The sequence below is a fragment of the Streptomyces sp. NPDC001787 genome (assembly GCF_040297465.1).
In the GTDB taxonomy this organism is placed as follows: Bacteria; Actinomycetota; Actinomycetes; order Streptomycetales; family Streptomycetaceae; genus Streptomyces.
Genome location: NZ_JBEOZE010000048.1, coordinates 1 through 54,545, shown reverse-complemented (window position 1 = coordinate 54,545; position 54,545 = coordinate 1). Strand labels below are relative to the sequence as shown.

The window sequence follows — 54,545 nt, the reverse complement described above, 5'->3', positions numbered from 1 at the left end:
GCCCGCCGCCACGCCGCGCCCGCGTGGCCGACCGCCCCGCCGCCGCGGCCCCCTCAGGCGATGAGGGGGACCACGGCCTCCGGCGTCAGCATCCGGAAGGTGAAGGCCTGGTGGAAGTAGAGGCGGATGCTCGTGGCGTCGTGGTCCTGGTAGCCGATCGACAGATCCTGGCCGAGCCGCAGCTCGAAGTCGCCGCCACGGGTGGACAGCAGGACCCCGCCCGTGACGGCGGGCGCCCACAGGATCTGGTCGTCCAGCAGGCGCCCCAGATGGGTGGCCACCGGATAGCCGTGGTCGGAGGTCTCGGTGGCCTCGGTGAACGCGTCGGCGCCCAGCAGCAGCCGGTACGGTCCGTCGACCCCGGCCAGCCGCAGCTGCGTCAGGGCCTGGCTGACCGCCGCCGGGTAGTCCCGCGCATCGGCCGGCAGCGGGAGCGGGGTGTGCGAGGAACCGTCCCGCAGACCGGTGATCCCCGCCGCCGGGTAGCCGTCGATGACGGCCATGTCCTCCGCGAACGCACAGGTGCGGGCCGCGTCCTTGACGGGCTGCCAGTCGCTGTCGTCGGAACCCCGTTCGACATCGTCCACGGCCGCCCGGGTCACCGTGAACGGCACCTTCCACTCGATGAGCGGCATCGAGGTACGGGCCCTGGCCAGCACGTCCGGAGTGGGCGGGTCGATGTCGCGGAGGTGACCGTCGCCGATCGCGGCCAGCTCCGGCCCGTCCGGGTCCGTCACGTCCACGACCCGGCGGCCGGCGACATGGCGGCTGAATGTGCGCCGGGCCTCCTCCTCGATCTGGTCCCAGGCGGCTTCCGTGACGGGCGCGAGTTCGCGGTGGAGGTTGTTCATCACTGGGCGCTTTCTTGCAGGCTGCCGATGCGCAGCGAACCGTCGTCCGGGATCGCCGGGGCCGGTGCCCGCCGTACCGGCGCGGTCGCCGGTTCCGGGCGGGCCCCGGCCCCGGCGAGGGCGGGCGACGGCGGCGGGGCGTCGAGGAACTCGGCGCTGGGGGCGTAGAAGAGCGTGCCGGTGACCGCGGTCGAGAAGTCGAGGATGCGGTCGTGCGTACCGGGCGGATCGCCGAGGAACATGTTGCGGAGCATGCGCTCGGTCACTTCGGGGTCGGCCGCGTATCCGATGAAGTACGTGCCGAACTCGCCCTGTCCGAAACTGCCGAACGGCATGTTGGCGCGCAGGATGTCGCGCTCCGTACCGTCCGGGTCGGTGATCGTGTTGAGAGCGATGTGGGAGTCGGCGGGCTTCTCGGCGTCGGACATCTCGACGTCGTCGAACTTGGTCCGGCCGATCACCCTTTCCTGCTCATGGACGGTCAGCGCGTTCCAGGCCGCCAGATCATGCAGGTACTTCTGCACGATGACGTAACTGCCGCCCGTGAAACCGGGGTCGTCGTCGCCCACCAGGGCGGCGGACCGTGCGTCGTCACCCACCGGATTCTCCGTGCCGTCCACGAAGCCGAGCAGGTCACGGTGGTCGAAATAGCGGAAGCCCTGGGTCTCGTCGACGATCCGCACCGCGCCGCCGAGCCGCTCCAGCAACTGCCGGGCCCACTCGTAGCAGACGTCCATCCGCTCGGCCCGGACATGGAAGATCACATCGCCCGGCGTGGCCGGAGCGTGGTGGAGCGGGCCCCGCAGCTCCTGGAACGGATGCAGCCGCGCCGGGCGGGGACCGTCGAACAGCCGGTCCCAGGCGGCGGATCCGAACCCCGTCACACAGGCCAGCCCCGCGTCCGGGAAGCGGAAGCCGATCGAACGGCTGACCGCCGCGAGGTCGGGCAGCACCTCGCGCACGGCCGCCTCGCCCCCCGGTTCGATCGTGCCGACCAGAATGAGCGCGGCGTTGGTCAGCTGGGCGACCACGGGCTGGACCGCGACCGGGTCCGGGACGGCGTCGGGCATGCGCGCACTCCAGGGTTGGCGGGGGATCAGCGGGGCATCGGCGGGACCGAAGGCCGGCGGGGGCTCGCTGCCACTTACCCACACCCGCGGCCCGCCCGCACTCCGGGTGGCCCGGCCGGGTCACCCGGCGGGGACCTCCGACCTGTCGCCGCCCCAGAGCGTGTGGAAGGAGCCCTCCCTGTCGGTACGCCGGTAGGTGTGCGCGCCGAAGAAGTCCCGCTGTCCCTGGGTGAGCGCGGCCGGGAGCCGGCCGGCGCGCAGCCCGTCGTAGTACGACAGCGCGGCGGCGAACCCGGGGACGGGGACCCCCTGCCGTGCCGCCTCGGCGACCACCGCACGCCAGTCGTCCTGCGCGGCGCCGATCTCCCGTGCGAACTGTTCGTCGGACAGCAGGCTCAGCAGTTCCGGGCGGGCGTCGTAGGCCGACCTGATCCGGTCCAGGAACGCCGCCCGGATGATGCACCCGGCCCGCCAGATCGACGCGACGGCGCCGAGGTCGATGTCCCAGCCGTAGGCCTCGCCGCCCGCCCGGATCTGGTGGAAGCCCTGTGTGTACGAGACGATCTTGGAGGCGTAGAGCGCCTGCTCGACCCGGTCGGCGAAGGCCGCCGCCTCCGCCTCGCCCAGGGGCACGGCCGAGGGGCCCGCCAGACCGCGGGCCGCCTCCCGGAGGTCCGCGTGGCCGGACAGCGACCTGGCGAAGACCGCCTCGGCGATCCCGGAGACCGGTACGCCGAGATCGAGCGCGATCTGCACGGTCCAGCGGCCGGTGCCCTTCTGCTCGGCCCGGTCCTGCACGATGTCGACGAAGGGCCTGCCGGTGGCCGTGTCGGTGTGGGCCAGGACCTCCGCCGTGATCTCGATCAGATACGAGTCGAGCCGTCCGGTGTTCCAGCTGCGGAAGGTCTCGGCGATCCGCCCGGGGGAGTAGCCCGCGACGGCCCGCAGCAGGTCGTACGCCTCGGCGATCAGCTGCATGTCCGCGTACTCGATGCCGTTGTGCACCATCTTCACGAAGTGCCCGGCCCCGTCCGGCCCGATGTGGGTGGTGCACGGGGTGCCGTCCTGGGCCTTCGCGGCGATCCTCTCCAGCATCGGGCCCAGCGACTCGTACGACTCGGCGGAACCGCCGGGCATGATGCTCGGGCCGTGCAGGGCGCCCTCCTCGCCGCCGGAGATCCCCGTACCGACGAAGTGGATACCGCGTTCGCGCAGTTCCCCTTCGCGTCGGCGGGTGTCCTCGAAATGGGCGTTCCCGCCGTCGATGACGATGTCGCCCTCGTCCAGCAGCGGTACGAACTCCTGGATCACCGCGTCGGTCGGGTCCCCGGCCTTCACCATGATCACGAGGCGGCGGGGGCGCTCCAGGGCGGCGACGAACTCCTTCGGCGTGTGCGCGGCGACGAAGGTGCCCTCGTCGCCGAACTCCTCGACCAGGGAGTCCGTCCTCGCGGTGGTGCGATTGTGCACGGCGACGGTGAAGCCGTGGCGCGCGAAGTTCCGCGCGAGGTTGCGGCCCATCACCGCGAGCCCGGTGACGCCGATCTGCGCAGTGCCGCTCATCTGTGTACTCCTGTGATCTCGTGGGACGACGGGGACGTGAGGGAACGGCCGGGGTGGACGCGGGACGGGAGGACAGAGCGTTCAGGACGTGCCGGTGCCCGCCTCACGGTGCGGGGGAGGGGGCCGCGCCGTCACCGGTGGGCAGTGGCCCCTCGCCCGGCAGGCCGTCCTCCTCGTCCGGAATCACATACATGGCGGCCTCCTCCGCCGATGCCGCGGCGCCGTCGATCCCGACGTCCTGAGCGGTCAGGGTGTACGGAACGCTGCCGTCCGCCTGCTGGGTGAGCCGCCCGGCCCGGACGGTGCCGACCTCGGTGTCCCAGAGCTCGCCGTCCCCGCCGGGCAGGTCGCCGGGACCGTCGTCGGCGGAGACCGGGATCTCGGGCAGTTCCCTGGTCAGCCGGCTGTCGAGGGACTCGCCGGTGTGCTGCTCGGCCGCCGTGGTGCCCTGGTCGTCGACCGCCCACGGCCGGTCCGGCGGCGAGTACCCCTCGTCCAGGACATCCGTGATTCCCGAGGTGTCCAGGGTGTCCTCGACATCGAGCAGGTCGTCGGGGTCGGAGGCTTCCGGCTCCTGGGGCTGGTAGACGTCGTCCCCCCGGTCGGTGTCGGTCATGGTGTGTGTCCTTTCTGCCCGTCGTCACCGCATTCGGCAGTCCGCCTCCGGCAGTGCGCTCCGGCGGTCCGCCCGTGGCGGTCCACGTCGGCGGTCCACACCGGCGTTCCACTCCGGCGGGGCGGACAGCCCGGTGCCGAACGGCGCGGGCGCCCAACCGTCCCCTGTACGCAATTCCACTCCGGTCGGGCCGGGGCCGCAAAGGGAAGATCAGCACCCGGCCCGCCCGAAGCGGCGCCGCCGTGCCTTCCTCCGCAGCTCAGAGCCTGCGCCGGGTCCCGCCGGGCACGCTCCAGGGTTGCCCCCGCACGGTCGGGACAACCGTCGTCCGGGAGCGAGCACCCCGCGCGGGACCCGCGGCCCGCGCGGGCTCCGCCGCACCGGGCCGGACGTACACTCGGTCCATGGGTCGCACCGATGACGTGAGGAAGTGCCTGTCGAGGGCCGCCTCCGTGCTGCGCCCGGCCGCCGCCGCTCCGGCAGCTCCCGCAGCGGCGGCCATGCCCGCCGAGGGTGCCTCCGATACGCGTCGCACCGCTCTGCACGGCCACGGCTAGCGATCTTCCGCGGTTCCTGTCCGGGGCACTGCCCCCGACCCGCCCCCTTCACGACCCCGGCATGTGCGCCGGGCTGAACCCGTCGCGTCCGGCACCGGCCGGCCGCGAGACCCATCACCGGCTCCACAGCATCACCGCAGCTTCCGGCGCACCGCCGGTGCTGTTGCCCGGCGACGGCCGCAGGACCGGGCCCGAGCCGCCTTCGAAGGGATCACCGTGAAGCTGAGCGAACTACTGGCCGGGCAGGAACACCACGTGCTCCAGGGCGTACCGGAGCGGACCGACATCACCGCGGGGACCACCTTCGACGCGGACCGGGTCACTCCGGGCTCGCTCTTCGTCGCGGTGCCGGACCACCTCGCGGGTGGCCCGCATTCCGTGGCCCCGGCCGCAGCCCGAGGCGCGGTGGCGGTCCTGGTCGACGGGCAGGCACCGCCGCTCCCGGCCTCCGCGGAGGGTGTGTGCGCCGTCCGCGTACCGGACACCCGGAGGGCGGCGGCCGTCGTCGCCTCGCGGTACTTCGGTGAGCCGGGACGCGCGATGGACCTGGTGGCCGTCACCGGTACCAACGGGAAGACATCCGTCTCGTACATGGTCGAGTCGGTGCTGCGGATCTCGGAGGGCGCGAGGGTGGGGGTGATCGGCACCGCCGGGAGCCGGATCGGCGACGAGCTGATCCCGATGCCTCCCTCGGTACTGACCACGCCCGAATCGCCCGACCTCCAGTACCTGCTCGGACGCATGCGTGACCGGGGGACCGGCAGCGTCGTCCTGGAGGCCACCTCGATGGGTCTGCTGAACCACCGGGTGGACCGTACGTTCATCGACATCGGCGTCTTCACGAACCTGACGCAGGACCACCTCGACGACCACGGGACGATGGAGAACTACCGGGACGCCAAACTCCGCCTCTTCCAGGGACTCTGCCGGCGTGCGGTGGTCAACGCCGACGACGCGGTGGGCGCCGGGATCCTGGCGATGATGCCGGGCGAGGTGACCACGTACGCCCTGGACACCCCGGCGGACTACCGGGCCACCGACCTTCTCGTGGATGCCGCGGGCACCCGCTTCACCCTGCACCACGACGGCGTCAAGTATCCGGCGGCGATCCCCTCGCCCGGACGGTTCTCCGTCTCCAACGCACTGGCGACCGTGGCCGCCTGCCACCTCCTGGGTCACGATCTGACCGGGCTGGTCGGCGCGCTCGAACGGATGCCGCAGATCCCGGGACGCTTCGAGCGCCTCCACACCCCGCGGGGCACCTCGGTGATCGTGGACTACGCGCACTCGCCGGACTCCCTGAACAAGGTGCTGACCACGATCCGAGGCTTCGCCCGGGGCCGGATCATCACCGTGTTCGGCTGCGGCGGCGACCGCGACACCACCAAACGGGCCGCCATGGGGACCATCGCAGGTACCCATTCCGATCTGTGCGTCCTCACCTCGGACAACCCCCGGTACGAGGACCCGGACGTCATCCTGGACCAGATCGCTCCGGGCCTGGCGGCGACCGGCACCCCCTTCGAACGCTTCGCCGACCGCCGCCGGGCCATCACGTTCGCGCTGGAGCGGGCGGGCCGGGACGACATCGTTCTGATCGCCGGCAAGGGCAGCGAGCCTTACCAGATCGTCGGTGACGAACTGGTGCCCTTCAGCGACATGGCGACGGTGCGTGAACTGATGGGGACCTGAAGGGCTGTCCCGCCAGGAATTGCGGGACAGCCCTCAGGGCCCGTTGTCGGACGATCCCCCCGGCCGACGGACAGGCCGTGTGGGCGCGGGGCCTCCTCCGTGCGCTCCGTACGGAGGAACGGGCCCGGACGACGTGCGCAGACCCGGCGCGGCCCCGCGGGGTTGTTCCACCTCGCGGGGCCGCGCAGGTCATTCGGGCCAGGGGGAGTCGAGGATCGTACGAACGAAGTCACCGCGTGCGAAGCCGGGGACGAAGTGCTCCAGCACATCGGCCTTCACATTGCCGAACGTGGTCTCCGGCTTGCTCCGGATGCCGTCCGTGAACGCGGCGAGAATCTCCCGCTTGAAGTCCGGACGCGGATGGAGCGCGACGATCTCCGCCCGGTCGGCCTCGGAGATGTCCCCGAAACCGATGCCGAGCACGTCGTACTCCACACCGGCGGTCACCAGCGCCACTTCGGGTTCCATGTACGACGGAATGCCCGGGGTCGTATGCAGGGCGATGGCCGTCCACACCCGCCGGACGCTGTCCTCGGGCACCTGGTGCGCCTGGAGGAAGCGGCGGGCCTCGTCCGCGCTGTCCACCTCGAAGCGCCTGCCACTGGAACGGAACCGCTCGCCGAGCCCGAGGTCGTGGAACATCGCCCCGATGTAGAGCAGCTCGGGATCGAAGGAGAGGCCGCGGTGGTGCCCCTGGAGGGCGCCGAACCAGAAGACCCGGCGGGAGTGGTGGTAGATCAGCTCGCTCGTGGTGTCGCGTACCAGCTCGGTCGCTTCCCGCGCGAGCGTGGTGTCGGGTACGGGGACACCGGCCGCGAGAGGCGTGTCGGTCGTCATGGTGTTCACCGGCTTTCCGCTTCGTGGATCGTACGGTCATGGGGCGTGCGGTCGGCGGACCGCGCGGTCGGCGGCCGTGCCGTCATGGGCGGTGCCGCGGTCCGAGGGCTCGGCCCGGTGCTGCTTCGGAACGTACACCCCACCCATCCGGAGACCGGCCGTTCCCATGCTGTTCCGGGGCCGGCCGTTTTCCGGGCCGTGACCCGGTACTGCCGTGGCCTCGTACGGCAGCGGTTCCCCACACCGGCTCACACCGACTCACATCCGCAGTGCGTGAATCGTGGTGATCTTGGTGTTGGCGCGTTCGTCCGACCCGCTGACATGCTGAATCCGTGTCCGGAACGGAGAACCGGTGACGGAGGACGGGGGAGCAGCGGTGACTGAGTACACGACCAGGTCCGGACGGGTGCGTGGACGGACCGCCGCCCGGGACGACAGGATCGTCGCCGTGCTCGGCATCCCCTACGCAGCTCCGCCGTTCGGCGCGAACCGGTTCGGCGAGCCCCGCCCGGCGCGGCCCTGGGACGGGGTCCGGGACGGTGCGGCCTTCGGGCCGGTGGCTCCCCAGTCCGCCGAACTGCCGGGCGCGCCGGTCTGGTCACCCGGCGACGAGGACATCCTCACCCTCAACATCTGGACGCCGGGCACCGCGGGGGACGGGCTGCCGGTACTGGTCTGGATCCACGGTGGTGCCTATCTCTTCGGCTCCTCCGCGCAACCGGACTTCGACGGAACCGCGCAGGCCGGGTCGGGAGTCGTCGTCGTGACCCTCAACTACCGCCTGGGCTTCGAAGGTTTCGGCCATGTCCCGGCCCAGGAGGGCGAGACGCCCTGCCCCGACAACCGGGGGCTGCTCGACCAGATCGCGGCCCTGGAGTGGGTACGCGACAACATCGAGGCGTTCGGCGGCGCGCCGGGGAACGTCACCGTGGCGGGACAGTCCGCGGGAGCCACCTCGGTCGCCTGCCTCATGGCGATGGACCGGGCACGCGGACTCTTCCGCCGCGCCATCGTCCACAGTGCCGTCAACGCCTGCGCGTCCGTGGCGGAGGCCGCGCGCACCACCGCCGAAGTCGCCGCCGCGGCCGGTGTGCCCGCCACCCGCGCGGGACTGCTCTCCGCGCCGCCCCAGCTCCTCGTGGCCGCGGGCGACCGGGTCATGGACCGGTACCGCCGGGACCCCCGTTCCGGGCAGCGCCACTACGACCCGGCGGTCTACGGACCGGTCGCGGGCGGGGACACCCTGCCTCTCGACCCGCTCACCGCCTCGGCGGCCGGACTCACCCGGGCGGTGGACCTGCTGGTCTGCCACACCACGGAGGAGTACTGGCTCCTGGACGCCGTCGGGAGCAGCGCGAAGATCACCACGGAGGAGCAACTGGCCCTCTTCGCACGTGACTTCGGACTCCCTGCCGCGCTCGTCGACGGATACCGCGCACGGATGCCGGACGCTTCCGTACGAGGCCTCCATCTGGCCATCCATACGGATCTGCTCTTCGGCGAGTACAGCGGCCGGCTCGCCGACTTCCACGCGGAAGCGGGCGGCAAGGTGTTCATGTCGCGCTTCGCCCGGCAGCGCGGTGGTCAGGGGCGGCGGGTGCGCGCCTGGCACTGCGCGGACATCCCGTTCGCGTTCGGCAATCTCGACGAGGAGAGCGTCCACTTCCTGACCGGCGGCGCACCCGGTCGGGACGATCATGAGCTGTCGCGCCGCATGCTGGGGGCCTGGGCCGGTTTCGCCGCGCACGGCGATCCCGGCTGGCCCCGGTTCGCCGCCCCCTCCCGGGCGGTGCGGGTCTGGCGCACCGCCGGGGAGGAGGGCGCCGCGCCGGGCGGCGGCTTCCGCGAGCTGTGGGCGGAGTGCGGACTCCCGCTGCTGGCCCCGTGAGCGCTCAGTCCCCGCCCGGCCCGCCCTCGGTGAACGGGCCTGTCACAGAAGTCCCCTGAGGAACCCGAAGAACGCGCTCACCAGCAGGGCCAGCCCTACCAGGACCCCGATGATCACCACGGTGACCCAGGAGCAGCCGCCTCCGCTCTCCACCTCGTGCTCGTTCCGGCCGCCCAGCCCCCAGTCGAACAGATCCACGAACTTCCCCCTCTGCCGCCGACGGAGCCCCCCGGCTCCATCGGGATGCGCCTTCACCCCGTACGGCTGTGACAGCACGGCCGCGTACGACGGTGACAATACGGCCGCTGACGGTACGCCGGATGAGTACGCCTACTCAGCCCGCGTACCGCGTGGAGCCCCGTTCCGTCGCCGGTTCGCTCCTTGGTGTGGACCTGGCTTGATTGGCATGGACCTGCCTATCTTTCTGGGTTACAGTCCGTTGCGGTACATCTGAGAGCGCTCCCAGTCGACTGTTCCGGATGCGCTCCCGGATGCCTCCTGTTCCACCCCACGATGCTGGAACAACAGGAAGGTCCATTCCCTTGAGAAACACGACAGTTGTGCGGACCGGTCTGTCCGCGCTGCTCCTCCTCGGCGCCTGGGCGGCTGTGGGCCTGCCCTCCGCCTCCGCGGCGGATTCCCCCTCCTCCATCACCGGCACCCGGGCCTCCGTGCCCGCCGACGCCCCGGCCTCCGCGGGCCTGCTCTCGGCGATGCGGAAGGATCTCGGGCTGACGGAAAGTCAGGCACGGGCGCGGCTGGCCGCCGAGCGGACGGCGACAGCGGTGGAGCCGAAGGCGCGGCGCGCGGCAGGCTCCACGTACGGCGGCTCCTGGTTCGACGCGGGAACCGGCAGACTGACCGTCGCCATCACCGACGAGCGGACCGCGGCGGCGGTACGGGGTACCGGCGCCGATACGCGGCTGGTCCCGCACACCGCACGGCGGCTCGACGCCGCCAAGCGGCGCATCGACGCGCTGCCCGCACCGAGCGGTGTCAGCAGCTGGCACGTCGACCCCGAGGCGAGCAGCGTCGTCGTGAACGTGGTCGCCTCCGCGCGTGGTGACAACGATGTCCGGCGTTTCGTCGCGCAGGCCCGCGAGGCCGGTCCGGTCACGGTGAAGGAAACGGGCGGTGCCCCGCGGACCTTCGCCGCGGGCACGGTGGGCGGTGACCCGTACTACACCGGCAACGTCCGGTGCTCCATAGGCTTCTCGGTGCACGGCGGCTTCGTCACGGCCGGGCACTGCGGCCAGGCGGGCGGGGCGGTCCGCGGCTGGGACGGCTCGGACATCGGCAGCTTCCAGGGCTCGTCCTTCCCGGGCGACGACTACGCCTGGGTGAGTGTGGGCAACGGCTGGTGGACCGTCCCCGTGGTCCTCGGCTGGGGCACCGTCTCCGACCAGCTGGTCCGGGGCTCGGCAGAGGCGCCGGTCGGTGCCTCGGTCTGCCGCTCGGGCTCCACCACGCACTGGCACTGCGGCAGCGTGCTCGCCAAGAACGAGACCGTCAACTACAGCCAGGGCGCCGTCCATCAGATGACCAAGACGAGCGTCTGTGCCGAACCCGGTGACTCCGGCGGCTCCTTCATCAGCGGTGACCAGGCGCAGGGCGTCACCTCGGGCGGCTGGGGCAACTGCAGCGGCGGCGGTGAGACCTGGCACCAGCCGGTCAACGAGATCCTCAGCCGCTACGGACTGACCCTGCACACCGCCTGATCCACCCGGCCCGTGTCGCGCGGGGCGACACGGGTCCGGGGGCGGGCGCAGGACGCCCTCCGGGAGCACTCCGGCCGCGGGCGTCGGCGAGGTCCCACCCGGGTGGGCGAGGTACGCCCGGACCCCGCTGTCCAGCGGCACCACGGCCCCCCTCATCGCCGGATCGTCCCGGCCGGGAGGTGGACCGGCGGGGCGAAGCCTGTCCTGCGGGGCGACGGCCGACCCGGTTCACGTCGCTTCCCCGGCCCGATCCGTCCTGCCCTCATGGAGGTTCAGCGTCGGTCCGGGAGGTGCGATGTGGTGTGAGGGGGCCTGACCGGTCCCTCCCACAGGCCGGCCAGATGCGTGTGGAGGAGGTCGTGTGCCTCGTGCGGGGTGAGGTGGCCGATGAGGACGTGCGCGGTGAGGCCGTCCGCGAGGGCGAGGAGGGTGCGGGCCTCGCGTTGCGGATCGAGGGGCACGGCGGAGCCGGCGCTCTCGTCGGCTTCCGAGATGAGTCGGGCGAACACCTCTTGCAGGGCCGCGTAGTTCGCCTTCAGTGTTTTGGCGAGCACCGTGCTCACCGCGGCCTGCGCGACGAAGGCCAGCCAGACCCTGGCCTCGGCACGGTGCTCCTCCCGGAGCAGTGAGATCTCGTCGGCGGCGTGGCCCAGGGCGGTGCCTGCCGACTGGGCCGGGCTCCTGACGAGGCGGGCCCGTACGCGCTCGCCGATCCGTTCACCGATGTGCCCGAGAGCGAACACGAGCATTTCTTCCTTGGTACGGAAGCACCGCTGAACCGCGCCCATCGACACCTGCGCGCGGGCGGCGACGTCGCGAAGGGTCACACCCTCCAGCCCGCGCTCGTCGGCGAGATGGCAGACGGCCTCGGCGATGAGGCGGCGCCGGCCCACATGGTCCACGTGCCTGGGCATGCTCGGTCGCCTCCTTGTTCCACGGCACTCCGGTTCACCGCGCATTTTATGTGATGCGAACGCATCGGTTCCAGCGGTACCGTTCCGATGCAAGCGCATTGGTACGTGAACGAGGAGGGGAAAGCCATGCAGGACGCCCTGTGGACGATGTCGGCCACCGCACAGGCGGAGGCGGTGCGCAGCGCGGACGTCTCGGCCGTGGAGCTGGTCGAGAGCCACCTGGACCGCATCGCCGAGGTCAACCCGCAGGTGAACGCGGTCACTCAGCTCCTGGCGGAGCGCGCTCGGGAGGCCGCGGCACGGACGGACCGGCGACGGGCCGCCGGTGAAACGCTGGGGCCGCTCGCGGGCGTGCCGTTCACGGTGAAGGAGAGCACCGCGGTCGAGGGCGTGCCCACCACGTTCGGAGTGAAACGCTTCCGTGATCTGGTGGCACCGGCCGACGCGCCCCCGGTGGCGCGGCTGCGCGCGGCCGGGGCCATCCCCATCGGGCACAGCAACATCCCCACCCTGATCCTGGCCGGGGTGCACACGCGCAGCGAACTGTTCGGCGACACGGTCAACCCGTGGGACAGCGGCCGGACCCCGGGCGGATCCAGCGGAGGTGACGCGGTGGCCGTCGCCACGGGCATGGCGGCGCTCGGGCTCGGCAACGACTCGGGCGGATCGGTACGCGTCCCGGCGCAGTTCTGCGGCGTGGCCGGGCTGAAGCCGTCCACGGGCCGGTTTCCCGCCGACCACCGGATCCTCGGCCCGGACGACCCGGGTCCGGCGTCCCAGATGCTGGTCACCGACGGTCCGCTGGCCCGGAGCGTGGGTGATCTCCGGCTCGCGTACGAGGTGCTCGCCGGGACCGATCCCCGGGACCCGCGCGCCGTTCCGGTACCCGCCTACGGCGAACCGCTCGCCGGGCCGGTGAGGGTCGCGGTCGTGGCGGACCCCGGCGGACACGGTGTCCACCCCACGGTCCGCGCGGCCGTCGAGACGGCGGCCGACGCGCTCCGTGACGCGGGGTACGACGTGTGCGAGGTGCCGGACGTGCCACGCCTGGACGAGGCGCTCGAAGCGTACGGCCGGATCACCGTGACCGAGTTCGCCCCGAACTGGGCGGCGGTGCGTGAACTGCTCGGCAAGGGCGGGGACCGCTACATCGGGATGGCGATGGAGCAGACCCCGCCCGCGACCGCGGACGAGCTGATGAAACTGATGGGCACCTGGCTGAACATCCGTCGCTCCTGGGCCGAATTCCTCGACTCCTACCCGCTGTTGCTCGGCCCGGTCTTCACCGAGCCGCCGTTCGAGCCGGGGCTGGAATCGCGTGACAGGCCGGGGCGGGACCGTGTCGGGTCGGGAATGCGCCTGTGCACAGTGACCAGCTTCGTGGGCGTACCCGGTGTGGCCGTACCGACCGGGATGGCCGACGGGCTCCCCACGGGGGTGCAGATCGTCGGGCGCGCGTTCCGGGAGGACCTGTGCCTGGCTGCGGCCCAGGCGATCGAGGACCGGCTCGGAGTCCTCGCGCCGGTCGACCCGCGAGCGGGTGGCCGGGCCGATTGAGCCCGTGGGCCGTGGAGGGGTGCGCGGGACGGCCCGCGTACCCCTCCACGGCACGCAGCTACCTGCGCGGCCCCGGGCGCGACCGCGCGCCTCCCTCGTATGGCAACACCGCGTGCACTGTGCATCGTTCACGGACTATTGACACTCTCTCAGCGCCGGCGAAACACTTGCACGGCGCGGGAGAGCGCTCTCCCGCGCGGAATCTCCCGAAGAGTCCCGAGGAACCCCCCGACGAATCTCCCAGGAGTCACCGGCCCGTAGCGCGTGGGGCCGAGCGTCCTCCCGGCTGCACCGTCCAGCTCAACTCCCCCCACCGTGCACGCGATGTGCATGGCCGCAGAGCGGCATGGAGGTCCGCATGGCCGATAGATTCAGCAAATCCACCGCGGTGTCCGCGTTGATCGTGGTGACCGTCCTGGCCCTGGTCGTCACGGCGCTCACCGCGATCGGCGACGCCGGTGCCGAGACCGGTGTCACCGCCCGTCCCGCGTCCGGGCAGTCCGCCTCGATGTCACATGTCATGCGCGGGCACGCGATGGCGGCGTCCGCCCCCGTGGCCTTCGGGGACGACCCCGACGGGGACGGCTACATTCCGGCGAATCCGCCGGTCACCGGGGTGGAGCCGTCCACCGGGATACCCCCGCACCGCTACTTCCACGAGTTCCAGGCGAACTGTTCGGTCAGCCATACCGCGCCGGACGACCCGATCGTCTACCCGGGGCAGGCCGGAAAGTCGCACGACCACACGTTCATGGGCAACGACACCACCGACGCCGACAGCACGACCGCGTCCCTCGGTGCCGGCGGGACCGTGTGCAAGGCGCCGGGCGACCTGTCGGCGTACTGGATGCCGACCCTCTACAACGGGGACCGGGAGGTCCGGCCGGTCGGGCCGCAGACCATCTACTACAAGTCGGGTGTGACGGACTACCGGAGCGTGCGGCCGTTCCCCAAGGGGCTCCGGTTCGTCGTCGGCAGCCCCACGCAGACCGCCGAGGAGTTCCGCGATCACCCCGGCACGGTCGAGGGCTGGGAGTGCGGAGAGAGCTACCACAACACCGAATTCCCGGCGAACTGCCCGACCGGTCAGGATGTGCAGCTCAACCTGCGTATGCAGGCGCCCAGTTGCTGGGACGGGCGGAGTCTGGACACGCCCGACCACAAGGCGCACATGGCCTATCCGCTCGCCCAGGGCGCCAACCAGGACGTCTGTCCGGCCACCCACCCGGTGGCTCTGCCGATGATCGAGTTCAAGATGGCCTGGCCCGTCAACGGTGATATGTCACAGGTGAGGCTGGCCAGCGGTACCGGCCACTCCTTCCACTACGACTTCTTCAACGCGTGGGACGACGCCACCCTCGACGCCCTGGTCGACCACTGCGTCGTCGGCGGCCTGCAGTGCGATGCCCGCGGCTATGACCAGACCAACCCCGGTGCGGGGTCCGCGCTGAACGAGGACTACGAGCTGCCCTGACCCCGTCGCGCTCTCCTTCACGGGTGTGCCGCGCCCCTGGAGGAGAGCGCTCTCCCCCGCTCTCTTCCACCCGCCTGCCGCACTCCGCCGAGGAGCCACCGCCGATGAACCTGCCCCGTCTCCGACGGCCCGCCCGAGCCCGTACCCGTACCCGATTCCTCTCCCGTCCACGCGGGCGCACCACCGCACGTCTCGCCGTCGCCGCGCTCATCGCCGCCACGGCGGCCACCCTGCCCGCGCCCGCGGCCCAGGCGGCCGGCAGCGTCGTGAAGGTGACCGGCTCGCAGGGTGCCTGGCAGCTGACCGTGGACGGTTCGCCGTACACGGTGAAAGGGCTGACCTGGGGCCCGGCCGTCGCGGATGCCGGAAAGTACCTGCCCGACGTCAGATCGATGGGTGTCAACACGATCCGGACCTGGGGGACCGACGCCACGACGAAGCCGCTCCTGGACGGCGCGGCCGACAACGGCATCAAGGTGATCGCCGGATTCTGGCTCCAGCCCGGAGGCGGCCCCGGCAGCGGTGGCTGTGTCGACTACCTCACGGACACCGGCTACAAGAACAGCATGCTGGCCGAGTTCCCCAAGTGGGTGGAGACCTACAGGGACCACCCCGGCGTCCTCATGTGGAACGTCGGCAACGAGTCCGTGCTCGGCCTGCAGAACTGCTACAGCGGCGCTGCGCTGGAACAGCAGCGCGACGCGTACACCACGTTCGTCAACGAGATCACGAAGAGGATCCACGCGGTCGACGCCAACCACCCCGTCACCTCGACCGACGCCTGGACCGGAGCCTGGCCGTACTACCGGAAGAACGCGCCCGACCTCGATCTGTACGCGGTGAACTCCTACGGTGCGGTCTGCGACATCCGCAGGACCTGGGAGGACGGCGGCTTCGACAAGCCCTACATCGTCACCGAGGGGGGCCCGGCCGGGGAGTGGGAGGTGCCGGACGACGCCAACGGCGTGCCGGACGAGCCGACGGACGTGGCGAAGGCCGAGGGCTACGCCAAGGCGTGGCAGTGCGTCACCGGTCACTCCGGCGTGGCGCTCGGTGCCACGCTCTTCCACTACGGCACCGAGTACGACTTCGGCGGCGTCTGGTTCAACCTGCTGCCCGCGGGCCAGAAACGGCTCGCGTACTACGCGGTGAAGGAGGCGTACGGCGCCGGCGCGTCCGGTGACAACACGCCGCCCGTCATCAACGGCATGACGGTCGACAACGCCTCCGAGGTCCCGGCCGGCCGGCCGTTCACGGTGCGGGCGTCGGTGACCGATCCGGACGGCGACGCGCTCACCCATCAGGTGCTGTTCGGCGGCAAGTACGTCGATGGCGGCGGGCAGTTGACGGAGACCCGGTTCACGGACAAGGGCAACGGGACCTTCGAGGTCACCGCCCCCGACCGGCTGGGGGTATGGAAGGTCTACCTCAAGTCCTCGGACGGCAAGGGCAATGTCGGCATCGAGACCAAGTCCTTCAAGGTGGTGCCTCCGAAGGTGGACGGCACGAACGTCGCGGCGGGCCGCCCGGCCGAGGCGTCCAGCTTCCAGCCGGACAGCGTCGGCTGCCCGTGCCCGGCGGCCTACGCGGTCGACGGATCCTTCGCCACCCGTTGGGCGAGCGGCTGGTCCGACCGCGAGTGGATCCAGGTCGACCTCGGGACGAAGACCTCCTTCCGGCATGTGCAGTTGGCCTGGGAGGCCGCGTACGCGAAGGCGTACACCGTCCAGACCTCGGACAACGGCCAGGACTGGACCACCGTCCACACCGTCACCGAGGGCAATGGGGGCATCGATGACATCGTCGTCGCCGGAGAGGGCCGCTACGTCCGCGTGAGCGCCTCGGTGCGCGGCACCCCCTGGGGGTACTCGCTCTACGAGTTCGGCGTCTACACGGCGTGATCGCGGGAACCGGGCGGCGGCCGGGGAACTCCGAGACCGCCGCCCGGCTCCACGGGTCCGGGACCGTGTCCGGGCCGACGGGACGGGAGAACGCCTCCGGCGGAGTGCGGCGCGGACACGGGACGCCTGTTGGCGGTGAACGCGCGCCGACAGGTATCGGCGCCCTCGCGGAACGCTTCGGTCCGGCTGCGCACGTCCCGCACCACTGGGAGGCGAGGGGGCTGCTCACACCCGCCCGCGACACCGCCGGCCGCCGCTACGGGAGCGCCGACCTCGGACGGCGGCTGCGCGCGCCGGTCCGCCGGAGGCCATGGCACGGCCTTCAGGCCGACTCCCTCACCACCAGCTCCGGTTCGAAGATCACGGATGTGGGCGGCTCGTCCGGCCGGGCCAGCCGGTCCAGGAGCAGCCTGGTCATCTCCGCGGCCATCTCCTCCACCGGCTGCCGGACCGTGGTCAGCGGCGGGCGGCACGCGGAGGCGGCGCTGCTGTCGTCGAAGCCGACCACCGCCACGTCCTGCGGCACCCGGCGGCCGTGTTCGCGCAGCACATGGCAGGCCCCCATCGCCATCAGGTCGTTGGCGGCGAACACCCCGTCCAGATCGGGGTGTTCGGCGAGCAGCCGGGCCATCGCCGCCTCACCGCTCCGCTGGGTGAACTGCCCCTCGGCGACGGGGATGTACGGGTGCCCGTGCCGCGCCATGGTGTCCCGGAACCCCGCCAGCCGGTCCTGGCCCGCCGGGACGTCCAAGGGGCCGGTGATCGTGGCGACGCGCCGGCAGCCCCGGGCGAGCAGATGCCCGGCGGCCAGCCGGGCGCCGTCCCGGTGGGCGAGATCGACGAAGCTGATCCGTACGGGGCGGGCGGGGCGCGCGTACAGGACCGCCGCCAGACCGGCGTCGGTGATCAGTGCGGGCAGCGGGTCCTGCGCGTGCGTCGACACGATCAGGGCACCGTCCGCGCTGCCCTGGCGCAGGTACGACACCACCTCGTCGCGGTCCCGCGAGGTCTCCGCGCACATCAGAACGGGGTGCATCCCCCGAGGCCGCAGGTAGTTGACGACCCCGCTCACCACCCGGCCGAAGAACGGGTCGGTGAAGACCCGTGTGGTGAACGGGCCTTCGGCCGCGGCCCGTGCCGCCCCCGGTTCGACGCCCGCGCCCGACATCACCAGGGCGACGGCATCGGCGCGCCGGGTGACCAGGGAGCGGGCGGCGCGGTTGGGGGCGTAGCCGGTGGCGGACACCGCCTGCCGCACGGCCTCCTGGATGGCCGGGTCGACATTGCGGACCCCGTTGATGACCCGTGAGACGGTGGCGCGCGACACGCCCGCCGCCCTCGCCACGTCCTCCAGGGTCGGTGCACCTGCCGACCGCGGGTCATCCGTCATGTGCGCCTTTATAGCATCAGGGGAGAGCGCTCTCCATTCCCCGGCCGGGCCGCCCCGGCCGACGTACCCCGGTGCTCCTCGGAGGTGTCGGCCGGGCGCCCGCGGCGCGGGCCCGAAGGCGGAATCAGGCCATGGGAACGCCAGGGACGGCCGAGACGAAACGGTACCTTGTCACCATCCTTCGTATGGGCCTAAGTTGGCCGTTTGCGACGTGTCCTACTGCCTGTGGGGGAGCCAAGTCATGGCCGCGAACGGACGGCACCGCAAGTACCAGCCGAGCCGGATCAACCGTGCCTCGCTCACGGTGACGGTGGGCGGTGCGGGCATCGCGCTCCCGCTCATCGCCGCGGCCCCGGCCGGGGCCGCCTCCAGCGATGTCTGGGAGAAGGTCGCCGCGTGTGAGGCGACCGGCAACTGGCACATCAATTCCGGCAACGGCCACTACGGCGGACTTCAGTTCACCGGTTCCACCTGGGCGGCGTACGGCGGCACGGCCTTCGCGGCACGCGCCGACCTGGCGACCAGGGACCAGCAGATCGCCGTGGCCGAGCAGGTGCTGGACGGGCAGGGGCCCGGCGCCTGGCCCACCTGCTCCGTACAGGCGGGACTCACCCGTGGCGGCGACGCCCCGGAGGTCGCGCCGCAGGCCGCGGGCAGCAGGCCGGTCCAGGCCCCGAAGAAGGCCGCTTCGCCCCGTCAGCCCCGGACCGGGACGGCGTCCGCCTCGCCGACCGCCGTGCCCGGCGAGCGCGAGTCGTACACCGTGGCGAGCGGCGACTCGCTGTCCGGGATCGCGGCGACAGAGCGCCTCCGGGGCGGCTGGCAGGGGCTCTACGAGGCGAACCGCACGGTGGTCGGTGACAACCCCGACCTCATCTTTCCCGGGCAGCGGCTGAACCTCGACGTGGCCCGGGCACCGAAGGCCGGCGCGAAGAAGCAGGCGGCCGGCGCCACGTCCGGGTCGGATCGGGCCACGCCCGCCCCGAAGCCGAAGAAGCAGGACGGGAAGGTGGCGGAGACCGGGCGGGCCGAGAAGCCGCAGGCCGCGGAGTCCGCCGCGCCGAAGCCCGAGCGGGCTGCCCGGCCGGCGGCGCAGGCCCCCGTGAGGCAGGCCGCCGAATCCGGGCCGAAGAAGACCCCCGAACCCCGGCGGACCTCCGAGCCGAAGCGGAAGCCCGGGCCGAAGAAGGAGCACCGCGCCCCCGAACGGGCGGAGAAGCCCTCCGGACTGAGCGCCCCCGTGTCCGCCCGTACCGGAACGCCGTACCGGCAGGCCGGTTCCTGGTCCAGCGGCTATCACACGGGCGTCGACTTCCCGGTCCCCACCGGAACGTCGGTGAAGTCCGTGGCCTCGGGGAAGGTCGTCTCGGCCGGCTGGGCGGGAGCGTACGGCTACCAGGTCGTCGTCCGGCACAGCGACGGCAGGTACAGCCAGTACGCCCATCTGTCCGCGCTCCATGTGCGCGAGGGGCAGAAGGTCTCCAGCGGGCAGCGGATCGCCCGCTCGGGCTCCACGGGCAACAGCACCGGCCCGCACCTGCACTTCGAGATCCGCCTCGGCCCCGGCTACGGATCGGACATCGACCCGCTGGCCTACCTCAGGGCGGGCGGCGTCAACGTCTGAACGGCCCCCACGGCCCCCACGGCCCGCTCCGGCTCGGCGCCGACGGCGGGAGCCGGCTCCGCACGCCGTGCCCGGCCCGCGAAGGGCCGCGGGCCGGCGAACACCACGCGCCGCGCGCCGCGGCCCGGAGGCACGGTCACGGACAGCGGCAGGGCGTGCGGCGCGGGAAACGGACCCGGCGCCGGGGCCTCGGCGGGCGTGCCGGGGGCAGCCGTCCCGGCTGCCCTGACCCCGGCCGAACCGGGCCGGGCGGGCTCGGGCAGGCGCGGGACCGACCGGCTCCAGGGCGCCGCTCCGGCCGGAGCCACCGGCAGCGCGGGCGTCCCTGCGGAGCCCCGGTCCGATTCCGCGCACGGTGCGCCCCCGGAGTCGCCCAGGTCCTCGGTGGCCCTCACGTCCCCGTCGCCGGTCCCGGCCGCCCGCACGGCCTTCGCCGCCCCGGCGGTGGAGGACCGCGCCCGCTCCTGTGACCGCGCGGCATCGCTCATGCGCTCGGCGCCGAGCCGTTCCGTCGTCAGCAGCACCAGCCCGCCCGCGGCCAGGGCGCCGCAGGACAGCGCCAGTCCGGTGCCCGTCCAGCCGTAACGGAAGTGCTCGCCGAACAGGGTGATGCCGACGGCGGCGGCGACGACCGGGTTCACCACGGTCACCGTCGCCAGCGGAGCGGTCAGCCCGGCCCCGCGGTACGCCGCCTGGGACAGCAGCAGACCCGCCGCAGCGAGTCCCGCGATCACCAGGAGCGGCGGCAGCCCGGAACGCACCGATCCGGACGTCCACTCCATGGCCACGGTCTTGGTGAACACCGACGCCATGCCGAAGGCCACCCCGGCGCCGGTGGCCAGCACCACGCTGCGCGGCATCGGCCGGCGCAGCCCCCGGGCGAGGAGGAAGAGCGCCGCCACGGCGCCGAACGTGACGGTCGCCAGCATCAGCTGCTCCGGACCGTCCAGCGAGTGCGACGCGGAGTTCCCGGTCAGGGCCAGCAGTCCGGCCAGTCCGACCGTCGCCATGACCGCGCCGCGCCAGGCCGTGGCGCCCGCCCTGCGGCGGACGAACAGCGCCGCCATCGGCAGGGCGAACACGATCGTGAGGGCGCCCAGCGGCTGAACCAGGCTCAGCGGACCGTAGGCCAGAGCCACCACGTGCAGGACCGCGCCGACCCCGTTGAGCGCCACGGCGGCCCACCAGGCGGCGTTGCGCAGGGGGGCGTACGAGCGGTCGTCACCGGCCGCGGCCACGCGCTCCTGGACGATCGCCCCGGCCGCATAGGCGACCGCGGAGATCAGTGACAGCAGCACAGACAGCGCGAGGGAACTCATGTACACCACGATGTCCCGTTCAGGACGCCGCGTCGTCGTCCTTGAGTCGGCGATTCGGCGTACTGCTCTAGTAGTACGGGCGTAACGCCTACGTCCTCCTCCTGACGGTAGTCCTCCTTCCCCCGGGGCTCAGAAGTTGGGCCCCTGCGGATACGGTGAGCTGCTGATCCGGCACATCGAGTGGCCGGAACAAGGCGGACGGGCTGTGACCGGCCCGAGGAGGAGCCGAGCATGGACCTGACCCGAGCGGCCTCGGTGGGCGGATTCTTCGCCCTCAGGACCGCCCCCGTCCCCGAGGGGGACCACCGGCCGCTGGCACGGCTGTACGCAGGGGAAACGGCGCCGCTCACGGCCCGTATCGACACGGTCGCCGCCCGGCTCCGGGCTCCCGAGCGCCGGGTCGCCGCCTCCATCGCCCACCTCGGTCTCGCGGCCCGGCTCTGGTCCGTCGCACTGGGGCCGGCCGCGCTTTTCGGCCAGTTCCCGGACATCGCGCCCGACACCCTGCACTGGGACCCGGGGCACACCTCCCCGGACGACCTGTGGCCGGCGGACCCAAGAGCGGTGCCGGGCACCGCCGAGCGGCTGCGCGAGGCCGTCCAGTACGGACACCTCGTGCCGCTCGCCGAGGCGATGCGGCGCGAGGGGAACATCTCCGGCCGGCTGCTGTGGGGCAACGCGGGCTCGGCGCTCGCCGGCGCCGTACGCGAACTCGTCGCCTGGGCGCGGACGAACTCCCGCCCGGACGTGGCGCACCGGGCGCGTGCGCTGGGGGCCGAACTCTTCGACGATCCGGACCTGCGGACCACCGGTGCTCCGCACACACCGGCGTTCCGGCGGCGCAGCTGCTGTCTGTACTACCGGTGTCCGGCGGGCGGGCTGTGCGGCGACTGCGTCTTCGACGCACCACCCGTGGCGCGCTGACCGGTCCGGGCCGCCGTCCTCCGGCCGGCCGGTTCCCCGGCCCTTCGGCGACCGCTCAACTGCTCAGTTCGAACTCCGCCCGGATGCGCTTGCCCACCGGCACCCGCTCGGCGGTCAGCCGGTCGCACAGCGCGACGACGATCTCCATGCCGTGGCCGCCGGGCCGGGCCGGATCGGGCGCGTAGAGCACGGGCAGTGCCGTGCTGCTGTCGTACACCGTGACGCTGATGCGCTCGGCGGTGCCCTCCAGCTCCAGCAGATAGGGCCCGTGGCTGTAGCGGTCGGCGTTGGTGACCAGTTCGCTGACCGCCAGCATCAGGTCGTTGCGGGTGTGTTCCCCCAGCACCGCCAGCCATTCGGCCGCGAGCCGCGCCAGGAACCGGTCGGCCAGGGCACGGGCCTGCGCTATGCAGCCCGGCTCGCCGTCGAACACGGCGGCGCTGTGCAGCATCTCGGTGGGCCGTGACTCCTCGGAGCGGCCGGCCGGTCGCGAGGTGACCTGTTCGTTCATGAGCTCCAGCCAGGGCGCTGCGGGGATGGTCGGATTCGCTTTCTCGCCGGTCGTCTACCCGCGTCCGGACATCTCACTCCGGCCGGATTCCGGCGGCCCGTGGGGGGCGGGGAAATCCTACGTGTTCCGTCCCGGTCCGCTCCAGCACCCGGCGGTCCCGGGGTACCGCGGGGGAGGGCCGGTACGCGTTCCGGCCCCCTCACAGGCGCGAGGGGGCCGGAACGGGAGCGGAGGATCCGTCAGGCCACCACGGACATGCCCTTGCGCAGGCGTTGCACGATCCGCGACAGCAGCCGCGACACATGCATCTGGGAGACGCCCAGCTCCGCGCCGATCTGTGACTGCGTCATCTCGTCCCCGAACCGCATCTGGACGATTCTGCGCTCCCGCTCGTCCAGCTGCTCCAGGAGCGGTGCCAGGGTGTGCAGGTTCTCGACGGTCTCCATGGCGGGGTCCGTCCCGCCCAGCAGATCCGCGTAGGCCCGCTGGTCCTGACCGGAGTCGCTGTCGGCCGACGGTGTGTCGAGGGAGCCCGCCGAATAGCCGTTGGCGGCGACCAGGCCCTCGATGATCTCCTCCTCCGGGAGGTCCAGATGGGCGGCGAGCTCCTTGACCGTGGGTTCGCGGTCCAGCTCCGCCGACAGCTGTTCCTTGGCCTTCGCCAGGTCCACGCGCAGTTCCTGGAGCCGCCGCGGGACGTGGACGGACCAGGAGGTGTCACGGAAGAAGCGCTTGATCTCGCCGACGATGTACGGCACGGCGAAGGTGGCGAACTCGACCTCACGGGACAGGTCGAAGCGGTCGATCGCCTTGATCAGCCCGATGGTGCCGACCTGGATGATGTCCTCGGTGTCGTCACCGCCGCGGTTGCGGAACCGGGAGGCGGCGAAACGCACCAGCGACAGGTTCATCTCGATGAGGGTGTTGCGCGCGTACTGGTACTCGTGCGTGCCCTCCTCAAGGACCTGGAGCCGGTCGAAGAACACCTTCGACAGGGCGCGGGCGTCCTGTGGCGCGACCTTCCCGGTCTCCTCGATCCAGGGCAGTGTGCCCGGGTCGGCTCCGGTGGTTCGCACGGACATGGCCGCCATGGTGTCGCCCTCCCTGCCGTCGGATGTGTCGATGCGCGCCTGCCCAGCAATACGGAGGTCATGCGTCCGTCCGCGTTCTTCCGCCACTTGTCGGCTCCATGTCGATAAATCGCTGAACGGATGTCGACAATGGGCCGGACGGCCACGAACGGAGCAGCGTTCGGCGCATGGCAGACTTGACCGGGGTGTTTCGGCCTGCGGTGACCAGTGGCCCGCGGGGACAGATGGCAGAGGATCGGCAATGACGGTGACAGAGGACAGCCCGGAGTTCGCTCCCGGAATCGAAGAGTTCGGTGCCGGTATCGACCCGGAGCGACTGGCCGTCTGCCTGAGCGTTCTCGACGAGCTCGACTCCATCGAGATCGACCACCCGGACGCCGTCGCCGTGCGCCGGGCCACCGCGGGCGTCTACCGCACGGTGAAGCAGCGCCGCCGCCAGGAGCGCCGCGCCGCGAAGACCGCGCACGACAAGGCCGTCACCGAAGCCACCGCGACCGGCTCCGCCGAGCGCATCGACGACGAGACCCAGGGCGTCCTGCCCTCGTCCTCGGCCGAGGCGGAGATCGCCGGGATACTCCAGCGGCCCCGGTCCTGCTACATCTGCAAGACCCGCTACGTCGAGGTGGACGCCTTCTACCACCAGCTCTGTCAGGGGTGCGCCAAGGAGAACCGGGCCCGGCGCGATGCCCGGACGGACCTCACGGGTCGCCGTGCGCTGCTCACCGGCGGCCGGGCGAAGATCGGTATGTACATCGCGCTGCGGCTGCTGCGCGACGGTGCGCACACCACCATCACCACCCGCTTCCCCAACGACGCGATCCGCCGCTTCAAGGCGATGCCGGACAGCGACGAGTGGATCCACCGGCTGAAGATCGTCGGCATCGACCTCCGTGACCCGGCCCAGGTCGTGGCTCTCGCCGACTCGGTCGCCGCCGAGGGGCCCCTGGACATCCTGATCAACAACGCCGCCCAGACCGTGCGGCGGTCCCCGCAGGCGTACAGCGAGCTGGTCGGCGCGGAGTCGGCGCCGCTGCCCGCGGGCGAGCTGCCCGCGGCCGAGGTGATCGGCACCTTCGGCAGCGGCACCGTGGACCGGGTCGCCGCGCTGCCCGCCGCCCGCAAGGAGAGGCTGAGCGCGCAGGACGTCACCGACCTGGCCCTGGTCACGGGCTCGGCCTCGCCGGCGCGCATCGCCGCCGGTACCGCGATCGACGCGGGCGGGCTCGTCCCGGACCTGCACGACACCAACAGCTGGATCCAGACGGTCGAGGAGGTCGAGCCGATCGAGCTCCTCGAAGTCCAGCTCTGCAACTCGACCGCGCCGTTCATCCTGATCAGCCGGCTCCGCCCGGCGATGGCGGCCACGGCCGCGAAGCGCGCGTACGTGGTCAACGTCTCCGCGATGGAGGGGGTCTTCAGCCGCGGTTACAAGGGCGCCGGCCACCCGCACACCAACATGGCCAAGGCCGCACTGAACATGCTGACCCGCACCAGCGCCCAGGAGATGTTCGAGAAGGACGGCATCCTGATGACCGCCGTCGACACCGGATGGATCACGGACGAGCGTCCGCACCCCGACAAGATGCGCCTCGCCGAGGAGGGCTTCCACGCCCCTCTCGACCTGGTCGACGGTGCCGCCCGGGTCTACGACCCGATCGTGCGCGGGGAAGAGGGCGAAGAGCTGTACGGCTGCTTCCTCAAGGACTACGCGCCCGCGGGCTGGTGATCCGGGGCCGGTTCTCCCGGCCCGGACCCGTCGATGGCAGAAAGTGACCCAGGTCACACGTTCCGTCGAGCGCGATGACGCTCATTTGGTTACTCTGAAGTGAACGGACGGCACCGAGGGATCCACGAACCTTCCTCGACCGTCCTGGGACAGGCCTGCAACCAGGTCGTCGTCCCGCCCCATGCCGGCGCCACCGCGACCGAACTGTTCCTGCCCCTGCCCCCGAAGGGCGGTCGGTCCACGGCCGAGAGGTCGCGCCGTAACTGTCCGGGGTTACGCGACACAGAGGAGTGCGCGGTGACACCAGAACTGACGAAGGACGAGAAGCGGCCCGCCGAAGGGCACGGAGAGCGGGCCGGACGGCCCGAGAAGCTCCGGAACATCGAGGTCTGGGCCAGGTCCGCACCCATCCGGCTGGCCGGCTACGAGGACGACCTCGCCGAGCCGCACATCCTGCCCGGCATCGACTGAGTCTTCACCGCCCACCGCACCGCCGAGCCCCGGCCCCCGCACCCGCGGGGGACCGGGGCTCGGCGGTGCGGGAGGCTCGGCCGCGCGGCGCGCCGCCGGTCCCGTCACCAGACCGCGCGGGCCAGGGCGGCCCCGGCGAAGGACAGTCCCACGCCTGCGCCGACGCTGACGCACAGATAGGCGCCGGCCGCGGCGACGCGGCGTGCGGAGGCCAGGGTCAGCAGCTCGTAGGAGAATGTCGACCAGGTCGACAGGCTCCCGCAGAAGCCGGTGGCCAGCAGCAGGTGGACCCGGGGCCCCAGATCTCCCTCGGACGCCCCCTCGGCGACGAATCCGAGGATCAGCGCGGCGGCAGCGTTCGCCGCGAAGGTGCCCCAGGGGACGGCGGTGTGGACACGGGCCTTGACCGCGGCTCCGGTCAGATAGCGCAGCGGGGCGCCCACGAGCGCGCCGCCCAGGACGAGCAGCCAGTCGAGCGTCATGCGCGCACCCCGTCGCCGCTCCGGAGGCCCAGCGCGGCGCGCGTGGCGTACACGCCCGCGGTCACACCCGCGAGAGCCGCGACGACGGTCAGGACCAGGCAGCCGACCGCGTACCCGGGGGATCCCTCCTCGAACAGTTGGCGCACGTTGTCGGTGTAGTGGGAGAACGTGGTGAATCCGCCGAGGACGCCGGTGCCCAGCAGCGGATTCAGCAGGGCCGGCGCACCGGTGAACCGTTCCTTGAGGGCCACCATCAGGATGCCCATCAGCAGACAGCCCACGGCGTTGATCAGCAGGACGGTCCAGGGGAAGGACGACTCCCCGGTCGGCCACAGGCGCTCGGCGCCGTAGCGTGCCCCGGCGCCGATGGCGCCGCCGACGGCCACGGCGGCGATCACGGGGCCCTGCCTGCCGGGGGAGTGATCGGGATGGGCGGGCTCGCGCGAAGCGGATCTGAGGGACACCCGTGGACCGTACGGGGCGGTGACGGCGCCCTCGGCGTACCGGCGCGCGGGGCTGCCGGCCGTCACTCCTCCGGCGCAGCCCTCCGGATTCCCCAGCAGGGCGAAAGTGGGTAAATAGGATATATCTGTCATTGGCTGTCTCCGTCGCTCACCGGCGGTGACCTCGCCGTCATGTTTCCCTGCTGAGTTACGGAGCTCCTCGTGCCCTCCGCCGACGCGCGACAGCACCAGAGGTCGAAGGCACCGCAGCCGCTGGCCTACTTACTCGCCTCCGTGCGCGGAGTCGGCCAGGTGGACCTCCAGCCCGGCGCCTGGACGGGCGCCGTCATCCTTCTCGGACTGTGGGCGGCGGGCTGGGAGACGGGCCTCTTCGCCACCCTCGGCACACTGATCTCCACCGCCACCGCCTACGCCCTCGGGGTGGACCGCTCGGGCATCGCGCTGGGGCTCCAGGGCTACTGCGGCTGCCTCACCGGCATCGCCCTCGTCAGCTCGCTGGGCCACCACCCGGCCACCTATGTGCTCGCCGTCGTCGGCGCCATCATGTGCACGCTGCTCATGGCGGCGCTCACCACACTGCTCGCCCCCTACGGACTGACCGCGCTCACCGCGCCGTTCTGCCTGGTCTCCGGCGTGATGGTGCTCGGAGCGCCCTCCTTCGGCCGGATCTGGCACGGTGACCCGGCCCCGGTGTCCAGCACGACCAGCGGGGACACCGCGCTGTCCTGGGACGACCTCTGGCACGGCTTCTTCACCAACGTCTCGCAGGTCTTCCTGGTCGACGACTGGTACGTCGGACTGATCATGCTGGTGGGCCTGGCCCTCGCCGGGGTCCGCGTGGTCCTGTTCGCCGCCGCGGGCAGTGCCGTCGGGATCTTCGCCGCCTGGGCGCTCGGAGCGCCCGCCGAACTGATCGCCAACGGGATCTACGGCTACAACGCGGTCCTCGTGGCCATCGCCGTCGGCGCGGTCCTGCTGGCCGGCACCGTCTGGAACGCGGCGTACGCGCTGTTCGGAGCCGCCGCCACCACCGGCCTGACGGCGTCACTGACCTCACTGTTCAAACCCTTCGGCGGCCACACCTTCACCTGGCCGTTCATCCTCACGACCTGGGTCCTCATGGCCGCCGTGCCGCTCCTGCCGCGCTTCCGCCCGAGCGACTGACCCCGCCCGTCCGCCCACGTGTTGCCGCACATCCCCGACGAGGAAGGTACCGACGATGAACCTCGCGCCCCGCGAGATCGACAAACTGCTCGTGTACGTCGTGGCCGACCTGGCCCGCAAACGCCAGGGCCGCGGTCTCAAGCTCAACTACAGCGAGTCGGTGGCGCTGATCACCGAAGCCATCCTCGAAGCGGCCCGGGACGGAAGGAGCGTGGCCGACTGCATGGAACTCGGCCGCCATGTCGTGGGCGAGGACGACACGATGCCCGGCGTACGGGAGATGCTCGGCCTGCTCCAGGTCGAGGCGTCCTTCGTCGACGGCACGAAGCTCGTCTCCTGCCACGACCCCATCGGCGGCTGACCCCGGTGGCCGGGCGATGCCGGGTGATCGCCGTCTGCGGACACGAGGCCGGCCACGGGCGGGCCTTGGCGGACCTGAAGGGGCGGGACGTGACGGTGGTGCCCGGCGGGCGCGAGCTGTTCCGGTGTCTTGCCGAGCTGGGCCGCCGGGGGGAGGAGAGCTGTGTCGTACCGATGACGCTCGGGCGCGACCCCGAACTCGTCGCCGACACCGCCCGTACGCTCCGGGCGCTGCCCGCGAAGGACCGGGCGGGGACGGTCCTGGCCGGACCGTTCGGCACCGCGCAGCACCTCGTCGGCTGGCTGCGGGCCGCCGCGGGGCGGGTACCCGCCTCCGACGCGCTGCTCGTCACGGCGCCCTCCGGGGATCCGTTCGAGGACGCCGAGCTGTACCGGGTCGCGAGTCTCGTGCGGCGCCACGGGAACCATCCGCTGGTCGAGGTGGCGTTCACCGGCGGTGACCCCGACCCCGCGCAGGGGGTGCGGCGCTGTCTGCTGCTGGGCGCCGCCCGGGTGGTGGTGCTGCCGGCGGCGTTCGCCGTGCCCGGGGTCCCGGAGGTACCGGGCGCCCAGGTCACCGTCGCCGGTCCGCCGGTGCCGCGCTCCGCCCTGCTGCGGGTGCTCGCCGAACGGGTCTCCGACGCCCTGCGCCGGCGCGAGCACGGCGACGACGGGATCGCCGCCGGACTGGGCGCGGCCGACCACCACGGCCACCACCACACCCACCCACCGGGCGAGGGCCACGAGCACGGCCCGGCACTCGGCCACAGCCACAGCCACGGTCACGTCCATGTCCCCGCCCACGGCGGGGGCCGGCACGACGACAGCCACGAGCACCCGCATCAGCACCCGCACGCCCCCGGCGCGGGACACGTTCTCAGGAGCTCCGCATGACGTTCCGTCAGAAATACATCTACGGCAAGGACCCCATCGAGATCAACGCGGGCCGCCGCACGGTGACACTCACCGTCAGCAACACCGGCGACCGCGCGGTCCAGGTCGGCTCGCACTACCACTTCTTCGAGGTGAACTCCGCGCTGTCCTTCGACCGCCGGCGGGCGCTGGGCATGCACCTCAACATCGCGGCAGGCACCTCCGTACGCATCGAACCCGGCGGGACGCGCGAGGTCGAACTCTGCGCGTACGCCGGAACGGGCCGGCTCGTCGGCTTCAGCGGACTGCTCAACGGCAGCCTCGCCTCCCACCCCGCGAGGGTCGAGGCCGTGCGCAAGGCCATCGAGCAGGGCTTCCAGGGCGCCGAGCAGCCCCCGAAGGCCACGGTGGCGCCCCGTGCGAAGAGCCCGCGCAAGAACGCGAGCCCGAAGACCACGACCGGCGCCAAGAGCGCGAAGGCCAAGCCCGGCACCCGGAGCGTGAAGGCCGCCCCGAGCGCCAAGGCAGCGGCGGGCGCCAAGGGCGGGAAGGCCGCCGCGGGCGCCGAGAACGCGAAATCCACGACCGGCGCCAAGAGCGCGAAGACCAAGAAGAAGGGTTCGCGCTGATGCCCATCCTGCCCCGCAAGCAGTACACCGACATGTTCGGCCCGACGGTCGGCGACCGGTTCCACCTCGCCGACACCAACCTCGTCGTCGAGGTCGAGAAGGACTTCAGCGAGGGCCAGTACGGCGACGAGGTCCTCTACGGCGGCGGAAAGACCATGCGTGACGGCATGGCGGCCTCCCCGCAGGCGACCAGCGGCCAGGGCGCGCTGGACACCGTCATCACCAATGTCGTGGTCATCGACCCCATGGTGGGCGTCGTCAAGTGCGACATCGGGATCAAGAACGGGATGATCGCCGGGATCGGCAAGTCCGGCAATCCGCAGACGCAGAACAACGTCGACCCCGACCTGGTCATCGGCCCGGGAACCGAGGCCATCGCGGGCGAGCACCTCATCGCCACCGCCGGGGCCATCGACACCCACGTCCACCTGATCGCCCCGCAGCAGGCCGAACAGGCGCTGACCAACGGCATCACCACCCTCATCGGCGGCGGTACGGGCCCCTCGGACGGCACCAACGGCACCACCTGTACCCCCGGCCCCTACAACATCGCCCGCTTCCTCCAGGCGGCCGAGGCCTGGCCGGTGAACCTGGGCATCATGGGCAAGGGGAACGGCAGTCTGCCGGAGGCCCTGAACGAGCAGATCGAGGCCGGTGCCTGCGCTCTGAAGGTCCACGAGGACTGGGGCGCCACCCCGGCCGTCATCGACAACGCGCTCAATGTCGCGGACCGCTACGACGTCCAGGTGTCCATTCACACCGACAGCCTGAACGAGAGCGGCTTCTTCGAGGACACCCGCTCCGCGATCGACGGCCGCGCGATCCACACCTTCCACAGCGAGGGCGCGGGCGGCGGTCACGCCCCCGACATCATGCGGGTGGCCGGCGAGCCCAACATCCTGCCGTCCTCCACCAACCCGACGCTGCCCTACACCAAGAACTCCGTCGATGAACTGCTCGACATGGTCATGGTCTGTCACCACCTCAGCCATGACATCCCCGAGGACGTCTCCTTCGCCGACAGCCGGGTCCGCGCCGAGACCATCGCCGCCGAGTCGGTGCTCCACGACCTCGGCGTGATCAGCATGTTCTCCTCCGACTCCCAGGCCATGGGACGGGTCGGCGAGTCGGTGACCCGCGCCTTCCAGACGGCGCACCACTGCAAGGACAAGCTGGGAGTCCTGGAGGGCGACTCCGCCCGCAACGACAACCAGCGGGTCCTGCGCTATCTGGCGAAGGTCACCATCAACCCGGCCATCGCCACCGGTATCGCCGACCATGTGGGCTCCCTGGAGAAGGGGAAGATCGCCGACATCGTGCTCTGGCCCATCCACTCCTTCGGTGCCAAGCCGAAGATGGTCATCAAGGGCGGCATCATCTCCTGGGCGCAGATGGGCGACCCGAACGCCTCACTGCCCACTCCGCAGCCGGTCATCTACCGGCCGATGTTCGGGCAGTTCGGCAAGGCGCTGCCGGCCACCCACGCCACCTTCATGTCGCAGGCGGGCATCGCCGCGGGCGTACCGGCGGAGCTCGGCCTGGACCGCACGATCCTGCCGGTGCGCGGTACCCGCACGATCGGCAAGCACAACATGGTGCGCAACAACGCGCTGCCGGACATCCAGGTGGACCCGGAGACCTTCAAGGTCACCCTCGACGGCAAGGTCGCGACGATCGACCCGGCCGAGGAACTGCCCCTCAACCATCTGTTCTTCCTGGTCTAGGGCCTGGAACGCCGATGTACCTCAACGAGCGCGAGCATCCCCACCGCCCGGCCGCCCCGGCGCCGCCGTCCGTGGTGCCACCGGCCGGGACCGCCGGGACCGGACCGGACCTCGCGGCGCTGCTGACCGGTCTCCAGCTGACCGATTCGGCGTTCCCCAGCGGCTTCTACACGCTGTCCCACAGCCTGGAGGGATACGCCCACGCGGGGGCCGTCGACGCCGGAACCCTGCCGTCGCTGCTGGAGGACCTGCTGCTGCACGGCGTCGGTCCGGCGGACGCCACCGCCCTCGCCCTCGCCCACCGGGCCGCGGCGTCGGGCGACCTGGACGCGGTGGCGGACATCGACGAGCACCTGTTCGCCACCAAACTGGGCCGGGAGATGCGCCAGGCGTCCACCCGGACCGGGCGGCAGCTCCTGGACCTGGGGGCGGAAGTCTTCGACCGGCCGTCGATCACCGCCTACTTCGACCGCGTCCGGCGCCGGGAGGCGCCCGGCACCCAGGCGGTCGCCGCCGGGGTCATCTACGCCGCGACCGGGGTCCCGGTCCGGCAGGCCGTCGCGGCCGACCTGTTCGCGTTCTGCGCCAGCTTCGCCGGTGCGGCCCTGCGGCTCCGGCTGACCGACCACCGCAGGGCCCAGACCCTGCTGCGGGGCGCCGCGCCCGTCATCGAGCGGGTCGTCGAAGAGGCGCTGCGGCGCGAACTCGCCGATGTCGGCGCCACCGTCTTCGCCTCCGATGTCATGTCGGGCCGTCATGAACGCGCCGAGGCGCGCCTCTTCGCCAGCTGAACCATCCACCCCACCGGACAAGGGAGCACCATGGACGACAACGTACTGAGGGTCGGCGTCGGGGGACCGGTCGGCTCGGGCAAGACCGCGCTCATCGAGGCGCTGGTGCCCGTGCTCATCGCCCGGGGCCACCGTCCCTCCGTCATCACCAATGACATCTACACCCAGGAGGACGCCCAGCACATCCGCCGCACGCTCGACGGGATCCTGGAGCCGGAGCGGGTGGTCGGCGTCGAGACGGGCGCCTGTCCGCACACGGCCGTCCGCGACGACCCGACGATGAATCTGGCGGCGGGTGCCGAGATGCTGGAGCGGTTCCCGGACACCGACACGCTGCTGTACGAGTCCGGCGGCGACAACCTCACCCTGACGTTCAGCCCGGCCCTCGTCGATCTCTTCCTGTTCGTCCTGGACACCGCCGAGGGCGAGAAGATGCCGCGCAAGCGGGGCCCCGGTATCACCGATTCCGATCTGCTCGTCATCAACAAGATCGACATCGCGAAGTATGTGCGCACGGACATCGGGATCATGGAGTCCGACGCCCACCGGGTCCGCGACAACCGCCCCGTCGTCCTCACCGACTGTCTCACCGGCATCGGTATCGAGGACATCGCGGGCTACCTGGAATCCCGCCGCAAGGTGCTGATCTGACATGCCGCCCGCCCCGGTGCCCGCCCCCGTACCGCCCATGGCGCCGCGGTCCGCCACGGACCGGCTCGCGCCGCGGTACTACACGGCGGCGCGCGTGCCCCCGGAGGTGGAGGAGCTGGCGTCCCTCCCCGACACGCTCGCGCCCGGCTCACCGGCGAAGGTCGGCATCCTGGACCTGGGTTTCGCCGTCCGGGGCGGGCGCACGGAGCTGGTCGAGCGCTACCAGAAGACGCCGTTGCAGATCATGCGGCCGCTGTGGATCGATCCGGCGCTGCCCGGGATGAGTTACGTGTACCTGATGGCCACCGGCGGCGGGATCGCCCAGGCCGACCGCTACCGGATGGACTTCCGCTGCGGCCCCGGCACCCAGGTGCATCTGACCACCCAGGCGGCGAGCAAGATCTTCCGGATGGAGCACGACTACGCGAGCCAGCGCGTGCACATCACGGCGGCGGAGGGCTCCTACGTCGAATACCTCCCCGACCCGCTGATCCCGTTCAGGGACGCCCGCTTCTACCAGCACACCGACGTGACCGTCGCGCCCGGCGCCACCGTCGTCCTCGGAGACACCGTCACCGCGGGGCGGCTCGCCCGCGGCGAGCGTCACGACTACCGGGTGCTCGCCACGGACCTGCGTATCCGCCGCCCCGACGGCACCCTGCTGGCCATCGACACCCTGCGGCTGGCGCCGGGCGGCGGCCGGGGCCGGGCGGAGGTCCTGGGGCCCGGGGTGTTCGCCGGTCACGACCAGGTGGCCTCGCTCTACGTCGTCACCGACCGCAGACCCGCGGCCGAGGTCGCCGACACCCTGCACCACGCGCTGGCAGAACGCGGACTGCTGTACGGCGTCAGCGTGCTGCCCCGGGAGTGCGGCGCCTGGGTACGGCTCCTCGACGACAGCCCGGTCCGGGTCGCCGCCGCGAAGGACGCCGCCTGGGACGCCGTACGCCGGCTGCTCACCGGCCACCCGGCCCCCGACCTGCGTAAACCCTAGTCCGTCACCGCAAGGGCCCGCCCGGCCCACGAACGCTCCCCGCCCTCCCCCCACACGAGGTGTCCGTCGATGATCACCGCCCCCGCGCCGATGCCGCCCGCGTACGACTCCGGCGACACCGCCTGGCTGCTCGCCTCCACCGCGATGGTGCTGCTGATGACGCCGGGACTGGCGTTCTTCTACGGCGGCATGGTGCGCACCAAACACGTCCTGATGATGATCAAGATGAGTTTCGCCGCGCTGGCCTTCGGCACCCTCGTCTGGTGGGTGATCGGCTACACGCTCGCCTTCGGTCCCGATGTCGGGGGAGCGGGAGTGATCGGCGATCTCGACCACGTGTTCATGCGCGGGATCGAACTGAACACCCTCACCGGACACATCCCCACGTACGTCTACAGCACCTTCCAGATGGGCTTCGCCATCATCACCGTCGCGCTGATCAGCGGTTCGATCGCCGACCGCGCCACGATGAAGGGCTGGCTCGTCTTCGTCGTCCTGTGGCTGCTCATCGTCTACATCCCGATCGCGCACTGGGTGTTCGACCAGGACGGCTGGATCGTGAAGCACCTGGGGGCACTCGACTTCGCCGGCGGTCTGCCGGTGGAGCTGAACTCCGGGGTCGCGGGTCTCGCGGTGGCCCTGGTGCTGCGCGCACCGCGCGACTTCGCACGCCGCGAGGAGCGGCCGAACAACATCCCGCTCGTCGTCGTCGGTGCCGGGCTCCTCTGGTTCGGGTGGTTCGGCTTCAACTCCGGCTCCGCGCTCTCCGACCAGGGCACCGCGGCGGCGGCCTTCCTGAACACCCAGCTCGGCGCGGCGGGGGCCATGGTCACCTGGCCGCTGGTGGAGAAGTGGCGCACCGGACGGGTCACCACCATGGGTGTCGTCTCCTCCGCCGTCGCGGGCATGGTCGCCATCACCCCGGCCTGCGGGGAGATCAACACCCTGGGTGCCGTCGTCACCGGTCTGGTCGTCGGTGCCGTCTGCGCCTTCGCCATCACGCTGAAGTACCGCTTCGGCGTGGACGACACCCTGGACGTCGTCGGTGTGCACGGGGTGGGCGGTCTGATCGGTCTGATCATGGTCGGGCTGTTCGCCACCGCGCGGATCAGCGGCAAGGAGGGGCTGTTCTACGGCGGCGGCTGGGGGCTGCTGGGCAAGCAGCTCGTCGCCATCGTCTCGGTGATCGCGTTCTCCTTCGTCCTGACCTGGATCATCGCGAAGGCGGTGGACCTGACCGTCGGATTCCGCGCCCGCGACGAGTACGGCAGTGTGCCGGGCGAAGAGGTGGAGCGGGCCTACGACTTCCGGACCGCCGAGCGGCTGGGCGCGCTGGTCCAGGGCAAGGACCGCGCCGACGACTCCGAGCTCGTGGAGCAGATCAGCCGGTTGCTGAAGTCCCGCGAGGACGCCGAGTAGCGCGGACGGCCGGGCGCCCGGAGGCGGGCGGCGGGGGGACGGGGGAGCACGCCCGGGTGTTCAGGGCCGCCCGGGCGTCCTGAGCGGCACCGGCCGGGCCATCGGCCGCATGAACTCCCGTACGTAGGTCCGGTGCCACCAGCGTCCGGTGGCCCGCAGTTCGCGCCAGTCGGTGTACCGGTAGTGGTACACCCTGGCGCGGACATGCGCGGGCGGTGTGCCGGGGAACGGATTGTGCCGCAGCAGCCGGAGCGTGTCGCGGTCGTTGCCGAGGAGCCGCTCGGCGAACGGCCCGAACCACGCGCGGGCGTAGGCGGGGGAGAGAGCCGCGAACCACATCATCCAGTCGAGCCGCAGATGATAGGGGGCGAACTGCCGTGCCATACGGCGCGGATCGCCCGGCTTGCCGCGGAAACCGTACTCCCGCCAGTGCGCCCCGTCGTGGGCGACCGGATCGGCCGTCCCCTCCACCACGACTTCGAGCCGAAGCCTGCTGATGCTGCCGAACGCCCCGTAGGTATTGACCAGATGCAGGGGATCGAAGGACCGGTTCATCACCTGACGGCGGGAGAGCAGATTGCGCGCCGGGCGGTAGCTGAGGACCAGGACCAGCGCGGTGACCGCGATGACGGCCACCTCGTACCAGAGCGGCGGCGCCGACAGCGCGGGCGGACGGCCGCCGATCAGGTGCCAGTCGACCGCGGAGAGGGCGAGAGCGATCGTCAGCCAGTTCAGCCAGGCGAAGTTCCCGGACAGGACCAGCCACAGCTGGGTGATGACCATCAGCCCCGCGGCCGCGCTCGCCACCGGCTGCGGGGTGAACAGGAGGAAGGGGACCAGGAGCTGGGTGACATGATTGGCGGCCGCCTCGACCCGGTGCACCGGTCTCGGCAGACGGTGGAAGAACCAGCTCAGCGGCCCCGGCATCGGCTGGGTCTCGTGGTGGAAGTCCAGACAGGTCAGCCGCCGCCAGCACGCGTCGCCCCGGATCTTGATGAGCCCGGCACCGAACTCCACCCGGAAGAGCAGCCAGCGCAGCAGCCACAGCACCAGCACCGGCGGCGCGGTGTCCCCGGTACCGAGGAAGACGGCGAGGAACCCCGTCTCCAGCAGCAGGGACTCCCAGCCGAAGCCGTACCAGACCTGGCCGACCTGGACGATCGACAGGTACAGCACCCACGGCAGCGCCCAGAGCAGCATCCCGCCCCACAGCGGAAGGAGTCCGTCGAGTCCGGCGATCAGGGCCACCGAGACGGCGCAGCCGCTCCAGGCGACGGTGGCGAAGAACCGGTCGGAGTAGTGGAGCCGGAAGAGACCGGGAGCCTCCCACCAGCGCGTGCGCCGCAGCAGCTCCGGCACGGGCAGCATGCCGCGCTCGCCGATCAGCGCACGGAACTGGAGCGCGGCGGTGAGGAAGGCGACCAGATAGACCACGGCCAGTGCCCGCTGGAAGATCAGCCTGCTGAGCCAGTAGCCGTCTGCGGTGAACCACTCCATCCCTCCCAGTATCGGCCAGGGTTCAGCTCACGGCCACGATTCGGCGCAGGGCCCGGCCCAGCCTCCGTGCGTACCAGAGCTGTACGGGCGGCACGAGCGGCCCGGCGAGCCGGGCGTACCAGCTCGCCGGACGGGAGAACGCCATGACCGTGAACCAGACGGTGCCGTCGTCCGCCAGATCCACCACGAAACACTCCTCGCCGCGTTCGGGATGCCGCTCCAGCGTCCCGTAGCCGAAGCCGGTGCGGTCCTTCTCGTACGCGGTCCAGACCACCTCGCACGGGGCGGTGAACCGGAGCGGGCCGAGCCCCAGCGACACCTGGACGCCGCCGCCCGCCTCCGCCCGTGCCGCCGAGGCGTTCACCCGGGCGCCCGAGGTGCGGTGCATCCGCCACTCCGTGACCGCGGCGCCCGCCGCCAGGAAGTCGGACCGGCCCCGGCCCACCCGGGTGCGGTGGTGGAGATGGTGGTAGCCGTTCGGGAGCGGGCCGAGCCGGGTGGCGCCGACCTCCGGGTAGGTGAACGTCGTCATGCGATCCCGCCTTCTGGGTGGACGGTGCCCCGGACGTGGTGCCGGGCAGCCCCTTTGAACATGTTCAACAGCTGGGTCGAGAGTAGGGCCTTCCTTGAACGCGTTCAAGACGCTGGGCGCGGTGCGCCGTGTGCGCCATGTGCCCCGTCGGCTTGCGGTCGGGTGCGACGTGCCCAAGAGATGGGAGTTGCCCATCCGCCCGATGTGAACAGGCAGGTCGACGTGGCCAGACAGACCGACACAGGCCGGCAGGCGCCGCCCGGTCCGGCCCCCCGGCGTCTGCGGCGCGCCACGCTCGCCGCGCTGTCCGCCGGAGTTCTGTTCGCCGCGGGCTGCGGCGACACCGGCGACGGGGCGGCGCGCGGCACCCCCGGCACCGCCGAGGCCGAGGTCCTTCTCCAGCCGGTGGCGGTGGCGGGACCGGCTCCGTTCACCGGCTCGACGGCGAGGCCCGCACCCGCGCCGTCCGTCACCGCGAAGTCGACCGCCAGGGCCCCGGGCGACGTCCGCAGGACGCGAGCCGTGTCCGGGGCGGCCCCGGGACTCTACGGCGGCACCCGCTCCGCCGCGGCCTGCGACGTCGAACAGCAGATCCGCTTCCTGACCGCCGACCGGGCCAAGGGGCGCGCCTTCGCCGGGGTCGCGGGCATCGAGCCGGTGCAGATCCCCGGGTACCTGAGATCGCTGACCCCCGTCGTTCTGCGGGCCGATGTCCAGGTGACCAGTCACGGCTACGAGGCGGGCGCGGCCACCAGCTTCCAGTCCGTGCTCCAGGCGGGCACCGCCGTCATGGCCGACAGCCGGGGCCTGCCGCGGGTCCGCTGCGCCTGCGGCAACCCGCTGGACCCGCCCGTCGTCGCGAAGGGCGGGGTCGCGCACCGCGGCGAGCGCTGGGCGGGCTACGACCCGTCCCGGGTCACGGTCGTCCGCCCCAGCGCGCAGGTGATCACCCATCTGGTCATCGTCGACGTCGCGGACAACACCTGGATCGAGCGGCCGATGGGTGACGGCGGAGGCCGGGACAAGGTCCCGGACGTCCCCCCGCCGTTCGAGCCGGGTGACGACATCCTGCCGCCGTCGCGCCCGGCGGACCCGTCCGGTTCCGCCGACCCCACGCCCTCCGGCGGGACGGGGCGTACGGACTGTCCGGCGGCCCGGCCGGGCGGTGATGCCGACGCCGCGGCGCCCACGGGATGCCCGACCCCGACGGGCGGTGACGGCGACCCGGACCGGGGCCCCGTGACGCCCGGTATGCCCACGGACGACCCCACCGGCCTGCCGCCCGACGGTCCCGGTGAACCCGACCCCGGCCACCCGGCCGACCCCGTCCACCCGGACGGGGACCCGGACGGACCGCCGCCGGTCCTTCCGGACGCACCTGCCGAGCCGGCCGCTCCCGAGCCCTTCGCGGGCTGAGCGGGACCGGGGGCGGGGTGGGAGGGCGGGGCCGGAGCGGGTGTGGGCGGGGCGCGGGCAAGGGCGGGGAGCAGGGGCGTGGGAACGCTCGAAGAATCGGACAAATGATGGCAGAGTGACCCACATGGATGATCGGGTAGCGGGTGCCCTGTCACTCCCCGACGACTGGCCCGCCCACCCGGACCTCAGCCTCGCCCTGAACCGTATGGGCTGCTTCGACTGGGATCTGGACAGCGGCCTGATGCACATGGACCGGCCCGCCCTCGACGTGTTCGACCTCGGCCCCGAGGAGTACGACAACCGGCCGGAGTCGCTCGGCGTGCGCGTACCGACGGACGAGGGCATCCGGCTGGACAGCATGGTCTCGCAGGCGCTGAAGAGCGGGTCCGCCAACTACGGCGCGTACTTCCGCATCCAGCGGCGTGACGGGACCCTGCGCTGGACCCACACCCAGGGCTTCGTCCGGCGGGACTCCACCGGCCGGCCCCGGCGCATCATCGGCATCGTGCGCGACGCCACCCAGGAGCTGGCCGACTCGACCGCCCGGCTGGAAGTGGACCAGGACCGCCGGCGCCGCACCAGTCTGGTGGAGGGCACCACGGCGGCCCTGGCGCACGCCCGTACCGTCAAGGACGTCATCGACGTGCTCAACAACTCCCAGGGGCTCGCGCACCTCGGTGCGACCAGCCTCGTCGTGGGGCTGCTGGAGGCCGGGCGCATCCACCTCGTGGCCGACGGGCCCGACGGGGCGTATGTGCCGGGCACCCGGTACACCCGGACGGACGAGCCGTACCCGATGAGTGAGGTGGTCCGCACACTCACGCCGCGCTTCATCGAGTCCGCCGAGGACTTCGCCGCCTCGTACCCCCTTCTGTGGCCCAGCATCGGCCACCTCGGCATCACCTCCGCCGCCTATCTGCCGCTGATCGCCCAGGCCCGCCCGATCGGCGCCCTCGGGCTGCTCTACGGCGACAAGGAGGGCTTCACCGCCGATGAGCGCAATCTGCTGGTGGCGCTCGGCAGCTCGATCGCGCAGAGCCTCCAGCGCGCGATGCTCTACGAGCAGGAGCACGACCTCGCCGAGGGGCTCCAGCAGGCGATGCTGCCGCGCCGCATCCCCGAGGTGCCCGGGGCGCAGGTCGCCGTCCGCTACCGCTCGGCCCGCCTGGGGCGCGACATCGGCGGCGACTGGTACGACCTCATTCCGCTGCCCGGCGGCCGGGTCGGCGCCGTCATCGGAGACGTACAGGGCCATGACACCCACGCGGCGGCCGTCATGGGGCAGCTCCGGATCGTGCTGCGCGCCTACGCGGCCGAGGGGCACAGCCCGGCCACCGTGATGGCGCGGGCCTCCGTCTTCCTCCATGAGCTCGACACCGACCGGTTCGCCACCTGCAGTTACGCCGAGGTCGATCTGACCACCGGGGTCGTGCAACTGGTCCGGGCCGGTCATGTCGACCCACTGGTACGGGACGTGGACGGCAGCTGCCGCAGACTGCCGGCCGAGGGCGGGCTGCCGCTCGGCCTCTCGGCCGAGTTCGGCCGGCTGGAGTACCCGGTCAGCACCGTCGAGCTGGACCCCGGCCAGACGCTGGTGCTCTACACCGACGGCCTGGTGGAACTGCCGGGTGCCGATCTGGACGAGGGCATGCAGCTGCTGACCGCCATGGTGACGAACGGCCCGCAGCACCTGCAGACGCTGGCCGACCAGCTCTGCGAAGCCGTCGACGAACGGGGCGGCGAGGACGATGTCGCGGTGCTGCTCCTGCGCCGCAGGGCCGCCGACGCACCGCAGCCCGGCGGCCGGCTCCAGCAGCACGTCGCGCAGAACGACCCGGAGGCGCTGAGCTCCTCCCGGCACATGATCCGGGCGGCGGTACGGGCGTGGGGCGCCAAGGACCGCGCGGACGAGATCGAACTGGCCGCCGACGAGCTGATCACCAACGCGCTGATGCACACCGACGGCGGGGCCATCGTCACGGTCCGGGTCCTCGCCGGGACCGAGCGGCGGCTGCGCGTCGATGTCGAGGACCGCTCCAGCGCTCTGCCGCGGCGCAGGGACGCGGGCGAGTCGGGAGTCTCCGGGCGCGGCCTGATGCTCGTGGACCGGCTGGCCGACGTCTGGGGCGTGGAGTCCCGGGGGAACGGCAAGTGCGTGTGGTGCGAGTTCCTCATCCCGGAGCGGCTGTGAGGCGGCGTCCCGTCCGCTCCTGGGGCGCCTCGCCCAGGAGGCCCGGCCCGCGTGCGCCCGAGGGTTCTCCGGCGGAGAATGACCTGTACCGCAAGGTAACAATACGTAACATGTCTGTCCTTGACCGTAACCGACCGCAAGAGATTGACTGCGGCCGTACGGCGGTTCTGCCTTCGATGACATGAGGACCCGTTGGGCACCGAGCTTCTGGCCCCGCTCGATCTGGCTTTCTGGCACTTCGAATCCGCGTCCCACCCGATGCATCTCGGCGCGCTCGCCGTCTTCTCGCCGTCCCCCGGCGTCGCCCCGCAGGACCTCCTGCGGCTGCTCGGCGACCGGGCCGCCGCGATTCCCCGGCTGAGGATGTGCGTACGGGATGTGCTGCTGCCGGTCGGCGGCTGCGCCTGGGCCGTGGACAAGGGCTTCGATGTCCACCGTCACGTCCGGCGGCTGGTCCTGGCCGAGGGCGACTTCATGGAGCAGACGACCCGGCTGGCCGGTGAGCTGATGGAGCGGCCATTGGGGCGGGGGCTGCCGCCCTGGCGGATGTATCTCATCGGGGGCGCCGACGGCGGGCCGTTCGCCGTACTGGTGAAGCTGCACCACGCGCTCGCCGACGGGATGCGTGCCGTCGCCATCGGCGCCGGGATCTTCGACGAGATCGCGGCCGTCACCGGCGGCCGGGGCGCGGCCCGCCGTGCCCCCGTGGCCCCGCGCTCCTGGCTGCCGGACCCCCGTGACGTGGTGGGCATGGCGCTGGGGAGGATCGGTGAGGTCGGCCGGGCGCTCGGGGTGGGTGCCTCCGTCGTCCGGGCGGGGCGCTTCGCTCCGCGGGGTGCGACCGCGCTCACCGCACCCTCCAGCGGCACCCGTCGGCTCGCCACCGCGGAACTCGACGCCGCAGCGGTCCAGCGGATCCGCCGGGCCGAGGGCGGCACGGCCAACGACGTCCTGCTCGCCGTGGTGGCCGGGGCGCTGCGGCGCTGGATGCTGGAGCGCGGCGAGCCGCTGCCCGCAGGCGACCCGCGTGCCCTGGTACCCGTCTCCCGGCGGCGGCCCGGCGGTGCGGCGGTGACCGGCAACCTGCTCTCCGGGTACCTCCTCGGTCTGCCGGTCGGCGAGCCCGACGGCCGTGAGCGGCTTCGCGCGGTCCGCACGGCCATGGACCGCAACAAGGCGGCGGGACCGCTGAAGGGCGCGGGTGCCGTCGCCGTACTCGCCGATCGGCTGCCGCCCCTGGCCCACCGGCTCGGGGCGCCGCTGGCCGCCGGTGCCGCGCGGATGCTGTTCGACGTTCTGGTGACCAGCGTGCCGCTGCCGCGCTCCGCGCTCTCGCTCGGCGGCTGCCCCCTGCGCGCGCTCTACCCGATGGCCCCGCTGGCCCGGGGACAGTCCCTCGCCGTGGCGCTGTCCACCTACGGAGGGCGGGTACAGGTCGGACTGGTGGCCGACGGCAAGGCGCTCCGGGACCTCGACCGGCTGGCAGCCGCGGTCCAGGAGGAGTTCGGGGAGCTGTACGCGCTGACCGTCACCTCGCGGACCGTGGTGCTCGACGGAGGGGAAAGCGCGCGATAGGTCGGACAGATCGCTGAAGATCTGTCCGCGTTCCTGGCGATGGCTCATGCCGGGAGTGTTGACGCGCCCAAGTGATCCGATGAATATTCGCTCTGTACATCAAAGCGATCATCGGGGAGGGCGGCGGATCCATGCGGCGCAACAGGCTCGGACGCAGTGCGGTCGAGATCACCGAACTGTCCTTCGGGGCAGCGGCCATCGGCAATCTCTTCACCGCTGTCACCCCGGAACAGGCCGCCGCCGCCGTCGACGCGGCCTGGGACGAGGGCATCCGCTACTTCGACACCGCGCCGCACTACGGCCTCGGCCTCTCCGAACGGCGGCTCGGCGAAGCCCTGCGCACCCGGCCCCGCGACGCGTACACAATCTCGACCAAGGTGGGGCGGATCCTCGAACCGCTGCCCGCGGGCGACAGGCCCGCCGGCGACGGGCTCTCCGAAGGGTTCGCCGTATCCGCCACCCACCGGCGCCGCTGGGACTTCAGCGCCGACGGCGTCCGCCGGAGCATCGAGGACAGCCTCGAACGGCTCGGCCTCGACCGCGTCGACATCGTCTATCTGCACGACCCCGACGACCACGGTGAAGCGGCGTTCCGCGAGGCGTACCCGGAGCTGGAGCGGCTGCGCGCCGAGGGCGTCGTCGGGGCGATCGGCGCCGGGATGAACCAGACCGCCATGCTCACCCGGTTCCTGCGCGACACCGACGTCGACAGCGTCCTGTGCGCGGGCCGCTACACCCTTCTCGACCAGAGCGCCCTGACCGCCCTGCTGCCCGAGGCCGCCGCCCGCGGCAGGAGCGTAGTCGTCGGCGGCGTCTTCAACTCCGGACTCCTCGCCGATCCGCGACCCGGCGCCCGGTACGACTACGCCGCCGCCCCCCTGGCCCTGCTCGACCGGGCCCTGCGGATGAGGGCCGTCGCCGAGGGACACGGTGTACCGCTGCGCGCCGCCGCCCTGCACTTCCCCCTCGCCCATCCCGCCGTCGCCGGTGTGCTCGTCGGTACGCGTTCCCCGGACGAGGTCCACGACGCCGCCGCCCTGCTGCGCGACGGCATCCCGGACGGGCTCTGGGACGATCTGCGCGCCGAAGGACTGCTGATGACGGACGGACACGAGGACGGGAACTGACATGAGGGTCGCCCTGCACACCAAGGTCCGCGCCGACCGCATCGAGGAGTACGAGGCCGCGCACCGCCGAGTCCCGGCGGAACTCACCCGCGCCATCAGGGCGGCGGGCGCCACCTCCTGGACCATCTGGCGAAGCGGTACCGATCTCTTCCACCTCATCGAGTGCGCGGACTACGCCGGGCTCCTGGCGGAACTGGAGCAGCTCCCCGTCAACGTCGCCTGGCAGGCCCGGATGGACCAGCTGCTCGACGTCTCCCACGACTACTCGGCGGACGGCGCCGGCGCCGGACTGCCCGTCGCCTGGGAGCTGTGAGCATGACCGCTCCCGTACCCCCCGGGACTCCCGCACGTCCCCTGCCGACGGTCGACTCCCACCACCACGTCTGGGACCTCGCCGTGCGCGACCAGGACTGGATCACCGGCGAGGAACTGGCCCCCATCCGGCGCACCTTCACCCTCGCCGACCTGGAGCCCGAGGCCCGCGCCGCGGGGGTGTACGCCACCGTCCTGGTACAGACCGTCACCGTCGCCGAGGAGACCCCCGAATTCCTCGCCCTCGCCGACAACAGCGACCTGGTCGCGGGCGTCGTCGGCTGGAGCGACCTCACCGACCCCGGGATCGCCGGCACCCTCGCCGCGCTGCGCGCCCTGCCCGGCGGCGACCGCCTCGTCGGCCTGCGCCACCAGGTCCAGGGCGAACCCGACCCCGAGTGGCTGCTGCGGCCCGACGTGCTGCGCGGGCTCGCCGCCGTCGCCGACGCCGGACTCGTCTACGACCTCATCCTCCAGCCGCACCAGCTGCCCGCCGCCACGAGGGCCGCCGAACTGCTCCCCGCACTCACCTTCGTACTCGACCACGGGGGCAAACCGCCCGTCGCCGCCCGGCGCAGCCACCCGTGGTCCGAGGACCTCCGGGCCCTGGCCGCCCTCCCCAACACCGTCTGCAAGCTCTCCGGTCTGGTCACCGAGGCCGACCCGCGCACCTGGACGGTCCAGGACCTGCGCCCGTACACCGCCACGCTCCTGGACGCCTTCGGCCCGGACCGGCTGATGTTCGGCTCGGACTGGCCGGTGTGCCGCCTCGCGGCGGGCTACGCGGAGGTCGTCGACGCCGCGCACACACTCACCTCCCACCTCACCGAGGACGAGCGGCGGGCCGTGTTCGCGGGGACCGCCACCCGCGTCTACGGCCTCGGCTGACCCGCCGGGGCCCGGCCACCGCCGGAGAGGCACCCGGCACCGGTCTGCGGCAGGCTGGGTGACATGCCCGAACTGCCGGAAGTCGAAGCCCTGCGGGTCTTCCTCGACGACCACCTCGTCGGCAAGGAGATCGCCCGCGTCCTGCCGCTCGCGATCAGCGTCCTCAAGACGTACGACCCACCGCTGACCGCCCTGACCGGCGGCACCGTCACCGCCGTGGACCGGCACGGCAAGTTCCTGGACATCGAGGTGGGACCGCTGCACCTGGTCACCCATCTCGCGCGGGCCGGCTGGCTCCGGTGGAAGGACAGCTTCCCGGCCGCACCGCCCCGGCCCGGGAAGGGCCCCCTCGCGCTGCGCACCGTCCTGAGCGGCGGCGACGGCTTCGACCTCACCGAGATGGGCACCACCAAACGCCTCTCCGTCCACCTGGTGCACGACCCCGCCGAGATCCCCGGTGTCGCCCGCCTGGGGCCCGACCCGCTCGCCGACTCCTTCGACCGTGACACGTTCGCGGCCCTGCTCGGCGGGGAACGCCGCCGGATCAAGGGCGCCCTGCGCGACCAGTCCCTCATCGCCGGCATCGGCAACGCCTACAGCGACGAGATCCTGCACGTCGCGAAGATGTCCCCGTTCACACTCACCACCGGCCTCGGCGAGGACGGCATCACCCGGCTGTACACCGCGCTGCGCACCACCCTCGGCGATGCCGTCGCCCGCTCCAGCGGACTCACCGCCAAAAAGCTCAAGGCCGAGAAGAAGAGCGGCATGCGGGTCCACGGCCGCACCGGCCTGCCCTGCCCGGTCTGCGGCGACACCATCCTCGAAGTCTCCTTCAGCGACTCCTCCCTCCAGTACTGCCCCACCTGCCAGACCGGCGGCAGAACGCTCGCCGACCGCCGGATGTCCAGGCTCCTCAAATAGCGGAAGAAGCCCGTCAGCACGCGTGCCGACACCGCCCCGCAGCACCTACACTCCGGCCTCATGCTGCGCGTACTCGCCGTCGACGACGAACAACCCGCCCTGGAGGAACTCCTCTACCTCCTGCGCGCCGACCCCCGCATCCGCAGCGCCGAGGGCGCGGGCGGTGCCACCGAGGCGCTGCGCCGCATCGGCGGCGCCGTGGACGCGGGCCCCGAGGACCCGAACGCCATCGACGTCGTCTTCCTCGACATCCACATGGCGGGCCTCACCGGACTCGACGTCGCCCAGCTGCTGGCCGGATTCGCCGCGCCCCCGCTCATCGTCTTCGTCACCGCCCACGAGGGCTTCGCCGTCCACGCCTTCGACCTGAAGGCCGTCGACTACGTCCTCAAGCCCGTCCGCCGCGAACGTCTCGCCGAAGCCGTGCGGCGCGTCGCCGAACAGGTCCAGGACCGCTCCGCACCCGTCCACGACATCGCCGCGGACCAGATCCCGGTCGAACTCGGCGGCGTCATACGCTTCGTCCCCGTCGACGACATCGCGTACGCCGAGGCGCAGGGCGACTACGCCCGGCTGCACACCGCCACCGGCAGCCACCTCGTGCGCATCCCGCTGACCACCCTGGAGGAACGCTGGCGCTCCCGGGGCTTCGTCCGTATCCACCGCCGGCATCTCGTGGCGCTCGGCCGCATCGACGAACTCCGGCTGGACGCGGGCAGCGTGAGTGTGCGCATCGGTGACGCCGAACTGGCCGTCAGCCGCCGCCACACCCGCTCCCTGCGCGATCTCCTGATGCGCCAGACCAGCCGCTGACCTGGACCTGCGCGGCCGGAGACCTTCCCAGCGGGACCGGGCCGCGCCTACACTCCCAGCTCATGTCCGCAGAGCCCACCCCCCGGCGCGAAGTGGTCACGGGGGAGCCCCGGCGGGTCCGTCCGCTGCCCCGCTACCGCACCCAGTCGGAGATCGACGAGCAGACCGCCCTCGGCGGTGCCTATGTGCGCTCGCTGATGCGCGGCCAGCTCCGGGCCGCGATCACCGCCTTCGCGGTGCTCGCCCTCGTCGCGGGGACCCTGCCGCTCGTCTTCGCCGCGCTCAAGAGTTCCGCGCTCGTCTGGGCGGTGCTCGGCTTCGCCGCCTACCCGCCGCTCACCCTGACCGCCTGGTGGTACGTCCGCCGGGCCGAACGCAACGAGCGCGACTTCGCCAGGCTCGTGGAAGGCCGCCCCGCACCGTGAGCGAACCCGACCACATGGCGTCGTGGGCGGCGGTCGCTCTCGTCGTCCTCGCCACCGTCCTCGTCGGCGGGTTCGGACTGCGCATCTCCCGTACCACCTCCGACTTCTATGTCGCCTCACGCACCGTGCGGCCCCGTCTCAACGCCGCCGCGATCAGCGGTGAGTACCTCTCCGCCGCCTCCTTCCTCGGCGTCGCGGGCCTGGTCCTCGTACACGGCCCCGACATGCTCTGGTACCCGGTCGGATACACCGCCGGGTATCTCGTGCTCCTGGTGTTCGTCGCCGCGCCGCTGCGCCGCTCGGGGGCGTACACCCTGCCCGACTTCGCCGAAGGACGGCTCGAATCGCGGCAGGTGCGCCGGCTGGTCAGTGTGTTCGTGGTCGGCGCGGGCTGGCTGTACCTCGTGCCGCAGCTCCAGGGCGCCGGGCTCACCCTGAAGATCCTGACCGGTGCGCCCGGCTGGCTCGGTGATGTCCTCGTCGCCTCCGTCGTGGTGATCGCGGTCGCGGCGGGCGGCATGCGCTCCATCACCTTCGTCCAGGTGTTCCAGTACTGGCTGAAACTCACCGCGCTCCTCGTCCCCGCGGTCTTCCTCGTACTGGCCTGGCGCGGTGACGGACAGCCGCGGGTCTCCTTCGGCGACCAGCTCCCGGTCTTCCGCGCCGACCACCCGCTGTACGCGACCTACGGGCTGATCGTGGCGACCTTCCTCGGCACCATGGGGCTGCCCCATGTCGTCGTCCGCTTCTACACCAGCCCCAACGGCCGCGACGCCCGCCGCACCACCGTCGCCGTGCTCGCGCTGGTCGGCGTGTTCTATCTGCTGCCGCCCGTCTACGGTGCGCTGGGCAGGCTGTACGCCCCCGAACTCCGGCACGGCGGGGACGCGGACGCCGCGGTGCTGCTGCTGCCCGCCCGGGTCATCGGCGGGCTCGGCGGCGATCTGCTCGGCGCCCTGATCGCGGGCGGCGCGTTCGCCGCGTTCCTGTCCACCGCCTCGGGGCTCACCATGGCCGTCGCCGGCGTGATCACCCAGGACGTCCTGCCCTCGCGCGGGGTACGGCACTTCAGGCTGGCCACCGTGCTCGCCATCGCGGTCCCGCTGGGCGGTTCGCTGCTGGTCAGCCGGGTGCCGGTGGCCGACGCGGTGGGCATGGCCTTCGCGGTGTCCGCGTCCTCCTTCTGCCCGCTGCTCGTCCTCGGCATCTGGTGGCGCCGGCTCACCCCGCCCGGAGCGGTGGCCGGTCTGCTGCTCGGGGGCGGCTCGGCGCTGCTGGCGGTCGCCATCACGGTCAGCGGTGCGGTACGGCCGCCCGGCTGGCCGCACGCCCTGCTCGCCTGGCCCGCCGTGTGGTCCGTGCCGGTCGGCTTCCTCGCGATGATCCTGGTCTCGCTCGCCACCCCGGGCCGGATACCCCCGGGCACCAACGCCGCCATGACCCGCTTCCATCTGCCGGAAGCGCTCACCTCCGGGAGGGAGCGATGACCGGGGCGGGGATCGCCGTACTCACCGTGCTGGCGGGGCTGCTGACCGGTGCGGGTTTCCTGCTCGGCCGCCGCACGGCCCGCCCCGTACGCCCCAGCGACGTCGGCACGCCCGTCGAGCACGCCACGTTCGAGACCCTGCACACCGCCTCCCTCGCGGCGCCGCCGCTGCGGGCCGGTCTCACCGAGGAGAGCGCCCGCCGGTCCGCCCGCCGGCTGCGCTCGCTGCTGGGCACCGACGCGCTCTGCCTCACCGACCGCGACCGGGTCCTGGTCTGGGACGGCGCGGGACACCACCACGGCAAGGACGTGATGGACCACGTCCGGGGCCTGCTGGACAGCGGCCGTGACACCGCCTTCCGCAGCGGCTGCGGCGACATCGACTGCCCGCTGCGATGGGCCGTCGCCGTCCCGCTCACCGTCGACCACCGGGTCCTGGGCGCGCTGGTCGCCTACGCGCCGCGCGAGTCGGCGGTACTGGCCAGGGCCGCGGGGGAGGTGGCGCGCTGGGTCTGCGTCCAGCTGGAACTCGCCGAGCTGGACCGCTCCCGCACCCAGCTCATCGAGGCGGAGATCAAGGCCCTGCGCGCCCAGATCTCCCCGCACTTCATCTTCAACTCACTCGCCGCGATCGCCTCGTTCGTCCGCACCGACCCGGAGCAGGCACGCGAGCTGCTCCTGGAGTTCGCCGACTTCACCCGCTACTCGTTCCGCCGCCACGGCGAGTTCACCACCCTCGCCGACGAACTGCACTCCATCGACCAGTATCTGGCGCTGGTCCGGGCCCGTTTCGGTGAACGCCTCGCGGTCACCCTCCAGGTCGCCCCCGAGGTGCTGCCGGTCGCGCTGCCGTTCCTGTGCCTCCAGCCGCTGGTCGAGAACGCCGTCAAGCACGGGCTGGAAGGCGCCGTCACGACCAGCCGCATCACCATCAGCGCCCTGGACGCCGGTTCCGAGGCCGAGGTCGTCATCGAGGACGACGGCACCGGCATGGAGCCCGGCCGGCTGCGGCAGATCCTGCGCGGCGAGGGCGGCGCGTCCAGCGGCATCGGACTCCTCAACGTCGACGAGCGGCTGCGGCAGGTGTACGGCGACGACTACGGGCTCGTCATCGAGACCGGGGTCGGCGCGGGGATGAGGATCACGCTGCGGCTTCCCAAGTACCGTGCCGGGGTGCATGGTTCATGACGTCGCGAGGGCGTTCAGCAGAGGTGGACGGCCAGATGCCCGAGCGGCAGCCCGAGCTGCCACGCCGGCGTCCAGACCTGGGCCTCCGCCTCGCCGGTCCTGTCCGCCCACTCCGCCCGGCCGGCTCCGTGGCCCGGCGGCTCCCGGGGCGGCGGCGTGATCGCGTCGAGGTCCGCGGCGAGCACCTCGGTCTCCTCCAGCCACCGCCAGGCCGCCCGTGCGAGCGCCAGATCGGGGTCGCCGGGGGCGGACCGAGCCGCCGCGCCCTCCAGCCGCTCGCAGACCCATCGGCGCCAGGGCGCCCCGCACGCGGTGAGCAGCCGCAGTTCGTCCACCCGCGCCTCGGACAGGGCACCGGCCGCCGCCCCGTCCGAGAGGAAGATCGTCAGTGCGAGCGCGTCGCGCCCCGCGCGGAACTCCAGCGTCGCCGGCTCCATCAGGTCGCCGGTCCTCAGCAGCTCGTCGGCCATGTACTCCGTGGACAGCCAGGCCATCGGGACCGGCAGCCCGCCACCGGTCCCCTCGTCACGTTCCGGACGCATTCCGCCCCGCCTCTCTCCCCGCTCGGCACCGGGCTCCACCGAGCATTGAACCGGGGGCGGGTGCCCCGCGTGGGCAGAAGAGCAGGATCGTTGAGGAGATACGAGGTTGTGATGACCGCCGACCCCGGCGATGACCCGCATGTGCGCCAGTCGCTCGGCGCGTACGTCCTGGACGCCCTGGACGAGGACGAGGCGCGCCGGGTCTCCGGCCACCTCCAGCGCTGCGACGGATGTGCCGCGGTCTATGTGGAGCTGGCGGAGGCCTCGGCCCTGCTCGCGCTGCTCGGTGAGGAGGACCTGTTCCCGGGGCCGCCCGCCCCGTAACCGGGCAGGCCGCGCGACAGCAGCCGCAGCGCGTAGTACGAGCGGGACTTGACGGTGCCCGGCGGGATGCCGAGCACCTTTGCCGTCTCGCCCACGCTGAGGCCCCGGAAGTAGATCTGCACCAGCACCGCACGGTGCTCGGCGCTGAGGGTGCGCACGGCCTCCCGTACGTCGAGGGCGCGGACCGCCGAGTCGGCCGTGTCCTGCGGCGCCGGGGCGCTCTCCAGGACGGCGTCGCTCACCTCGACGGGGCGGGCACCGCGCGACCTGCGGGCGTCGATGGCGAGCCGCCGTCCGACGGTGAAGAGCCACGGGCGCATCGAGTCGAAGGGCGCGTCGAACGCCTCCGGATGCTGCCAGGCGCGCACCAGGGTCTCCTGGAGCAGATCCTCGGCACGCTGCCGGTCGCCGAACGTGAGGCCGAGCAGAAAGTGGAACAGCGCGGGGCCGTGCTCGCGCTGCAACTCCGCGATGGCCCGCTCATCGGTCGTCGTCGTGGTCATCGTGAACGTCCTCTCCCGCGAAGGCCCTGCCGCCTCGCTGCCGCCTGCCGTATACGAACGCATCGGGGCGCTGAGCAACAGGCGGTACGCCGAGGCGTGCGACGAGCGGTCGCACAGTGCGGCGAATGGTGCGGTGAACGGTCGCGGGGAGGTCGGGAGCGAACAGTACGGCCGGTTCAGCCGCTTACGCGGCTTCGCTCACTGAATGAGTCGTATGTGGGCCCCGGGCCCACGAGAGGGCCGACGGCACCGGGGTCGTCCACGGGAGCGGGCCGGGAGGCCTGGTCATGGGGAAGCGGGCGGCGCGGACGCGTACGCCGGCCCCTACGGCACCACGGTGACCGGCCAGCGTCCGGCCTTCACCAGCCGTACCGCCACCGACCCGATGAAACGGTGCCCCGCGGACTCCGACGCACCCACCACCACGGCGTCCGCCCGCAACTCGTCCGCCGCCGTGACGAGCCCGTTGTAGGGATCACCGCGGAAGGTGTGGAACTCCCAGCGCACATCCCATATGTCCTTGAGCCGCTCCGTGGCCGCCCGGATCTCGCTGACCAGCCCCTCGGCGACCTCGACGGTGGTGTCCCCGACCGGCGCGCCGAGCGCGGCGCCCGCGGGCATCACGGGCTGGACGTACACGAGCGCGAGCATGGCGTTCTGCCGGCGGGCGAGCCCGGCCGCGTAGGCCGCGGCGCGCATGGAGGAGTCGGACCCGTCGAGACCGGCGACGATCACCTTGGGACCGTCTGTGCCACGTTCGAACTGATGGGGGTTCTGGTCTGTCACGGGACAGAGGCTATCGGCTGATGCGGAGGAAGCTGCTCCGGGTGCCCCCGGCACAGTGGGCGGTCCCGCGGGACGCCGCCGGCCTGCTGCGTCGATCGGGTGCAAAACCACCGGCACCCGGTGTCGTACGCCCGCGCGTACGCTCGGGCGTGCGAGCAGTTGGCCATGAGACGTGATCAGACCTCACCCGGGCGCCGCACCGCTCTGAGACTCGCCCTGGGCTTCGGAGCCGCCACCGCCGTGCACGTGATCGCGGCCGATCGGGCCGCCACACCGGTCCGTCCGGCGGGCACACGGGCCACCGCCGCCGCCGGTCCGCCGGCGAAACCGCGGGGGAGACCCTCCGCCTACCGGCTGCAGCCGATGACCGGGAACGCGCCGCCCCGGTTCAGACCGGCGCCGCCGCCGGTACGCACCCGGCCGATCGAGGAGCTGCCCGCCCTCGGGCACTCCATGGTGCTCAGCTTCGACGACGGCCCCGACCCCCGGTACACGCCGGACATCCTGGCCACGCTGCGCGAACACCGGGTCCGCGCGATGTTCTTCGTCTGCGGCGAGATGGCCGACGACAACCGGGACCTGCTGCGGGAAATGGCGGCGGACGGCCACGTCGTGGGCAACCACACCTGGACCCACCCGCTGGTCCCGAAACTCTCCAGGCCGGGCATCCGCGACGAACTGGGCCGCACCAGCGAAGTGATCGAAAGGACGCTCGGCGCCCCGCCGCTCTGGTACCGGGCGCCCTACGGGGCGTGGAACCGCAACTCGTTCGAGATCGGCGCCGAGCTGGGCATGGAGCCGATGGCCTGGACCGTGGACACGCTGGACTGGACGACGCCGGGTACCGGAACCATCGTGCGCCGGGTCCTGGACGGAGCCGCGCCCGGGGTGGTGGTCCTCTCGCACGACGCGGGCGGCAACCGGTCGCAGAGCGTCGCCGCGCTCCGGCGCTATCTGCCCGCACTGCTCGACGACGGCTACCGGATCACCGTGCCGCACCGCGACTGACGGCCCGCCGCGCGGGAGGGCCGGGGGAGTGGGTGTGAGCGGGGGCGGGGGCGTGGCGGGGTCACACGGCCCCGTACTCCCGCGTACTCCGGCGGGCGTGGCCCGTACTCCCGTCTACCCCCGGCTGAGTGGCCCGTACTCCCGGCGGGTGTGCTCCCGCGCCCCTCAGCGGGTTTCGACCAGCCGGGCGAAGACGACCACGTTCCCGTCGTACCCGCCCGCCCTGGAGTAGCCGCCGCCGCACGTGATCACCCGGAGCTCCGCGTGGCCCGTGTCGCCGTACACCCGGGCGCCGGGGAAGTCGTTCTTGGAGAACACCTCCACGCCGTACACCTCGAACACTCCGATCCGGCCGTCGTAGCGGGTCACCTCGACCTGCTTGCCCTTGGCGAGCGAGCCGAGGCCGTAGAACACGGCGGGCCCGGACTTGTTGTCGACATGGCCGACCACGACGGCGGTTCCGCGCTGACCGGGAGCGATCCCGTTCTGGTACCAGCCCGCCAGGTTGGGGTCCTCCGGGGGCGGTGCGGCGATCCAGCCGTTCGCGTCCAGATTCACGTCGATGACCGGTGCGTCGACATCGATGGACGGGATCTGGACCCGGGCGGCGGGGGCGTACGGCAGGGTCTGCACCGGCTCGCCCTCCACGGGCGGACCCGCGGTGTCCTGCCCCTTGTCCAGGGAGGCGGCCGCCGCGGGCTGGGGCGGGCCCGCCGTGACGTCCGCGCCGTTCCGCATGAGGGCGAGGCCGGTGAGCATCACCAGGGCGACAGCGCCCCAGGGCACGCGTCTGGTCCGCTCGGCCCCCGAGTAGTCCCGGCCCATGGTTCTCCCTTCGTCGCGACGAGGGGAACGTTAGGTGCCGTGCGGCGGGGCGGCGATCAGAGAGGGGCGAACGGGTGGCGGCACCGGCCGGCCCACCCGGGCCGTCTGCTCTTCGGAGTAATGAGCGGATAAAAGTTCTGACGGTCTGTGACCTGCGACTCCGTCAGATCCGGGGGTTCGCGTACGGCGTGTCGGCTCACCGGGGTGGAGCAGTGCCGAAGTGCGACGGTCCGGGGAACTGGTGAGGGTTCGTCATGGGACGCGTTTCTCTTCGATCCATCCCGGAGGACAGGACTCCGGGGCGTGCCCCGCTGGAGGTTCACACCATGCGTGCTTCACGCGCTCTCGCGGTCTCCGCGACCGCCTTCGCGGCCGTCGGGCTGGCGGCCCCGCTGGCCGCCGCCGGCGGTGCTCCCGGCGACGCTCCGCGCAATATCACCGTCAATCCCTCGTCGGTCCACCAGGGCGCCACGATGCAGGTGACCGCACAGGGCTGCCGCAACGGCGGCAAGGTGTGGTCGAACGCCTTCCCGACGACCGAGCTCTCGGCGGGCCGTACGGGGTATGCCACGGCGCACATCCGGCACAACGCCACGCCCGGGCACTACAACCTGTCCGTGCGGTGCAACAACAACAACGAGAACAACAACGACTTCAACGGGAACGGGGGCAACGGAGGCAACGGGGGCGACGGCGGTAACGGCGGCAACGGAGGAAACGGCGCCATCGCGACGCACCAGTTCACCGTCCTGCCCGGCCGGGGCGCACAGGGCGGTCTGGGCGGTTCCATGGGGCCGAGCTCCGTGGAGATGCAGATCGGCGGCGGTCTGGTGGCCGCGGCGGCGGACCCGAGGCCGAACGGCTCTCGGCCACCCTCAAGCGGGTCCTGGACACCGGCGAATCCGTCACCGACCTCCAGCTGATCGGTACCGCACCGG

At 72.2% G+C, this 54,545-nt stretch carries 52 protein-coding genes and 2 pseudogenes; 35 read left to right on the top strand and 19 right to left on the bottom strand.

Annotation, left to right across the window (positions count from 1 at the left end):
• Positions 1 to 53: 53 nt before the first annotated feature.
• The 4 genes from ABT170_RS38410 to ABT170_RS38395 all read right to left on the bottom strand — a co-directional run bounded on the left by ABT170_RS38410 (position 54) and on the right by ABT170_RS38395 (position 4,100).
• The gene (locus tag ABT170_RS38410; protein WP_329947237.1) at positions 54 to 851 is read right to left on the bottom strand and encodes a family 1 encapsulin nanocompartment shell protein; all 798 of its coding nucleotides are present in this window, start codon (positions 849 to 851) and stop codon (positions 54 to 56) included.
• The gene (locus ABT170_RS38405; RefSeq protein ID WP_329947236.1) at positions 851 to 1,921 is read right to left on the bottom strand and encodes a Dyp-type peroxidase; all 1,071 of its coding nucleotides are present in this window, start codon (positions 1,919 to 1,921) and stop codon (positions 851 to 853) included. The genes ABT170_RS38410 and ABT170_RS38405 overlap by 1 nt, the downstream gene beginning before the upstream one ends.
• Before the next feature lie 120 nt (positions 1,922 to 2,041).
• A complete protein-coding gene (gene gnd / locus ABT170_RS38400; RefSeq protein ID WP_351875500.1) occupies positions 2,042 to 3,484 on the bottom strand; it encodes an NADP-dependent phosphogluconate dehydrogenase in 1,443 nt (480 codons plus the stop codon).
• 103 nt (positions 3,485 to 3,587) lie between these two features.
• Complete coding sequence (locus ABT170_RS38395; protein ID WP_329947234.1) at positions 3,588 to 4,100, bottom strand: DUF5709 domain-containing protein; 513 nt, start codon at positions 4,098 to 4,100, stop codon at positions 3,588 to 3,590.
• Positions 4,101 to 4,504: 404 nt separating this feature from the next.
• On the opposite strand from ABT170_RS38395, the gene ABT170_RS38390 reads away from it, so the two are divergent.
• Positions 4,505 to 4,657 carry a hypothetical protein gene (locus ABT170_RS38390; RefSeq protein ID WP_329947233.1) on the top strand — a complete coding sequence of 51 codons (153 nt, stop codon included), beginning with the start codon at positions 4,505 to 4,507 and terminating at the stop codon, positions 4,655 to 4,657.
• Between the two features lie 216 nt (positions 4,658 to 4,873).
• Entirely contained in the window at positions 4,874 to 6,349 is a 1,476-nt protein-coding gene (locus tag ABT170_RS38385; RefSeq protein WP_351875496.1) for a UDP-N-acetylmuramoyl-L-alanyl-D-glutamate--2,6-diaminopimelate ligase, read from the top strand.
• 189 nt (positions 6,350 to 6,538) lie between these two features.
• Here ABT170_RS38385 and ABT170_RS38380 read toward each other — a convergent pair whose 3' ends face one another.
• A complete protein-coding gene (locus tag ABT170_RS38380; protein ID WP_329947231.1) occupies positions 6,539 to 7,186 on the bottom strand; it encodes an HD domain-containing protein in 648 nt (215 codons plus the stop codon).
• A 376-nt stretch (positions 7,187 to 7,562) separates the two neighbouring features.
• On the opposite strand from ABT170_RS38380, the gene ABT170_RS38375 reads away from it, so the two are divergent.
• Entirely contained in the window at positions 7,563 to 9,074 is a 1,512-nt protein-coding gene (locus ABT170_RS38375; RefSeq protein ID WP_351875493.1) for a carboxylesterase/lipase family protein, read from the top strand.
• A gap of 42 nt (positions 9,075 to 9,116) precedes the next feature.
• On the opposite strand, the gene ABT170_RS38370 is transcribed toward ABT170_RS38375, so the two are convergent.
• Positions 9,117 to 9,272 carry a hypothetical protein gene (locus ABT170_RS38370; RefSeq protein WP_351875490.1) on the bottom strand — a complete coding sequence of 52 codons (156 nt, stop codon included), beginning with the start codon at positions 9,270 to 9,272 and terminating at the stop codon, positions 9,117 to 9,119.
• 344 nt (positions 9,273 to 9,616) lie between these two features.
• Here ABT170_RS38370 and ABT170_RS38365 point away from each other — a divergent pair, with 344 nt between their 5' ends.
• The gene (locus ABT170_RS38365) at positions 9,617 to 10,792 is read left to right on the top strand and encodes a S1 family peptidase (RefSeq protein ID WP_329947228.1); all 1,176 of its coding nucleotides are present in this window, start codon (positions 9,617 to 9,619) and stop codon (positions 10,790 to 10,792) included.
• A gap of 272 nt (positions 10,793 to 11,064) precedes the next feature.
• Here the strand turns inward: ABT170_RS38365 and ABT170_RS38360 are convergent, their stop codons facing one another.
• Positions 11,065 to 11,706: a TetR/AcrR family transcriptional regulator gene (locus ABT170_RS38360; RefSeq protein ID WP_351875488.1), complete on the bottom strand. Its 642-nt coding sequence runs from the start codon at positions 11,704 to 11,706 to the stop codon at positions 11,065 to 11,067.
• Between the two features lie 126 nt (positions 11,707 to 11,832).
• On the opposite strand from ABT170_RS38360, the gene ABT170_RS38355 reads away from it, so the two are divergent.
• From ABT170_RS38355 to ABT170_RS40750, 4 genes and pseudogenes are all read left to right on the top strand, one after another.
• Positions 11,833 to 13,263 carry an amidase gene (locus ABT170_RS38355; RefSeq protein ID WP_351875485.1) on the top strand — a complete coding sequence of 477 codons (1,431 nt, stop codon included), beginning with the start codon at positions 11,833 to 11,835 and terminating at the stop codon, positions 13,261 to 13,263.
• 358 nt (positions 13,264 to 13,621) lie between these two features.
• Positions 13,622 to 14,737 carry a DUF1996 domain-containing protein gene (locus ABT170_RS38350; protein ID WP_329947225.1) on the top strand — a complete coding sequence of 372 codons (1,116 nt, stop codon included), beginning with the start codon at positions 13,622 to 13,624 and terminating at the stop codon, positions 14,735 to 14,737.
• 104 nt (positions 14,738 to 14,841) lie between these two features.
• On the top strand, positions 14,842 to 16,638 hold the full coding sequence (locus tag ABT170_RS38345; protein ID WP_351875482.1) for a galactose-binding domain-containing protein: 1,797 nt from the start codon (positions 14,842 to 14,844) through the stop codon (positions 16,636 to 16,638).
• Positions 16,635 to 16,907, top strand: a pseudogene (locus ABT170_RS40750) (MerR family transcriptional regulator); the annotation flags it as partial. The gene ABT170_RS38345 and the pseudogene ABT170_RS40750, both read left to right, overlap by 4 nt.
• A gap of 53 nt (positions 16,908 to 16,960) precedes the next feature.
• Here ABT170_RS40750 and ABT170_RS38335 read toward each other — a convergent pair.
• On the bottom strand, positions 16,961 to 18,028 hold the full coding sequence (locus ABT170_RS38335) for a LacI family DNA-binding transcriptional regulator (RefSeq protein WP_329947223.1): 1,068 nt from the start codon (positions 18,026 to 18,028) through the stop codon (positions 16,961 to 16,963).
• A 241-nt stretch (positions 18,029 to 18,269) separates the two neighbouring features.
• On the opposite strand from ABT170_RS38335, the gene ABT170_RS38330 reads away from it, so the two are divergent.
• On the top strand, positions 18,270 to 19,652 hold the full coding sequence (locus ABT170_RS38330; protein WP_351875478.1) for a peptidoglycan DD-metalloendopeptidase family protein: 1,383 nt from the start codon (positions 18,270 to 18,272) through the stop codon (positions 19,650 to 19,652).
• Here the strand turns inward: ABT170_RS38330 and ABT170_RS38325 are convergent.
• On the bottom strand, positions 19,622 to 20,980 hold the full coding sequence (locus ABT170_RS38325; RefSeq protein ID WP_351875475.1) for a DMT family transporter: 1,359 nt from the start codon (positions 20,978 to 20,980) through the stop codon (positions 19,622 to 19,624). The two genes, ABT170_RS38330 and ABT170_RS38325, sit on opposite strands and share 31 nt — an antisense overlap.
• 222 nt (positions 20,981 to 21,202) lie before the next feature.
• On the opposite strand from ABT170_RS38325, the gene ABT170_RS38320 reads away from it, so the two are divergent.
• A complete protein-coding gene (locus ABT170_RS38320; protein WP_329947220.1) occupies positions 21,203 to 21,895 on the top strand; it encodes a (2Fe-2S)-binding protein in 693 nt (230 codons plus the stop codon).
• Between the two features lie 55 nt (positions 21,896 to 21,950).
• Here ABT170_RS38320 and ABT170_RS38315 read toward each other — a convergent pair whose 3' ends face one another.
• Both ABT170_RS38315 and ABT170_RS38310 read right to left on the bottom strand, forming a co-directional pair.
• Positions 21,951 to 22,406, bottom strand: a complete 456-nt coding sequence (locus tag ABT170_RS38315; RefSeq protein ID WP_329947219.1) for an ATP-binding protein — start codon at positions 22,404 to 22,406, stop codon at positions 21,951 to 21,953.
• A 239-nt stretch (positions 22,407 to 22,645) separates the two neighbouring features.
• Complete coding sequence (locus ABT170_RS38310; RefSeq protein ID WP_329947218.1) at positions 22,646 to 23,497, bottom strand: RNA polymerase sigma factor SigF; 852 nt, start codon at positions 23,495 to 23,497, stop codon at positions 22,646 to 22,648.
• A gap of 241 nt (positions 23,498 to 23,738) precedes the next feature.
• On the opposite strand from ABT170_RS38310, the gene ABT170_RS38305 reads away from it, so the two are divergent.
• Both ABT170_RS38305 and ABT170_RS38300 read left to right on the top strand, forming a co-directional pair.
• Positions 23,739 to 25,223: an SDR family NAD(P)-dependent oxidoreductase gene (locus tag ABT170_RS38305; RefSeq protein ID WP_351875470.1), complete on the top strand. Its 1,485-nt coding sequence runs from the start codon at positions 23,739 to 23,741 to the stop codon at positions 25,221 to 25,223.
• A 297-nt stretch (positions 25,224 to 25,520) separates the two neighbouring features.
• On the top strand, positions 25,521 to 25,694 hold the full coding sequence (locus ABT170_RS38300; RefSeq protein WP_266926167.1) for a hypothetical protein: 174 nt from the start codon (positions 25,521 to 25,523) through the stop codon (positions 25,692 to 25,694).
• A gap of 104 nt (positions 25,695 to 25,798) precedes the next feature.
• Here the strand turns inward: ABT170_RS38300 and ABT170_RS38295 are convergent, their stop codons facing one another.
• Positions 25,799 to 26,176, bottom strand: a complete 378-nt coding sequence (locus tag ABT170_RS38295) for a fluoride efflux transporter FluC (RefSeq protein WP_329947216.1) — start codon at positions 26,174 to 26,176, stop codon at positions 25,799 to 25,801.
• Positions 26,173 to 26,640 (bottom strand): fluoride efflux transporter FluC, encoded by a 468-nt coding sequence (locus ABT170_RS38290; RefSeq protein ID WP_351875466.1) that lies wholly within the window; start codon positions 26,638 to 26,640, stop codon positions 26,173 to 26,175. The genes ABT170_RS38295 and ABT170_RS38290 overlap by 4 nt, the downstream gene beginning before the upstream one ends.
• Before the next feature lie 201 nt (positions 26,641 to 26,841).
• Between ABT170_RS38290 and ABT170_RS38285 the strand changes: the two genes are divergently transcribed.
• The 9 genes and pseudogenes from ABT170_RS38285 (at position 26,842) to ABT170_RS38245 (ending at position 35,245) form a co-directional block, all read left to right on the top strand.
• Positions 26,842 to 27,804 carry an urea transporter gene (locus tag ABT170_RS38285; protein ID WP_329947215.1) on the top strand — a complete coding sequence of 321 codons (963 nt, stop codon included), beginning with the start codon at positions 26,842 to 26,844 and terminating at the stop codon, positions 27,802 to 27,804.
• 55 nt (positions 27,805 to 27,859) lie between these two features.
• Complete coding sequence (locus tag ABT170_RS38280) at positions 27,860 to 28,165, top strand: urease subunit gamma (protein ID WP_266926174.1); 306 nt, start codon at positions 27,860 to 27,862, stop codon at positions 28,163 to 28,165.
• 5 nt (positions 28,166 to 28,170) lie between these two features.
• Entirely contained in the window at positions 28,171 to 29,058 is an 888-nt protein-coding gene (locus ABT170_RS38275) for a cobalamin biosynthesis protein CbiX (protein WP_351875461.1), read from the top strand.
• Positions 29,055 to 29,429: pseudogene (locus ABT170_RS38270) on the top strand (urease subunit beta); the annotation flags it as partial. The gene ABT170_RS38275 and the pseudogene ABT170_RS38270, both read left to right, overlap by 4 nt.
• A gap of 236 nt (positions 29,430 to 29,665) precedes the next feature.
• Complete coding sequence (gene ureC, locus ABT170_RS38265) at positions 29,666 to 31,390, top strand: urease subunit alpha (protein ID WP_329947213.1); 1,725 nt, start codon at positions 29,666 to 29,668, stop codon at positions 31,388 to 31,390.
• Positions 31,391 to 31,404: 14 nt separating this feature from the next.
• A complete protein-coding gene (locus tag ABT170_RS38260; RefSeq protein ID WP_329947212.1) occupies positions 31,405 to 32,181 on the top strand; it encodes an urease accessory protein UreF in 777 nt (258 codons plus the stop codon).
• 30 nt (positions 32,182 to 32,211) lie between these two features.
• Positions 32,212 to 32,832 carry an urease accessory protein UreG gene (gene ureG / locus ABT170_RS38255; RefSeq protein ID WP_266926180.1) on the top strand — a complete coding sequence of 207 codons (621 nt, stop codon included), beginning with the start codon at positions 32,212 to 32,214 and terminating at the stop codon, positions 32,830 to 32,832.
• 1 nt (position 32,833) lies between these two features.
• On the top strand, positions 32,834 to 33,826 hold the full coding sequence (locus ABT170_RS38250) for an urease accessory protein UreD (RefSeq protein ID WP_329947211.1): 993 nt from the start codon (positions 32,834 to 32,836) through the stop codon (positions 33,824 to 33,826).
• A gap of 69 nt (positions 33,827 to 33,895) precedes the next feature.
• Complete coding sequence (locus ABT170_RS38245) at positions 33,896 to 35,245, top strand: ammonium transporter (protein WP_351875456.1); 1,350 nt, start codon at positions 33,896 to 33,898, stop codon at positions 35,243 to 35,245.
• Between the two features lie 60 nt (positions 35,246 to 35,305).
• Here ABT170_RS38245 and ABT170_RS38240 read toward each other — a convergent pair whose 3' ends face one another.
• Complete coding sequence (locus ABT170_RS38240) at positions 35,306 to 36,742, bottom strand: lipase maturation factor family protein (protein ID WP_351875453.1); 1,437 nt, start codon at positions 36,740 to 36,742, stop codon at positions 35,306 to 35,308.
• 22 nt (positions 36,743 to 36,764) lie between these two features.
• Positions 36,765 to 37,274: a DUF1990 domain-containing protein gene (locus ABT170_RS38235; RefSeq protein ID WP_329947208.1), complete on the bottom strand. Its 510-nt coding sequence runs from the start codon at positions 37,272 to 37,274 to the stop codon at positions 36,765 to 36,767.
• 222 nt (positions 37,275 to 37,496) lie between these two features.
• On the opposite strand from ABT170_RS38235, the gene ABT170_RS38230 reads away from it, so the two are divergent.
• From ABT170_RS38230 to ABT170_RS38180, 11 genes are all read left to right on the top strand, one after another.
• Positions 37,497 to 38,690, top strand: coding sequence for a DUF6777 domain-containing protein (locus ABT170_RS38230; protein WP_351875450.1), 1,194 nt, complete (start codon positions 37,497 to 37,499; stop codon positions 38,688 to 38,690).
• A 124-nt stretch (positions 38,691 to 38,814) separates the two neighbouring features.
• Entirely contained in the window at positions 38,815 to 40,881 is a 2,067-nt protein-coding gene (locus ABT170_RS38225; protein ID WP_329947206.1) for a SpoIIE family protein phosphatase, read from the top strand.
• Between the two features lie 192 nt (positions 40,882 to 41,073).
• On the top strand, positions 41,074 to 42,456 hold the full coding sequence (locus ABT170_RS38220; RefSeq protein WP_351875447.1) for a wax ester/triacylglycerol synthase family O-acyltransferase: 1,383 nt from the start codon (positions 41,074 to 41,076) through the stop codon (positions 42,454 to 42,456).
• Positions 42,457 to 42,587: 131 nt separating this feature from the next.
• Complete coding sequence (locus ABT170_RS38215; RefSeq protein WP_329947204.1) at positions 42,588 to 43,583, top strand: aldo/keto reductase; 996 nt, start codon at positions 42,588 to 42,590, stop codon at positions 43,581 to 43,583.
• 1 nt (position 43,584) lies between these two features.
• Positions 43,585 to 43,896: an L-rhamnose mutarotase gene (locus ABT170_RS38210; RefSeq protein ID WP_329947203.1), complete on the top strand. Its 312-nt coding sequence runs from the start codon at positions 43,585 to 43,587 to the stop codon at positions 43,894 to 43,896.
• 2 nt (positions 43,897 to 43,898) lie between these two features.
• Positions 43,899 to 44,783: an amidohydrolase family protein gene (locus tag ABT170_RS38205; protein ID WP_351875443.1), complete on the top strand. Its 885-nt coding sequence runs from the start codon at positions 43,899 to 43,901 to the stop codon at positions 44,781 to 44,783.
• 63 nt (positions 44,784 to 44,846) lie between these two features.
• Positions 44,847 to 45,707 carry an Fpg/Nei family DNA glycosylase gene (locus tag ABT170_RS38200; RefSeq protein ID WP_351875440.1) on the top strand — a complete coding sequence of 287 codons (861 nt, stop codon included), beginning with the start codon at positions 44,847 to 44,849 and terminating at the stop codon, positions 45,705 to 45,707.
• Positions 45,708 to 45,767: 60 nt separating this feature from the next.
• Positions 45,768 to 46,520, top strand: a complete 753-nt coding sequence (locus tag ABT170_RS38195; RefSeq protein WP_351875437.1) for a LytR/AlgR family response regulator transcription factor — start codon at positions 45,768 to 45,770, stop codon at positions 46,518 to 46,520.
• A gap of 62 nt (positions 46,521 to 46,582) precedes the next feature.
• A complete protein-coding gene (locus tag ABT170_RS38190) occupies positions 46,583 to 46,945 on the top strand; it encodes a hypothetical protein (protein ID WP_329947200.1) in 363 nt (120 codons plus the stop codon).
• Positions 46,942 to 48,432, top strand: coding sequence for a sodium/solute symporter (locus ABT170_RS38185; RefSeq protein ID WP_329947199.1), 1,491 nt, complete (start codon positions 46,942 to 46,944; stop codon positions 48,430 to 48,432). Before ABT170_RS38190 ends, ABT170_RS38185 begins: the two co-directional genes overlap by 4 nt.
• Positions 48,429 to 49,619 (top strand): sensor histidine kinase, encoded by a 1,191-nt coding sequence (locus tag ABT170_RS38180; protein WP_329947198.1) that lies wholly within the window; start codon positions 48,429 to 48,431, stop codon positions 49,617 to 49,619. The genes ABT170_RS38185 and ABT170_RS38180 overlap by 4 nt, the downstream gene beginning before the upstream one ends.
• A gap of 14 nt (positions 49,620 to 49,633) precedes the next feature.
• On the opposite strand, the gene ABT170_RS38175 is transcribed toward ABT170_RS38180, so the two are convergent.
• The gene (locus ABT170_RS38175) at positions 49,634 to 50,161 is read right to left on the bottom strand and encodes a hypothetical protein (RefSeq protein WP_351875432.1); all 528 of its coding nucleotides are present in this window, start codon (positions 50,159 to 50,161) and stop codon (positions 49,634 to 49,636) included.
• 111 nt (positions 50,162 to 50,272) lie between these two features.
• On the opposite strand from ABT170_RS38175, the gene ABT170_RS38170 reads away from it, so the two are divergent.
• Positions 50,273 to 50,485, top strand: coding sequence for a zf-HC2 domain-containing protein (locus tag ABT170_RS38170; protein WP_329947196.1), 213 nt, complete (start codon positions 50,273 to 50,275; stop codon positions 50,483 to 50,485).
• On the opposite strand, the gene ABT170_RS38165 is transcribed toward ABT170_RS38170, so the two are convergent.
• Positions 50,404 to 50,988 carry a sigma-70 family RNA polymerase sigma factor gene (locus ABT170_RS38165; RefSeq protein WP_329947195.1) on the bottom strand — a complete coding sequence of 195 codons (585 nt, stop codon included), beginning with the start codon at positions 50,986 to 50,988 and terminating at the stop codon, positions 50,404 to 50,406. The two genes, ABT170_RS38170 and ABT170_RS38165, sit on opposite strands and share 82 nt — an antisense overlap.
• 324 nt (positions 50,989 to 51,312) lie before the next feature.
• Entirely contained in the window at positions 51,313 to 51,774 is a 462-nt protein-coding gene (locus tag ABT170_RS38160) for a universal stress protein (RefSeq protein WP_266926216.1), read from the bottom strand.
• 165 nt (positions 51,775 to 51,939) lie between these two features.
• Between ABT170_RS38160 and ABT170_RS38155 the strand changes: the two genes are divergently transcribed.
• The gene (locus ABT170_RS38155; protein ID WP_329947194.1) at positions 51,940 to 52,782 is read left to right on the top strand and encodes a polysaccharide deacetylase family protein; all 843 of its coding nucleotides are present in this window, start codon (positions 51,940 to 51,942) and stop codon (positions 52,780 to 52,782) included.
• Between the two features lie 165 nt (positions 52,783 to 52,947).
• Here the strand turns inward: ABT170_RS38155 and ABT170_RS38150 are convergent, their stop codons facing one another.
• Entirely contained in the window at positions 52,948 to 53,607 is a 660-nt protein-coding gene (locus tag ABT170_RS38150) for a class F sortase (protein WP_329947193.1), read from the bottom strand.
• 326 nt (positions 53,608 to 53,933) lie between these two features.
• Between ABT170_RS38150 and ABT170_RS38145 the strand changes: the two genes are divergently transcribed.
• Positions 53,934 to 54,530, top strand: a complete 597-nt coding sequence (locus ABT170_RS38145; protein ID WP_351875425.1) for a hypothetical protein — start codon at positions 53,934 to 53,936, stop codon at positions 54,528 to 54,530.
• Positions 54,531 to 54,545: the final 15 nt, after the last annotated feature.

Coding starts and splice junctions, on each gene's coding strand:
- ABT170_RS38380 (WP_329947231.1), bottom strand. CDS start 7,186: ATGACGACCGACACGCCTCTCGCGGCCGGTGTCCCCGTACCCGACACC.
- ABT170_RS38150 (WP_329947193.1), bottom strand. CDS start 53,607: ATGGGCCGGGACTACTCGGGGGCCGAGCGGACCAGACGCGTGCCCTGG.
- ABT170_RS38390 (WP_329947233.1), top strand. CDS start 4,505: ATGGGTCGCACCGATGACGTGAGGAAGTGCCTGTCGAGGGCCGCCTCC.
- ABT170_RS38305 (WP_351875470.1), top strand. CDS start 23,739: ATGACGGTGACAGAGGACAGCCCGGAGTTCGCTCCCGGAATCGAAGAG.
- ABT170_RS38170 (WP_329947196.1), top strand. CDS start 50,273: ATGACCGCCGACCCCGGCGATGACCCGCATGTGCGCCAGTCGCTCGGC.
- ABT170_RS38145 (WP_351875425.1), top strand. CDS start 53,934: ATGCGTGCTTCACGCGCTCTCGCGGTCTCCGCGACCGCCTTCGCGGCC.
- ABT170_RS38250 (WP_329947211.1), top strand. CDS start 32,834: ATGCCGCCCGCCCCGGTGCCCGCCCCCGTACCGCCCATGGCGCCGCGG.
- ABT170_RS38335 (WP_329947223.1), bottom strand. CDS start 18,028: ATGACGGATGACCCGCGGTCGGCAGGTGCACCGACCCTGGAGGACGTG.
- ABT170_RS38155 (WP_329947194.1), top strand. CDS start 51,940: ATGAGACGTGATCAGACCTCACCCGGGCGCCGCACCGCTCTGAGACTC.
- gnd (WP_351875500.1), bottom strand. CDS start 3,484: ATGAGCGGCACTGCGCAGATCGGCGTCACCGGGCTCGCGGTGATGGGC.
- ureC (WP_329947213.1), top strand. CDS start 29,666: ATGCCCATCCTGCCCCGCAAGCAGTACACCGACATGTTCGGCCCGACG.
- ABT170_RS38195 (WP_351875437.1), top strand. CDS start 45,768: ATGCTGCGCGTACTCGCCGTCGACGACGAACAACCCGCCCTGGAGGAA.
- ABT170_RS38395 (WP_329947234.1), bottom strand. CDS start 4,100: ATGACCGACACCGACCGGGGGGACGACGTCTACCAGCCCCAGGAGCCG.
- ABT170_RS38295 (WP_329947216.1), bottom strand. CDS start 26,176: ATGACGCTCGACTGGCTGCTCGTCCTGGGCGGCGCGCTCGTGGGCGCC.
- ABT170_RS38235 (WP_329947208.1), bottom strand. CDS start 37,274: ATGACGACGTTCACCTACCCGGAGGTCGGCGCCACCCGGCTCGGCCCG.
- ABT170_RS38215 (WP_329947204.1), top strand. CDS start 42,588: ATGCGGCGCAACAGGCTCGGACGCAGTGCGGTCGAGATCACCGAACTG.
- ABT170_RS38410 (WP_329947237.1), bottom strand. CDS start 851: ATGAACAACCTCCACCGCGAACTCGCGCCCGTCACGGAAGCCGCCTGG.
- ABT170_RS38245 (WP_351875456.1), top strand. CDS start 33,896: ATGATCACCGCCCCCGCGCCGATGCCGCCCGCGTACGACTCCGGCGAC.
- ABT170_RS38310 (WP_329947218.1), bottom strand. CDS start 23,497: ATGGCGGCCATGTCCGTGCGAACCACCGGAGCCGACCCGGGCACACTG.
- ABT170_RS38350 (WP_329947225.1), top strand. CDS start 13,622: ATGGCCGATAGATTCAGCAAATCCACCGCGGTGTCCGCGTTGATCGTG.
- ureG (WP_266926180.1), top strand. CDS start 32,212: ATGGACGACAACGTACTGAGGGTCGGCGTCGGGGGACCGGTCGGCTCG.
- ABT170_RS38225 (WP_329947206.1), top strand. CDS start 38,815: ATGGATGATCGGGTAGCGGGTGCCCTGTCACTCCCCGACGACTGGCCC.
- ABT170_RS38330 (WP_351875478.1), top strand. CDS start 18,270: ATGGCCGCGAACGGACGGCACCGCAAGTACCAGCCGAGCCGGATCAAC.
- ABT170_RS38190 (WP_329947200.1), top strand. CDS start 46,583: ATGTCCGCAGAGCCCACCCCCCGGCGCGAAGTGGTCACGGGGGAGCCC.
- ABT170_RS38320 (WP_329947220.1), top strand. CDS start 21,203: ATGGACCTGACCCGAGCGGCCTCGGTGGGCGGATTCTTCGCCCTCAGG.
- ABT170_RS38200 (WP_351875440.1), top strand. CDS start 44,847: ATGCCCGAACTGCCGGAAGTCGAAGCCCTGCGGGTCTTCCTCGACGAC.
- ABT170_RS38180 (WP_329947198.1), top strand. CDS start 48,429: ATGACCGGGGCGGGGATCGCCGTACTCACCGTGCTGGCGGGGCTGCTG.
- ABT170_RS38355 (WP_351875485.1), top strand. CDS start 11,833: ATGCAGGACGCCCTGTGGACGATGTCGGCCACCGCACAGGCGGAGGCG.
- ABT170_RS38205 (WP_351875443.1), top strand. CDS start 43,899: ATGACCGCTCCCGTACCCCCCGGGACTCCCGCACGTCCCCTGCCGACG.
- ABT170_RS38315 (WP_329947219.1), bottom strand. CDS start 22,406: ATGAACGAACAGGTCACCTCGCGACCGGCCGGCCGCTCCGAGGAGTCA.
- ABT170_RS38210 (WP_329947203.1), top strand. CDS start 43,585: ATGAGGGTCGCCCTGCACACCAAGGTCCGCGCCGACCGCATCGAGGAG.
- ABT170_RS38165 (WP_329947195.1), bottom strand. CDS start 50,988: ATGACCACGACGACGACCGATGAGCGGGCCATCGCGGAGTTGCAGCGC.
- ABT170_RS38260 (WP_329947212.1), top strand. CDS start 31,405: ATGTACCTCAACGAGCGCGAGCATCCCCACCGCCCGGCCGCCCCGGCG.
- ABT170_RS38345 (WP_351875482.1), top strand. CDS start 14,842: ATGAACCTGCCCCGTCTCCGACGGCCCGCCCGAGCCCGTACCCGTACC.
- ABT170_RS38240 (WP_351875453.1), bottom strand. CDS start 36,742: ATGGAGTGGTTCACCGCAGACGGCTACTGGCTCAGCAGGCTGATCTTC.
- ABT170_RS38405 (WP_329947236.1), bottom strand. CDS start 1,921: ATGCCCGACGCCGTCCCGGACCCGGTCGCGGTCCAGCCCGTGGTCGCC.
- ABT170_RS38360 (WP_351875488.1), bottom strand. CDS start 11,706: ATGCCCAGGCACGTGGACCATGTGGGCCGGCGCCGCCTCATCGCCGAG.
- ABT170_RS38280 (WP_266926174.1), top strand. CDS start 27,860: ATGAACCTCGCGCCCCGCGAGATCGACAAACTGCTCGTGTACGTCGTG.
- ABT170_RS38175 (WP_351875432.1), bottom strand. CDS start 50,161: ATGCGTCCGGAACGTGACGAGGGGACCGGTGGCGGGCTGCCGGTCCCG.